The sequence below is a fragment of the Acinetobacter sp. ANC 4779 genome (assembly GCF_004331055.1).
GTDB lineage: Bacteria > Pseudomonadota > Gammaproteobacteria > Pseudomonadales > Moraxellaceae > Acinetobacter.
Genome location: NZ_SJNU01000013.1, coordinates 57,672 through 108,152 on the forward strand (window position 1 = coordinate 57,672; position 50,481 = coordinate 108,152).

Consider the following 50,481-nt stretch of genomic DNA (forward strand, 5'->3'; position numbering starts at 1 on the left):
GCGAGATCTTATGAAACGCCGAATGGTGATACCATTTTCATTACACAGCGTGATGGGTCGTTTTATGCTTATCAGAATCTCTGCCCGCACTTACAGGTTGAGCTGGAGTTTTTAGAAAACCAGTTCTTGGATCGCGATCAGGAATTGATTGAATGCTCTACACACGGAGCACTGTTCTTGGTGGAAACGGGTGAATGTATTTCTGGACCGTGCCAAGGACAATCACTTGAAAAAGTAGCAATCAATGTGCATTCTGACGGTGGAATTTACCTGAACGAAGAGTAAATAGCATACAGCCTATTGGAATCTTGCCATGCTTGAGTTTTTACAGAACCCTGACTTAATCCCGTTTCATTTAAGTTTATTTGCTTTAGTTTTACTCAGCATGGCAGAAACCATTGGCTATTATTTTAATATTCGTCCTACTCAATATCTAAAGAAACTGTCTCCAAAGAAGCTTTCTGAATCACCCTTACTGAATGTTAATTTTTCAAAAACACTGATTGTTGTGTTCTTGCTGATGAACTTCAGTTTTTCTGGCTATTTTCTTCAACTTTGTGTCTATACCCAGCAACAGAAATTTCTGCCTGCTTTTTACTTAATCATCCCTGCACTCATCATTGCGATTTTTTTTACGGTATTTATGATTCATTGTCTTGATCAAGTCATCAAACCGACATTTACCAGGCAACAAGTCAGTTTACTTGGGCGTCTGGCAACAATATCCAGTGGCAATGCCCGTCCTGGATTTTCTGCACAAGCCCGCGTTAGAGATAGTTTTGGTCAACTGCATTATGTTCAAGTGCAACCGGAATTTGGCGAACTTGAATTTCAATCGCAGATTATTTTAATTCGATTAAAAAAATCACACTATATTGCTAAAAAAATATCTAAGTCCAATTCCCTCTTTAGCATGGACAACCAGCATTAACATGCAGTTAGCAAGTCATAAAATTTAATTTTAAAACATAAAAAACCAGTTAAGTTAGCCACATAACTGGTCTTGGAAAGAAAATATTAACGTTTAAGAAAGCCAGAAACCAAGTTCATCACTTGTTGAATATCATCATTGGCTTCCTGTTTATTGGTTTGCTCACCTTGAGGTGTCAAAGAATCAATAATTTGCGGTAAAACTTTTGAAATTGCAGCATAAATGTCCTGTTTTGGTACTTGTGCTTCCTGTGCTACTTGTTCTACATCTTGCTCATCAAACAGTGCTTGAACCTGTTGCTGATCTACACTTGCATTCTCACCCGGACCTGTAGATACCCAGTCATCTACCTGCTTATTTAAGCCTAAACCTTTTAATTTATCCAGAGCGCCTTGTATTCCCCCCTGCTTTTGAATCCATGCTAAAACCAGGGGCAAAACTGCAATTAATAAAGTTTTTGTACTAGCACCGCCTAAACCACCAGTTTGCGTTCTTGACTGATTTTGTTGTGTACCGCCTAAATGCCCCAAAACCGATCCCAAAATACCGCCTAAACCGCCTTGTTGATGCTGTTGGGATTGCTGGTTGGGTTGAGATTGCTTTTGCGTACTGTTACCACTGATGTGTCCGAGCACAGCCCCCAAAATCCCACCTAAACCACCTGGTTGCGATTGGTTCTGTGATTGATTTTGCTGATTATTACCCAAAGCTTGTTTCGCCAATATTTCCACAATATTACTCAGGTTTGTCATCATATTATCCTTATAGAAACTCTATAAAAGCATACGATGCTTTGGAAACCGGCAATGAAGGCAAATTGTTAAGTTTTGCAAAATTTAGCAAAGATATAAACAACTTGGCCTTACCAGCGGAATTTATTCCAGTTTTCAGGATTTGCCCAAAACTTGGAATTAAACCAGTCCGGCACATGCTTATAAGTTAGAATATTGAATTGCCATAAAGCAAAATTGCTGTCATGCCGGGTTTTATCAATCAGCTGGGTAAATCCTAAAGCACGTAATAATTTCTCATCTTGTAACTGACTCACTACCACTATACGTTTCGCCATTAAATCACGCAGCTTGACCAGCAATTGCGATTTTTGAATATCAGAAATTTCAAGTAACTCTGGTGAATCAAGTAATACCAGACCCAAATCATATCGCTGGGTAAAAGGCAGATTTAAAAACTCAGTTACGTTAAAATAGTGCCATTGAATTGATTGATTGTTGTCGTATTGTGCCAGATTTTGACCAATACATAATGCAGTTTGAATAGGCTGTTGTTTAGATAAATCGTCTAGCATTGAAGCAATGACATTTTGTTCAGCCATAACTGCATCCTTATTATTTGAGAGAGTATTCTTCATGGAACTACAAGGCATTTGCCATAAAATGCACGCAGGTCTAAAGGACCCTATTGTAACTGATCAGCAGACCTGCAAGGCAAATGTAGAATATAAATTTGTACTGGATCGCGCTGAAATTGATCTTCCATTTACTTTGGGACAAGAAGTCGAAATTGAATGGACCGGTAATATTTACTGTGTTTCCTGTGGCAATAAAACGCCCAAATCCTATGCGCAAGGTCACTGTTTCAAATGCTTTAAAACTCAAGCTTCATGCGACATGTGCATTATGAAGCCTGAAACTTGTCACTATCACTTAGGTACGTGTCGTCAAGAAAGTTTTGCGCATGAAGTCTGTTTTCAGCCGCATATTGTTTATCTGGCCAACTCCAGTGCTTTAAAAGTGGGAATTACCCGTCAAGGACAAATGCCGACTCGTTGGCTCGATCAAGGTGCAACCCAAGCTCTTCCGATTATGAAAGTTGGTTCGCGCCGTCTATCCGGTCAACTGGAAATCATGTTTGGAACACAGGTGGCAGATAAAACTGATTGGCGAAAACTGCTAAAAGGTAAAGCTGAGCCATTAGACTTGATTGAAGTGCGTGAACAGTTGATTGAAGAATTTGCGCCAAAAATTCAGACTATTCGTGATGAATTTAGTCAGAATCTGGAATTTAATGAAACTGTGGAAATCATGGAAAGTGAACTTCCACGTGAGTTTGTTTATCCAGTGGATGAATATCCGGAGAAAATCAAATCACACAACCTAGATAAAACCCCGATTATTCGTGGCAAATTATTCGGGATTAAAGGCCAATACCTGATTTTGGATACCGGTGTGATTAATATTCGCAAATATTCAGGCTATGAACTCAAGCTACGCGCTGAATAAAACTTGATGTAGCCAATAAAAAAACCTGCGTTAACGCAGGTTTTTTTTATTTCATAGAAAATTATTTAATTTTTGCATGCGATTTGAGATATTCAGTGTAATCATCCAGTTCTTGTTGACCACGAAGTTGCTGGTACAACTTAGACAATTCATTTAACTGCTCATCGGTTAAAGCATTAGCTGTAGTCTTATTTACATTCGACACGGCAACCACCACCAACTCGTTTGGCAATGAAGCTGTAGTTACTGACCACATGCCTGCTTTTGGTGCTGGAACACTGAATGCAGCACGTTCAATCTCACGTTTCAAACCTTGTGAACGCGTAAATACACCTGCACGTTCAAATGCAATATTGCTTTTCGCTACTACAGTTGCAGCAGGTTGTGACCTAAAGCTATTCAATGCAGTTTGAATTTTCGCCTTAGCTGCATCAGCTGCTTTTTGTTCAATCAGTTTAGCTTTCACACGCGGTGTTGCCTCTGCCAAGGTTTGTACACCGGCAGCATGATAATTACGTACTTTTACCCACACCGTATCACCATTTGCTAACTGGATACTGCTTGAAGCATTACGGTCACCATTTTTCACATCATCATTAAATAGTTTAACTTTTACATTTGCATCACTCAGCACCGGATGTTGAGTCGCTAAAGTCATCCCTTTGAATGATTGAACGGCAACACCTTTCACTTCCTGAGTAACGACATCAAGTGCATCACTACCGACAACCATCTCATTCAGGCCATTTACAGTATCTGAGAAGGCATTTGTAGATTTATTCTTTTGCAATTCAGCCAGCAAACGTGGTTTTTCAGTTTCAAACGATGGAAGCTTAACGGCTGCCGCTTCTGTTTCAATTAAATGATAACCATATTGGGTTTTAATCGGCGCTGATACCTGAGCTGACTTTAACGAAGCCACCGCCTGGTCAAATGCATCGCCAAATACACCTTTGGTATATGCCTTTACCACACCACCTTGGGCTTTAGACTCAGTATCATCTGAATATTGCGCTGCAGCTTGAGCAAAGCTCATCCCTGCTTTAATTTTCGCAGCGACATCAGTGGCTAATTTCTTCGCTTCAGCATCTGAACGCGTATCTGCTGCAATTAGAATATGCTTCACGAGTGGTTTAGCATCTTTCTTTTGCGCATCTACATATGTTGCATAGGCTTGCTGTAACTCAGCCTCTGTCACTTGCGTATTCGCTGGTGCAACATTCGCTGGTGTCAACACAACATAATCTACATCTACACTTGCAACTTGTTTAAATGAATTTTGATGTTTGTTGTAATAAGCAGCAATTTCTTGAGCTGTTACTTTTACATTTTTCTTGTATTCATCCAGTTTAATACTGGCAAGATGCAATGTACGTTGTTCAGTTTGCAAATTCGCAATTTGTTCAATATCAAGCTTACTCACCAACGCATAATCCATAAAAGTTGATGTCAACATTTTTAAGGCATGGTCTTGACGTAAATTCGCAATTAGAGCTTGACTGGTCATCCCCACTGAACGCAAATAATTTGCATACAGGCTTTCGGAAAATTTACCGTTTTCTTGAAAACTCGGCTGCTGTGCCACCATTTGCTCAATCTGTGCATCACTTAAGGAAATACCCAAATCTTCTGCTTGTTGCAATAACAAGGTACGAGCCACTAAGGTATCCATCGCTTTATTTTGAATAAAAGATTGATTCAATAAAGTTTCGTCACCATTGGCATAAGCCAAGTACTGCTCTTTAAATGTTTTGGTCAGTGTTTCTAGTTCTTTTTTAGAAATTTCTTGGCCATTGACTAATTTTGCTGTGTCTTCTGACTTCCCACCACTAAAATATCCTTCAATACCTACAAGCGCTAAAGGGGTCAAAAACAAAATGAGCAGTGCTTTGCCCAACCAACCCTTAATAACTTTACGAAAAGATTCCATAAGTATTCCAATATTTTATTTGTGAGGGATTTTACCCGAAAACCCACAATGAATGAATGAGTTCAAACCAGAAATCGGCATATTAATAAAAAACGCGCCTAAGCGGCGCGTTTATTGGCTGTGAAAAAGATTAAGCAACAGAATCTTTTAAACCTTTACCAGCTTTAAAGCTCGGTACTTTGCTTGCTTTAATTTCTAAAGCTGCACCAGTCTGTGGATTACGACCAGTACGTGCTGCACGTTCTTTTACGTTGAATGTACCAAAACCAACAAGTGTTACAGTATCACCAGATTTAAGTGCTTCGGTAATTGAAGCAATTGTCGCATCTAAGGCTTTACCTGCATCAGTCTTAGACAATCCCCCTTTCTCTGCAATTGCATCGATTAATTCTGATTTATTCATGAAGATTACGTCCTCTTAATATCGTTTATTTAAGGTCTAAGGATTCCATAGCACCTTTATAGCAATGGTTCAGGGCAAAACGCAATACTCTGGATATCGATTTCTGCAAAATAAATGCGAAAAAAATTGTTGAAAAATGCAGAAAAAGCAAAATTGTTTCATTTTTTTACAATTTGCGCTTTTAAAAACTTATTTTCTTCGACTAATAAATCGACCTTGCTATGTAGCTGTAAAATGAGACTTTCTAAATGCTGAATGTCTTTTACCGTGACCAAGCCAATTCGGTTCAAGGAATGATTCACACTATGGTCAATTAACTTCTCCACCTTATCTTTAGTATCGGTTACTGACTCTTTGGCTTTCTCGGAGACCTTTTCCAAAGTTTGATCAGCGATTTCCGTGGTTTTAGACTCTAGCTCTTCTCCAACTTTGACTAAAGAGTCAAATAATTTATTCCCCTCTTCTTCTGCACGTGAAAAAGCACCTAAACCGGCAAGCCAAATTTGTTGCGTATATTTACGAAAATCCAGTCCAGACTTCCGTCCCATACGTAATTTATTTTTTGCTTTATCAGTAGTTTCTGATTTTTGTTGATCATCATCTTGATCTTCTATCGGCTTATCCATTCATCCCTTCTCCTGATTGTTTTATGCACTGTCAAACATATTTATCCACAAAACACACTGATAATAGCAAATTAAATACTTGATCGATTTGCTAAACTGTTCTACAAAGCAAGATTATTATATATTTGGCGTAAGTCCTGAAGCATATTTTACGAGCTAGGATGCTCTATTTCAGGTAAGGATTGAGTTTTATGAGTGAATCGCAACAATATCAAAAACAAAAGCATTTGTTGCTCACAATGGCTATGATTGTTCTTGAAACAATTTTTACCCTCATTTTGAAGCATGATCGCGTTATTGGTTTACAAGCTAAAAAATTTATAGATCAAAAAGTTGCGATCAAAATTAATAGTTATTTACCTTACTTTGATTTTTACATCCAATTTAATGAACATGGCGTTTTATTTGACACCAAAGCACCGGAACAGCCAGTTGATCTGGATATCCGCACCACTCTCATGGATTTAGTTAAAGTTTTTGTGTTTGCCAATCGCCGCAGCATCAAAAAAATGCGGATCGATGGTGATATCACTTTAAAAGATGAATTTCGCGATTTAGCTTTACTTTTCAGCTTGCCAAAAGTTTTATCGGATTGGAAACAGTGGTTAAATGAACCGAATGATGAGCAAGATATTATTGCTTCAAAAAAACGTATTGTACCTCTTTTGCAAAAAATTGACTTACAGCGCTCAAAAATTAACAGCTTGGAAGTTGAAGCCAAGCAATATCAAAATCGTATCCGTCGCCTTAAACAAAAACAGAAAAGAATCAATATCTCGTTCGTTGTAACGACCGTGCTTTTGATTGCGTTATTAGTGTATAATTTATGGCTTGCATAAACATATAATTTTTCTTATAAAAAGAAACATTTTAAAGCCTCATAAAATACTTGACTATTTTAGTCAGGATTCTTAAAATCGATACATCTAGTCTTAACATGTGTATCGAATCATGCGTCTTACTACTCGCGGTCGCTACGCAGTGACTGCTCTACTTGATTTAGCTTTGCAGCCAACTGAACAAACGATCACGCTTGCTGAAATTGCAGCTCGTCAAACTATTTCTGTTGCTTATCTTGAGCAGTTATTTGCGAAATTAAAGCGTCACGGCTTAGTTTCTAGTGTACGTGGTGCCAACGGTGGCTACCATCTTGCTCGTCGCGCTGATGAAATCACCATGTTAGAAATTATTGAAGCTGTAAACGAAACAGTCGATGCAACTCGTTGTGACCATAAAAGCAACTGCCAGAATGGTGCAATGTGCTTGACTCATGATTTATGGCAAGAACTCTCCGACCACATCGCCGATTATTTAGCAAAAATTACGCTTGCTGATCTTGTAGCACGTGACAACGTACAAACCGTTGCAATTCGCCAAAATTCACCAAGTTTTGATTCAGCCCTTTTATCGGTTACAGGTATTTGACATGAAACGTCCGATTTATCTTGATTATGCAGCAACTACTCCTGTAGACCCTCAAGTTGCAGAACGTATGATGGAATGCTTAACATTCGATGGTACTTTCGGTAATGCTGCATCTCGTTCTCATGCTTACGGGTGGCAGGCGGAAGAAAAAGTAGAATATGCACGTGAACAAGTTGCCAATTTAATTAAAGCAGATCCACGTGAAATCGTGTGGACTTCTGGTGCAACTGAATCTGACAACCTTGCATTAAAAGGTGTTGCACAATTCTATGCCTCTAAAGGCAAGCACATCATTACCAGCAAAATTGAACATAAAGCAATTTTAGATCCTTGCCGTGAACTGGAAGAAGAAGGTTTTGAAATCACCTATATTGAGCCAGAACCAAAAACCGGTTTAATTACCGCTGATATGGTTAAAGCTGCGATTCGTCCAGATACCATTCTTGTTTCCCTGATGATGGTGAACAACGAAATTGGTACCGTGACTGATGTTGCTGCAATTGGTGAAATCACCCGTGCACATAAAATCTTTTTCCATGTCGATGCTGCTCAAGCTGCCGGTAAAGTTGAAATTGACCTTTCAACCATGAAAATTGATTTGATGAGTTTCTCTGCTCATAAAATTTATGGCCCTAAAGGCATGGGCGCGCTGTTTGTGCGTCGTAGTCCGCGTGTTCGCCTTAAAGCTCAAATGCAGGGCGGTGGTCATGAACGTGGTATGCGTTCAGGCACCCTTCCAACTCACCAAATCGTGGGTATGGGTGAAGCTTTTGAACTTGCAGGTAAAAATCTAGTATCTGAGCAAAATCGTCTGCGTGTATTACGTGACAAACTTTGGAACGGCTTACAAGGTTTAGAACAAGTGTTCTTAAATGGCCACCCTGAATACAATGTTGCAAACTATCTCAATGTCAGCTTTAACTTTGTTGAAGGCGAATCATTGATGATGGCACTGAAAGATGCTGCAGTATCTTCTGGTTCTGCATGTACTTCTGCAACACTTGAGCCTTCTTATGTACTTCGTGCATTAGGTCTGTCTGATGAGCTTGCTCACAGTTCGATTCGTTTCAGTTTTGGTAAATATACCACTGAAGAAGATATCGACCATGTACTAGAAGTCACTAAAGCTGCTGTACAAAAATTACGTGATCTTTCTCCTCTTTGGGATATGTACAAAGATGGCGTGGATCTATCTACAGTCGAATGGGCTGAACACTAATTTATTCTTGGCATCTTATAGAATTTCAGTAAGATGCCCCCATATTAATTCTTATCAAGGCTGACCCCGAGGTTTGGAGACGCATCATGGCTTATAGTGAAAAAGTAATTGATCATTACGAAAACCCCCGTAATGTTGGTGTTTTAGATAAAGACGCTGAAAATGTGGGTACAGGTATGGTCGGTGCACCCGCTTGTGGTGACGTTATGCGTCTGCAAATTCAAGTGGATGACAACGGTGTAATTGAACAAGCCCGTTTCAAAACTTATGGTTGCGGATCTGCTATTGCTTCAAGTTCGCTGGTGACTGAATGGCTTAAAGGTAAAACCTTAGACCAAGCACAAGCAATCAAGAACATTGATATTGCAACTGAACTCGCGCTTCCTCCAGTAAAAATACACTGTTCTGTACTTGCTGAAGATGCTATTAAAGCTGCTGTTGAAGACTACCGCAGCAAAAAAGCTAAAGCTTAATCGCTTTAAGTTTTGAATAAGGAATAATGGAGTTTTCATGATTCATTTAACTGAAAATGCTGCAACTCATATCAGCAATTACTTAAAAAATCGCGGTAAGGGTGAAGGCATTCGCGTTGGCGTGAAAACTTCAGGCTGTTCCGGCTTGGCATATGTACTCGAATTCGTTGATGAAATTGATACACATGATCAAACCTTTGAACAGTTTGGTGTTAAGGTTTTCGTTGACCCTAAAAGCAGTGTCTATTTAGAAGGTTTGGAAATGGACTATGTGAAAAATGGCTTAAACGAAGGCTTCGAATTTAACAACCCCAATAAAAAAGGTGAATGTGGTTGCGGTGAATCTTTCACGGTTTAATCACCCCCTTCCATTCTTTTTAAAAATTAAAACAGTGTAAAATACACTGTTTTAATTACATTTATATTTGCAGTTATTTTTATAGAACTTTCGCGGATCAAATCTCCCATGAATCATTTTGAGTTGTTCAATCTTCCTGTAGCACTCGATATTGATTTAGCAGCTTTAAAAAATGAATTTTTAAAATTGCAGCAACAATATCACCCCGATAAAGCTGAAGACAAAGATCAGGCATTGATCAAGTCAAGTGAAATTAATCAGGCGTTTAAAGTTTTATCTCAAGTTGATAGTCGTGCGGGATATCTGCTTTCGTTAAAAAAACAAGATCATCTGCTTGATCAATCCATCAGCGATTTTGATTTTTTACAATCTGCGCTGGAAATTCGTGAACAGCTGGATGAAGCCCACGCTGCCGAAGATTTGATTTCACTTAAACAAGAAGTTCAACAATGGATGGACAGCTTGGTTCGTGAATTTAAAATTGACTACACTGAAGAAGACTGGACTGAAGCGCGCGATACAGTGCGTAAGTTACGTTTCTTCCAAAAAGTCATGGCGGATATCGACAAAGCTGAAGATCGCTTTTTAGATGATGATTCTTTCGATCTTGACGATGATTTTTAATTTATTTTTACTTTTAGACGTTCAAAGGATGTAACACAATGGCTCTCTTGCAAATTGCAGAACCTGGTCAATCAAGTGCGCCCCACGAACACCGTATTGCCATTGGTATCGATTTAGGTACAACGCATTCTTTAGTGGCTACGGTTTTATCAGGCAAAGCCAAAGTTCTTAACGATGAACAAGGTCGCGTGTTACTTCCGTCGATTGTGCATTATGCAGATGACGCAACCCAATATGGTGATGAAGCAAAAGCCTTCATGACCAGCGATCCTAAAAATACCATTGTTTCTGTTAAGCGCTTTATGGGTCGCTCAAAAGCGGACATTAAATTTCAACACCCGTATACATTGGTGGGTGAAGATCACCAAATGCCAGCTTTTGAAACCAGCCAAGGGCGTAAAACCCCTGTTGAAATTTCAGCTGAAATTTTAAAACAACTTAAAGAACGTGCTGAATCTAGCTTACAAAATCCAATTAATGGCGCAGTGATTACTGTTCCAGCCTATTTTGATGAAGCTCAACGTCAAGCCACTCGTGATGCAGCCCAATTGGCTGGTTTAAATGTTCTACGCTTGCTGAATGAACCGACTGCTGCTGCGGTGGCTTATGGCCTAGATCAAGAAAGCAATTTAGCTTCTGATCGCAACTATGTGATTTATGACCTGGGTGGCGGTACGTTTGACGTTTCAATCTTGCGTTTTAGCCAAGGTGTATTCGAAGTTTTAGCGACTGGTGGTCATACTGCCCTCGGTGGTGACGATTTAGACCGTTTAATCGTCAAGTGGGCGAAGAAACAGCTCAATATTGAAACTTTAAATAATTCAGAACATGCTCATCTGATTGTCGCTGCACGTAAAGCCAAAGAAGCATTAACAGAGTTAGAATCTGTTGAGCTCCAAGCGCTAGATCAAGTTTTAACTTTAGATCGTGCAAGCTTTGAAGACATCATCAAAATTGCTTTAGATAAAACGATTAGCGTATGTAAACGCGTGATGCGTGATGCCAAGCTTGAGCTGGATGATATTCAAAACGTCGTTCTTGTCGGGGGTTCAACCCGTTCATATGCAGTACAAAAAGCTGTTCGTGATGTGTTCAATCAAGAACCGTTATGTACCATTAATCCAGATGAAGTGGTTGCAATTGGTGCTGCTATTACGGCAGATCAGTTGATTGGTAACAATACAGATGGCTCGTTACTACTGGATGTGACCCCGCTGTCTTTAGGTTTAGAGACCATGGGTGGCTTGGTTGAACGCCTGATTTCACGTAATACTGCTATCCCAGTTGCACGTCGCCAAGAGTTTACCACTTATCAAGATGGTCAAACTGCGATGCTGATTCACGTGGTTCAAGGTGAACGTGACCTGGTTGAACACTGCCGTAGCTTAGGTCGTTTTGTTTTACATGGCATTCCGCCAATGACTGCAGGTCAGGCACGTATTGAAGTCACTTTCCAAGTCGATGCAGATGGCTTACTGACCGTTTCAGCAACAGAGACCACCTCTGGCGTACATGCGCAGATTGATATTAAACCGTCTTATGGTTTATCCGATTCAGATACTGAACGCTTATTGATTGAAGGTTTTAAATTTGCTGAAGAAGATAAAAATCTTCGTCATTTGCAAGAAACCAAAGTTGAAGCACAACGTGAACTTGAAGCACTGACCCAAGCATTAAAAGTAGATTCCAACCTACTTAACGCTGAACAACTTGTTGCTTTAGAGCAAGCCAAAGTTCAACTTGAAAATCAATTATCGACGACTGATATCAAAGCGATTGAACAGGCTGTAGAACAGCTTAAAATACATAGCGATGCCTTTGCTGCTGCACGTATGAATCAACATATTGATGCTGCTCTTAAAGGTACTCAACTTGATGACTGGTCAAACTCACCCGAATAAATAGGTAAAAATTATGCCACGTATTAAAGTTCTTCCACATGCGCAAATTTGCCCAACTGGTGCTGAGTTTGAAGTCGAACAAAATGCAAATCTTTGTGAAAGCCTATTAAAAAATGGCATCAAGATCGAGCATGCATGTGACATGTCTTGTGCATGCACCACTTGTCATATTGTTGTTCGCAAAGGTTTTGACAGCCTGGAAGAAATGACTGATGTCGAAGCCGACTTACTTGATCGCGCTTGGGGTCTTGAACCTGACTCGCGTCTTTCATGCCAGGTTAAAATTGTGGATGAAGATTTGGAAGTTGAAATTCCTAAATACACAATCAACCATGCTTCTGAAAATCATTAATTGATGCAGAATTAAAAAACCACGCCTAGCGTGGTTTTTTAATATTTTATTCAAGAGCAATAATGTCTAGTGATATTGTTCATCTTTCTGATCTTCGATGATTTCATCTTCTAGATTCAGTTTGACAATACCTTGAGAATTGGTCATTTTTTGCTGTTTCTGTATACGCTTGATCATTTTTTCCAGAACATTGAGTAATTCTGGATATTCATAATTTTGAACTTCATCCAGATTCAGCAATAAATGAAAGCCCTTATACTCATAATCAAACCAGCGCTGATAATCCGATTTACGCGACGTATATTTTTCCATCACTTGCCAGGTGTTCACTGGTCCTTGAATACCTTTAAGCTCAATCGGTGCTTTAGGCGCACACAAATAATCATTTTTAATCAAATTATAGGTATCATCGGAAACTAAAATTTCATCCACTGCTGCCGCACTTTGTAACCGTGCAGCTAAATTTGCATCACGTCCAACAATGGTATATGCCATGCGATGAGCCGCACCATAATTCCCAACGTGACAATATCCGGTACTGATCCCCATACGAATATGTAACGCTGGATAGCCCATTTTAATCCATCGCTCTCTTAACAGTTTCATTTGCTGACGCATCTCAATTGCCATGTCTAAACAAGTTTTTGCATCTTGTTCAACACCTTGAGAAATGGGATCACCAAAGAAAATTAAAATCGCATCCCCCATAAACTTATCAACAGTGGCTTCATACTGTTTCGCAATTTCTGTCATATGACTTAAATAGTCATTTAGCAAGAATGCCAAGTCATCAGGGATAAGGGTTTCGGAGAGCTCGGTAAAACCTTGAATATCTGAAAAGAAAATGGTCATTTTTTTTCGTTTATATTCAATTTTGGCTTCCGACTCACCTTTCATAATCGATTGCCACAATTGTACCGGTGCATAACGGCTGAGTTGATTGGCAAACTCCATATACCGATTCATTTGCTCATAATAATAAGCTTTACGATCTGTAATATGCTGGATTTGACTACGTTGGTAAAAACTTCCTACACCAAAATAAGTAATTAAACAAATGAAACCCAGAACAGTTAATTCACCTGTAGTCTGTTCAAAATACTCACCAAATCCAAAAATAAAAATATTGCACAGATAAAAAATTGCTACTCCAATCAAGCTCGCCAATGACACCATGAGAAATGAAATTTTATTACTGATTGCAGTATATAGAAGTGCAAAAAGTGAAAGAAAAGTCAGTACAAGGTTTAAATGAATGGCAGATAAAATAACTGAAATAACAACAACATCAATTAGAAAGAACAGACTGCGTTTTATTTTTGAATTATAACGGTACAGTAACCCATTGGATAACTTCGGGGTTATCAACAAGATAAAAAGCAAGAATACAGGAACATAGATCTGATATTGCGTATCAGAAGATGTGTAATGATAGACGATGATGAGTAAAGCCAACATGATATATCCCATCAAACGATGAAAATATTCAAATTGTCTTGGCTCTTTTCTAACCCAGTCGTCTAATGGCACTCAATCACTCCTGGTCCCAGTATTCCCACTAAACACTCCCTGTCTAGTTTTTTAAATTGCTTTGAATTAGTCCATACGCCAGTCAAATGGCATATCGCCTTGACCACGTAGCGCAAGCATTAAAGTTTGACGCATATGTGCAAGAACTTCATTGCTATATGGAACAGCGGGTGTGCCCCAAACTGGTTTTGGCCAAGCCACGTCATTTTGGTAACGCACGACATGGTGAAAATGTAATTGTGGAACCATATTTCCTAAAGCAGCAACATTCATTTTGTCTGCACGGAATACACGCGCCAATTGGCTGGATAACCAGCTAGATTCGCGTAGGAATTGTTCTTGGTCGGCCTGACTTAATTCATATAATTCGCTAATACCCGGTACACGCGGAATTAATATGAGCCACGGAAATTGCATATCATTCATTAAACGACATGTTGACAGTGGAAAGTCGCCTACAAAAAAAGTGTCTTGAGCAAGTTGTGGATGCAAACTAAACATATCTTTATAAATTATGCAAAATTAGAATGATGGCTAATACTATCACATCCAATGAGACGTGAATATTCTATGCAATGTGTTTCATTACAAATAAATCACTATTTGCATAGAACATTTATATGCACATAAATTTAATAAATTTCTTTAAAAATTCAAGTGTTTCTTTGCGATAAAACTAAAAGCATGAGCAAATGAAGCAGCGAATGTGCATTATTTAAACACTTACTTTCTGATCAGTGAATTTCTTTTAACAAACTTGCCAGCAAATCAGAAATAAACTGAATTCTTTTTTGATAATCTTCTAGCATCACCATGATTTTTAACCGTTGACCACCATCCATACGGAAAAAAGTCGGATGTTTTTGCATCATTTGAATAATACTCATAGCTTGAACTGGAGTATCGGGTGAAAACTCAATATGACCGCCTTTTGCATTGATATCAACCTTGGTAATCCCCAACTGCTCTGCTTTTAAGCGAAGTTGATGCACGGCAAATAATTGCTTCACCGGTTCGGGTGGCACGCCAAAACGATCAATCAATTCCATCCGGATATTATCGAGTTTTTCCTGACTATCGGTATTACTGATACGTTTATAAAACATCAGACGCTGGTGTACATCACCTAAATACTCATCTGGAATCAATGCCGGCATATGTAGATTAATTTCAGCCGTTAATGATAACGGTGCATCAAAATTGGGGGTTTTGCCTTTTTGAATAGCTTTGGTCGCCTTTTCCAGCATTTCCATATACAGACTATAACCGATCGCATGCATTGAACCACTTTGTTGTTCACCGAGTAATTCACCTGCACCACGAATTTCTAAGTCCTCCGTGGCAAGCATAAAACCTGCACCTAAATTCGATGCACGCTGGATGGCATCCAGACGTTTTTCTGCATCACCTTTTAAGCCTTTAATTGAAGGTATCAATAAATAGGCATAGGCTTGATGGTGCGAACGCCCGACACGTCCTCGCAATTGATGTAACTGCGCGAGACCCAGCTTGTCTGCACGTTCAATCAAAATGGTGTTGGCATTTGGAACATCAATACCCGTTTCAATAATCGTTGAGCACACCAAGACATTATATTCTTTATGATAGAACTGCTGCATCACCTGCTCAAGTTCACGCTCGCGCATTTGACCATGCGCAACCGCCACTCGTGCTTCAGGCACCAATTCACGAATACTTTGTGCCGCGCGTTCAATGCTATCGACTTCATTATGTAAAAAATAAACCTGACCACCACGTAGTAATTCACGTAAAATCGCTTCTTTAATCGATTCAGTAGTGTGTTCTTGCACAAAGGTTTTGACTGCTAAACGGCGTGCTGGTGGCGTGGCAATAATAGATAAATCACGCATACCGCTAAAGGCCATATTTAAGGTACGCGGAATTGGGGTTGCAGTCAGGGTTAGCATATCGACATCGGCACGCATGGCTTTAATGCGTTCTTTATCCCGCACCCCAAAGCGATGCTCTTCATCGACAATCATCAAACCCAAGTTTTTAAACTGAATACTTTCCTGCAAGATTTTATGCGTTCCAATCACAATATCGACTTTGCCATTGGCCAAATCTTCAGTCGTTTTAACATGCGTTTTATTAGAACCAAAACGGGACATTACTTCAATCCGAATCGGCCAATCGGCAAAACGGTCTTTAAAGGATTCATAATGCTGCTGTGCCAATAAGGTCGTCGGCACTAAAACAGCGACTTGTTTATTGTTTTGCACCGCTAAAAATGCGGCTCGCATCGCGACTTCGGTCTTACCAAAACCAACATCACCACAGACCAGACGATCCATCGGTTTGGCCAGTTGCATATCATGCAGGGTCGCTTCAATTGCATTGGCTTGATCTAGAGTTTCTTCATAAGCAAAGCCACTGGCAAATTGCATATACGGACTTTGCTCAAGTTCGAAACTAAAGCCGGGTTTTGCCTGACGACGCGCCTGAATATGTAACAGTTCAGCGGCGACATCATGAATCTGTTCCAAGGCCTTACGTTTTGCCTTGTTCCAGGCATCGGTACCTAATTTATGTAATGGCGCTAAATCGGGATCACCGCCACTATAACGGCTGATTAAATGTAAGTTAGTGACTGGAACATATACTTTGGCAGCATCGGCATAATCGAGCTGTAAAAATTCATGATCTTGCTCATCAATACTTAACTTGACCAAACCCGCATAACGCCCCACGCCATAATCGATATGCACCACAGGTGCACCAATACTCAGCTCCGTTAAACTGCGGATTAAAAACTCTTCTGAAACTTCTTGCTGGCGTTTACGACGGCGCTGCACAACCCGATGTTCATAGAGCTGATTTTCAGAAATCACGGTAAGGTGATCAGGAATTACCAAACCACGATCAAGTGGCGCACTGGTAATGGCGATGGCATGAAGTGATTTTCTAAACTCTGCAAAATTTTCTACATTTGGAATATCACCCAAAGCTGCCCGCAGAGCATCTTTTAAGGTTTCACGGCGACCTGCACTTTCAGCAACTAAAAGTACCGGATGATTGGCAGCATCAATATATTTTTTAACCGCCGAAAAAGGCTTTTCCTGTTTTGGATCGACCGGTAAACGTGGTGGTAATTCGGTATTAAGATTAAGTACCCCAGTTTTATCTACAAACTCTTCTGAAGATGCAATGATTCTGGCAAAGTGATTCAGTTGTTCCAAAACCTGATTCGGTTGCAGGAATATTTCTTCTGGCGGCAAAATGGGATGATCGACATTATGGCGACGGTCTTCATAGCGTCGAACCACATCTTTCCAAAAACTGGTTAAACCTTCATCAAGATGCTTATCTGTAATGACAATGCCATTCTGTGGTAAGTACGCCATCAGAGTGCTTTGGGTTTGCATCGCTTCTTTGTTAAAGAATAAAGGAAAATAAAATTCCAAGCCTGGAGAAGCAATGCCTTCCAAGACATCCTGATAAACTGGATTTTTCTTCGGATTTGCATTCGGAAAACTTTCTGCATAACGGTCACGGAAAGTCGCACGCCCTTCTTTAAGTGGAAATTCTTTGGCAGGCAATACCGAAAACTGTTGCAAATTTTGCGTGGTTCTTTGCGTTTCAGGATCAAAGAACTTTAAGCTTTCAATTTCATCATCAAACAAATCAATGCGGATCGGCGAATTTTGCCCGGATGCATAAATGTCCATAATGCTGCCGCGTACCGCAAATTCCCCATGATCATAAACGGTATCCACCAGATGATAACCCGCTTGAATCAGACGCAGTTTTTGTTGTTCCAGTTCAAATTTTTGACCCACTTTAATATCAAAATGCTCACCCAACACCCAAGAGGTTGGCGCAACTCGTTGTACAAGCGTAGAGGCAGATAGAAGCAATACGCCCTGCTTTGGCATATTCGATAAAATGGAAAGACGCTCTGACACGATATCCTGATGCGGAGATAAACGGTCATAAGGCAAAATTTCCCAATCCGGGAAAATGGTCGGTTTTATACCGTAAAACTCTAATTCACTTTCCAACTGACCCAGGTGCTGATTATTTTTGGCAACAATAATGAACAATTGCTTATTTTGCGCGGCAATTTCTTTAAACAGTAAAGCTGCGGATGAGCCTTGTAAATTACCGACCCAGCGTTTTTCACCTGCTTTTAATTGCTGCAGATTTAATTGGGAAATTTCTTGTTGGAACATGTATATAGCTTTTGGTCTAAATGACATGAGCAGTATATTAGCATGGGTTTTTTCTCGGTTGAGTTATTTTTATATACAAGCCCTTTTTCTATCTAAATCCTTTCAGATAGCATGTCTTCAAACACTATTTCCCAATCATTTTTCGCGTAAGAAATTGCGGTAATAGTCATTCAGCTTTTGAATGATTTGCTTTAACTGCAACAGGTTTTCTTCGGTGTTGCCTAAACGCGCAACGAAGCGTTGACTGGCAATTTCCAGATCAATTTTTTCATTGATAATCATGGCAGCGAAATACAATGCTTTTAAATCGTCAAACTGAGTTAATTTTCGATTGGAGAAATACGACAGCCGTTCTGACAGTTCATTAACCACAACACCATCGACGATATAGCCCTGTTCTGGATGGAACCGGATATTATTTTCTTCTAGAAAAAGTTGTTCAGCAGATGGCTTGGAACTTTTAAACAGTCTTGAACCTGTAAATAGTCCAGCGAGTTTATTCAACATAAGCATTACAATGATTAAAAATCCTAACTATTTTACCTCTACGCTGCTTTATATTCAGCATTATTTTTCATAAAAGTTGTGCAGTCACTTCTGAAACCAGAGTGCTAAAGGCAAAAATTTCATCTCACTGTTCTTGGGTCAGTAATGCCTGCTCCAATACAATCTGTTGAATGATTTTGTTTTACGCAGTACATGGCTTGCCAATTTCATTACATTTGGCATGACCCAGAATCGGATCAAGCAAAGTCACAATAGCCTCACTTCGTATTACTGTGGCATAACACCCCTCTGCTCATTGGCTTAAATGCCCTGAATACATTTGTGATCTAAACTCGAAATGGCTTGTATCAATACTTCAATCAATTCATTAATTGCGGTTCTTGCCAATGCACGTACTGGCAACCCGAGCAGTAAAATTTTAGGTTTGCTAGCTTATGCGTGGACTGGTTTCGGTGCTGCTTTCGGCCCCTTGATTATCTTGTCTTTGTTCTGGAAACGTAAGACTTTAAACGGCGTGATTGTGGGTATTATTATGGGGCTGTGACCGTCATTTTATAGAACAACATCCTCGCCAGTACGGGACTGTATGAAATTATTCCGGGCTTTATTCTTTGATTTGCGAGCATTATTGTGGTGAGCTTGCTTGAAAAAATGCTTTCTCAGGAAGTACTGCAAAGTTTTGAACAGGCAGATGATGTGTATAAAAAGGAAATGACTGAGTTAAAAAATGGAATACCTGCCTAAGCTAAAAACCCCTACTAAAACCCAGCTGATTTTTACTTGAATTTTATTGGAAGATAAAGGGCGTAAGCCTCTTTTTATTGCTTCTATTTTTGTCCTTTATTTTTAAGATGAATTTTCGAGCTTTCTTTAATCACTTCCATCACCGGATAGCTGCGTGTTTCTTTTACCCCAGGCAATTGCCAGAGCACCTGTCCTGAAATTCTGCGGAACTCTTCCATATTGGCACAGCGAATTTTCACCACAAAATCGAAACCGCCACTGATCATATGGCATTCCACAATTTCAGGATATTGCATGATCGCATCGGAAAATTCTTCCAATACATTGGGCGTGGTTTTATCCAGTAAAATTTCCACAAAAACCACAAAACTGGCATTTAGCATCTCAGGATTCAGCTTTGCTTCATAGCCCAAAATAAAACCCTCTTTGGCTAATTTCTGCACCCGTGCCAGTGCTGCAGTGGGTGACAAATTCACTGCTTCAGCCATTTTGATATTTGAAATCCGCCCATCATTTTGCAGAATATCTAAAATTTTAATATCCGTTCTGTCTAATGTGAAAATCGGGCTCATCATCTGAATTATTCTCTAAAATGAATAAAAATTATAGTGAGTTATTCGGCATCCTTTCTGTAATCATAAATTATATACGGTATTTGACTCAACAAAAAAATTGGCAGTCACAGGACGTTGGCATGAATATGATGGATACAGAAACCCGCCTTAATCCGGCAAAACCTCGCTTTGAATATATTACTGAATTTAAAGAACAGAATGATTATGAAGTTAAGGTTAATACTGCTTGGCGCCGTGCAGAACCCGCGTGTGTTGAAATCCTGCTTGAACATAGCCAGATTTCTGAACAACTGAATCAGCGTATTTATGATCTTGCATTTAACCTGACCCATACATTGCGTGAACGTAAAAGCTCGAATGGTAAAGCGGGGATTGTTCAGGGTTTATTGCAAGAATTTTTATTGTCTTCTCAAGAAGGCATAGCCCTGATGTGTCTGGCAGAAGCCTTGCTGCGTATTTCGGACAGCGCCACCCGTGACCTGTTGATTCGCGACAAAATTAATCAGGGCAACTGGAAAGAACATGTCGGACAAAGTAGCTTGATGTTTGTCAACGCTGCGGCTTGGGGTCTGATGCTGACAGGCAAACTGATGGAAACGCCAAAACAAAAAAGTTTATCCAGCGTACTGACCGGGCTGTTAGCACGTAGCGGTCGCGGTATTATCCGTAAAGCGGTAGACGTAGCAATGCGGATGATGGGTGAACAGTTCGTCACTGGTGAAACCATTCAAGAAGCACTGCAACATGCAGAACTTTTGGAAGACAAAGGTTTCCGATATTCCTATGACATGCTCGGTGAAGCGGCACTCACAGAACATGATGCTGAACGTTATTATCAAGATTATAGCAATGCAATTCATGCCATCGGTCAAGCTTCACAAGACAAAGATGTTTATGATGGACCCGGTATTTCAATCAAGCTGTCTGCCCTGCATCCGCGCTATCAACGTGCGCAGGTTGAGCGTGTGCATGAGGAGCTATATCCAAAAGTGCTGCAATTGGCAGAACTGGCTAAACGCTACAATATCGGTCTAAACATTGATGCAGAAGAATCTGAACGTCTGGAAATTTCTTTAGCACTATTAGAGCGTCTGTGTTTTGAGCCTCGTCTTGCCAACTGGAAAGGGATCGGCTTTGTGATTCAGGCCTATCAAAAACGTTGTTTCAATGTCGTTGATTACCTAGTGGATTTAGCAAAACGCAGTCAAAAACGCTTGATGATTCGTCTGGTCAAAGGTGCTTACTGGGATAGTGAAATCAAGAAAGCCCAGATTGATGGTATGAGCGACTATCCTGTATTTACCCGTAAAGTGCATACTGATTTATCCTATATTGCCTGTGCCAAAAAACTCCTGGCTGCCCCAGAGCAGATTTATCCGCAGTTTGCGACGCACAATGCCCAAACGCTGGCCACGATTTACCATCTGGCCGATCCACGCCAATATTACAGCGGTCAGTATGAATTCCAGTGTCTGCATGGCATGGGCGAACCACTCTATGAGCAAGTGGTGGGCGATAAAATGGATAACAAACTGGGCGTGCCTTGTCGTATTTACGCACCGGTCGGCAATCATGAAACGCTACTGGCGTATCTGGTACGACGTTTACTGGAAAACGGCGCCAATACCTCTTTCGTGAATCGCATTGCAGACAAATCCTTAAAAATTGAAGATCTGATTGAAAATCCACATTCAGAAATTTTGAAAAATGCAGCTAATGAATCACAGATCGGGCAAAAACATCCCGCTATTCCCCTCGCAGCCGATTTATACGGCGATACTCGTCCAAACTCTATGGGTCTAGACCTAGCCAATGATCACGAGTTAATGCTGCTGAATCAAACTGCACAAGAGTTCAGTCAGCAACAATGGCAAGCTCAGGCTTTGGGTAAAAACCTCAGTAGCGAAGATAGTCTGACTGATGATAATTCGGAACTCATTACCATTTTAAATCCTGCCAATCACTCCGATGTTGTCGGCCATGTACAAGAAGCAACTGTTATACAAGTCAATCTAGCATTGGATAATGCAGTCAATGCCCAAGCTGAATGGACAAATACGCCGAAAAATATACGTGCTGCTTGTTTGCAACGCGCTGCAGACATCATGCAATCGCGTTTGCAGGAATTGATGATTTTACTGTGCCGTGAAAGCGGTAAAACCTATGCCAATGCCATTGCAGAAGTTCGTGAAGCCATCGACTTCCTGCGTTATTACGCTGCACAAATAATCGATCTGGATCAAAATACATTGGTTCAGGCACTCGGCCCCGTGTTATGTATCAGTCCATGGAATTTCCCATTGGCTATTTTCACAGGACAGATTGCAGCTGCACTGGTCGCTGGAAATACCGTACTTGCAAAACCGGCTGAACAGACACCGCTGATTGCCGCGCAAGCGATTCAAATCTTTTGGCAAGCCGGTATTCCTCAAGATGTTTTGCAACTGCTTCCCGGCCACGGTGAAACCGTCGGTGCACAATTAAGTGGGGATACGCGTATTCAGGGCATCATGTTTACCGGTTCAATCGATGTGGCCAAAATCTTGCACAAGACCCTTGCGCAAAGACTGAGTAAATCTGGTCAGCCCATTCCACTGATTGCGGAAACGGGCGGTCAAAATGCCATGATTGTCGACTCATCCGCATTAACTGAACAAGTGATTTTAGATGTGCTAAGTTCGGCTTATGACAGTGCAGGCCAACGTTGTTCTGCCTTACGTGTGCTCTGTGTACAGCAAGATAATGCAGATAGCGTCATCAATATGCTGAAAGGCGCAATGCAACAACTGCGTGTCGGTAATCCGTTCCTGTTAAAAACCGATATCGGCCCTGTGATTGATATAGAAGCGCAAAGCAATATTCAAAAGCATATTGATCAGATGCGCAGCAAAGGTCATCTGGTCCATCAGTTCATGTTAAATCCAGCACAGGATCAAGCTTTAACCGAAGGCACTTTTATTCCACCGACGCTGATTGAATTACCAAATCTGGAAGATTTGCAGCGTGAAGTGTTTGGTCCGGTCTTGCATGTGATTCGCTACAAATATGGGCAGCTGGAACAGCTACTTGAACAGATTAATGCCAAAGGTTATGGACTCACTATGGGGCTGCATACCCGTATTGATGAAACCATTCAAATCGTGATTGCACATGCTGAAGTGGGCAACTTATACATCAACCGTAATATTGTCGGGGCTGTGGTCGGCGTTCAGCCCTTTGGCGGTGAAGGCTTATCCGGTACAGGTCCTAAAGCGGGGGGACCTATTTATCTGTACCGTTTGATGCAACACTGCTCTGCTAAAAAGCTGGCAACCCCTTTTGCAACTCAATCTCTTGAAACACAGCCAGCGCATCAGCCTTTATACGAGATATTTTACACTTGGGCTGAAAAAACTTTTCCTCAATATCATTTGAAGCCTTGCCCGGCTTTTTGCTCTAGCCATCATTATGAATTGCAAGGGCCGACCGGTGAAAGTAATCAATATGTGGTGTTGCCAAGAAAACGGGTACTTTCTTTAGCGGATCTGGAACAGGATCAGATTCAGCAATTGGCAGCAATTTTTGCAGTCGGCAGTCAGCCTGTCGTTCTGGCTAAAAATACCTTTGTGCTCAAATATCTTTCTAACATGCCAAAAGAAATTGCAGATCGTTTTATTTTTATTCAACATATTGAAACCGATGATTTTGAAGCAGTACTACATCACGGTACCAGAGCCCAACTGCAAAAGTTGCAACATCAGATTGCCTCCCGCCAAGATGCGATTATCGGTATCACGCATTTGCAGCCGCTTGATTATGATATTCCTTTAGAACGATTGGTGATTGAGCGTGCGATCAGTATCAATACCGCTGCAGCAGGAGGTAATGCCAGCCTGATGACCTTAATTTAAGACTAAATTTAAAAGCTTAGTTCTATAACTCTCATGTTTTCCCTCTTTACTAAGTCGACCGTTCCCTGGTCAGGTTGATTTGGTTTGTTTTTCATATCAATCTATTAATTTATTGATTTTTAAATCAATTTATACCTTAAGCTTAAAATCACCATAATTAATAAGTACCCTCTATATCTAGCCAAAATTTTGGTTGAAACGATATTTCTGCCGCAGAATGGGCAATAAGTTTAGTCATCTTATGCAAACTTTGTTACCATCCCTGTTTTCAATGTGTTCGTGATTTTTACTGCATATGACTTCAGCTTATCAGTTACAACTTGATGCCAAGATTGCACGTATTTCTGCTCAATTTGCCGAATTTAATCCTCCTTCTTTAGACGTATTTCCGTCGCCTGAACAAAACTTCCGTATGCGCGCAGAATTCCGTATTTGGCATACTGACGACGATATGTTTTATGCGATGTTTGAACGCAGTGAAGATAATCAAAAACAAGTGATTCGCATTGACGAATTCCCGATTGCAGATCAAAGCATTAATCAATTGATGCCGATTTTGCTGCAAGAACTGAAAAACAATCCGGTATTGTCTAAACGCCTATTTGAAGTTCATTTTCTGACGACTTTAAAAGGCGAAATGCTGGTGTCAATGATTTATCGTTGCCCGCTGGATGCCGAATGGGAAACCTTGGCCAAACAACTGGCTGGAAAACTGAATATCAAACTGATTGGTCGTAGCCGCGGTCAAAAAGTGGTATTAAGCGATGAATTTGTGGTTGAAGAACTGCAAGTATTCGATCGTACCTATCAATACAAGCAAATTGAAAGCAGCTTTACCCAGCCTAATGCGCAAGTCTGCCAAAAGATGCTGGAATGGGCTTGTAATGCCGCCGAACAGTCCGATAAAGATTTACTTGAACTGTACTGTGGTAATGGTAACTTCACCCTGCCACTTGCAAGCAAGTTCAATCGCGTACTGGCCACTGAACTGGCTAAATCATCTGTTTATGCGGCGCAGTGGAATATTGAACAGAACCAGATTGACAATATTCAGGTTGCACGTTTATCCGCTGAAGATTTCACCCAAGCCTATAATGGTGAACGTGAATTCCGCCGTCTGCAGGAAGCCGAGATTGATATCTCCAGCTATGATTTTGACACGGTATTTGTTGATCCTCCGCGTGCAGGAATTGATGATGAAACCTTAAAACTGATTCAACGCTTCGAACGCATCATTTATATTTCATGTAATCCTGACACCCTACAAGATAACTTAAAGACCTTATCAACCACGCATAAAGTGACCAAATTTGCATTGTTTGACCAGTTCCCCTATACCCACCATGTAGAATCGGGTGTATTACTGGAAAAGATTTAAACAATTTATTTCATTGTTAAGTTTGTATATGTGGTTATTTAAATGAAGTTCGCTTGAGCTTCATTTTTATTTACAATAAAATCAATAATATATAGACAATTCTAAATAGTAAATCTCATAATATCGTTAAACTTGCCCCATATCATCGGAAAATTTAAAGTTCAATTGCTGCTTTTATCACTGACATAGGCTTGTATTATTTAGGGAATTGGATATATTTCGAACTATGTTAAGTGGCATAAGAAGGCTCTATGAGTTTTTGGCAAAAGCTGTTTTCCGCTAATCAACAGCAAAACGAACACAAGAATCAAATCTCGTGTGTCGAAAATGATTACTCTTGTAAATCGAATGAACAACTGATCCAAGCTTTAGCAAAGGCAACAGATGAGGATGTCATCATTGGAATTAAAAAGGTGTTAGCTTCACGAGGTTATAGCCGTAAAGAGTTAAACGAATTACAGCATCTACCCCTGCAATAGTAGAGTCTAATAAAAAGGCATTTAGTTCACTAAATGCCTTTTTATTTGCCTGTCAATACTGTTCATTTTTAGATTTTAATACTTCGAAACATAGTTCCGTGAATTCATCCAAAAATTACTGTTCCCTTATAGTTAAAAGTGCTTTACTCATATTTGAAATATTTTAATAAATAAAATAAGAATGCCTTAAAAATAAAAAATGAGTCGAATAAAAAGGAAAATATATGGAACGGTATTATCCTAGACTGGCAATATTATGCAGCCTCATCTCAAGCCATAGCATGGCTGCAGCACTGGATCAATCGGGCCAATCCTTGTTGCCTTTTCTCGAAGTGGGCCATTATTTTGAAGCTTCCCTTAATGCGGCTGATCCTGAAGTGTCAGGACACACTTTAGGTACACGTCCAGATCTGGTCAATTCAGGTGTTGATGACTATTCAACCAACAATGTTAGCCAAAATTTTCAATACTATAGCGCGGCCCTTAAACTTCAATTAACCCCGGAACTCTCTTTCGGCATCCTTTACGATCAGCCATTTGGCTCAGACCTTCAATATCCACTCAAAAACAATGGCAGTTTTTCTGATCCATCGGTTAGTCAACAAGGTACACAGATCAATGTGGATAGCCAAAATCTCAGTCTGGTTTTAGGTTATCAACCTTTTAAAAACTTCAATTTTTATGCAGGACCCGCTTTTCAGACTATTAAGGGTCATGTTTCGCTACGCGGATTGGTTTATGAGGAATTTAATGGCTATAACGCTATTTTCAAGGAAGATGCGGCCATTGGCTGGCTGGCTGGTTTCGCTTACCAATTGCCTGAAAAAGCACTAAAAACTGCATTGACCTACCACTCCAAAATTGATCACAAAATCAATGTCACCGAAAATATCTTAGGAACAGCTCTGCTTTTGACTGATGAAAATAAAACTAAAATTTCCACACCTCAGTCTGTCAACCTCGATTTTCAAACAGGTCTTACGGTCAGCACTTTGTTTTACTCCCGTATTCGCTGGGTCAACTGGAAAGATTTTGTGATTCGCCCCACCCAATTCAGTGCATTATCAAAACAGTCAACGACTACAATGAGTGGCGGAGCTTATAGCGGTGGATTCAATCTGGATGACTATCAAAAAGATCAGTGGAGCGCGACAGTGGGAGTGATAAAAAAATGGACACCCCAATGGTCGAGTGCCTTTGATATCGGCTGGGATTCGGGTACAGGCAATCCGGCCTCTATCTTTAATCCGACTAAAGGATATTATGGAGTGGGCTTAGCACTACAGCACAATCCCCAATCCAATTATTTTATTTCAGGCGAGGTTAAATACTTTTGGTTGGGAGATGTAACTGTACAAGATGGAACTTATAATCTACCGCTTCCAGGCGTTTCAGAAGCTTCGAAAGTAGGTGAATTCAATGACAATCATGCTATAGGCTATGGTTTAAAAATTGGATATCATTTTTAACTTATTAATAATCTTATTTAGTTAATAGTGCAAAATTTACCTAAACTTCACTATAAATGAAAATTTACAAATTAAAAATCATGCTTATACCTATTCCAAATACTGGGATTAGGCAAAAAAAGTGAAAATAATAAGGTCCATTGATAAATAATTTTAAGACGTGTGCGTTAGTCTTTTTGACAGTTTTTCACATCAACATACCCAATCATCGGGCCAAGCTTAACAGCTGAATCTGCGCGTTTTAATTGTGGAATATAGGCACTAGAAATTGAACCATCCATATACAATGCATTCTGCACTTTTAATTGTTGTTGAAAAAATTGTGCAAATTGATAAAAACTCACCGCAGTATTGCTAATCACAAAATAGAGCGTCTGATCTTTAATTCCCACTCCATTACGAATTTTAAATGAGTCTGAATGCTCTAAAAAGTTTGGATTAATTTTCTCATTCATCACCAGCATTGGCCCAGATTGCGTCGCATAATCTGCATTAAACTTTATCTTAGCGTAGTCATCTGTGGTGGCGATTATGCTTTTATCCTGATTCCAGGCTAACACACCATTTGGCTGCAGATAAAAATTACCAAAGCCCTGTTCAACCCTGTTTAATTTCTGATTTTGTTGAGAGGCTTCTACATATAAACCGACTGCAGAATAATCTGAATGATACATTCCTGCATTCATGGCAAATAACAACTTTTCACAAGACTTTAATTTTTTCTGAACTGCATCAAATTTATGCAGCGGCTGATTGGTTTTGGCATCATTTAAAAATAAACGCAAGTTTTGAGGCTGTTCTATCTTTACTACATCTACATCAAAAGCATTGCTTTGCCAACGCTCCGCATAAATTTCTGCATGGCTGATTGCAGCCATATTTAAAGCAAAAATTACGGCACATTTTAATAAAAATTGATTCTTCATTTTATCTCCCCCAAATGACTTAGGCTAGGCTGAAATTTTATCCCATGCTTGTCGTTTTTATTAAATAGTCATTAAGCCCAGTGAAATAGTCGATTCTTTCACAAAGAAGCAGTAAACTACGTCAACAAAATACATCTGTCATTTTATTGATTAAGTCTGGGATGCAACAGCAGAAAATCCGGTTTCCTTTAGGAACACATCTTATTGTTAAACACTTAGGCTATTCCCATCATGGCATTTATGCAGGGCGTGGCCGGGTAATTCATTATTCGGGTTTTGCACATTTATTCAAAAAACGTCCGATTGAGATAACCTCAATAGAAAAGTTCAGTTTTGGCAAAACCATTATTGTTCAACACTATAACAATCCCAAATTTACGGGTCGTAAAGTTGTACGGCGCATGCGTTCTCGTATGAACGAAAACAACTATCATCTGATTATTAATAATTGCGAACATCTCTGCACTTGGGCCATTACCGGTGTTGAAAGCAGCCCCCAAGTTATTCACATGATGAACCGCCTGACCACCATTGGCTATGTCAGCTCAATCATGAGTTATATGAACAGTATGTTGCTGACCATCACCACCACCTGTTTCGCTTTGGTGTTATATATCAAGAAAAAATTACGCGATAAAGCAAAAAAACGTCTGCCGCCCTCTTTACTATTGAAACAACCTGAAGAAAAAAATCCTTAATTTTGAATTGGGCTACTGTCTATAAAAAATAAAAAGCCCCATATCAATGAGGCGTAAAAAACTGAAGAGATGTGCTGCTCAACTGGTGTTATTCAACTGCAAACTCTCAAAAAAGCGCAATGAAAATTTTAATTCCACCCAGTTGATAAAATGCTTATATTGAGAAACTCAAAGTCTTTAATCAAAGGGTGGAAGTTTGTCATTGACCAGATTCAGTTGTGCACCATATTCCAAGTAGGCTTTAGCGCCATCTAACAGTGTAGTGAAATCATTGGTCTGTTTAATCACAAAAGCAATTAACTCTGAACCTTCTAAAGGAATCTCGTAGTTACGGATTCTAACAAAGGTTTCATTGTCGGATATTTTTTCAAAAATGAAATCTACCGTAGACTTTGGTTCGCCCCACCTGATCTGGATTAATTGATTATTAATCAACTGTTCCACAAAAACACTGGTCGTCACCTCATATTTTTCCCAATACCAATCTACGTTTTTATTTTCCATTAAATGTCCCGTAGAGGAAGTAAACCAAAACTTGCTGGTGATTTCTGGATCAATGAAGGCATTGAATACCTCAGCAACCGGTTTACGAATTAACATCTGTGTCTCGATAACGACATTATTCATTTTTCTTAGCCTCATCTTTTTACAATGATAATCTCTATACTTTCGCATTGATGAAAGGTTTTAGCGCAGAAAAAAGGATAAATTTTATAAGATTACATAAGAAACTATACACAGTTAAAACCAATTCTTGCTTGGAAGCTACAAAAAAGCCCAACCGAAGTTGAGCTTTTTTAAATTAAAGCGCAATTAAATTATTTACCTGGCTTAAAGCTATCTTTTAAATCCAAAATACGGTTAAACACCGGCTTATCGTTTGTATGATCATATTGATCTGCCACGAAGTAACCTTCACGTTCAAACTGGAAACGATCTTCAGCTTGAGCTTGTGCCAAAGCAGGTTCAATCATCGCCTGAAGCACAGTTAAAGATTCCGGGTTTAAGTGCGCCAAGAAGTCATCATCTGCATCCGGAGCAGCTTCAGTAAACAATCGATCATAAACGCGAACTTCAGCAGGCACAGCTTTGGTTGCAGAAACCCAATGCACCACACCTTTGACTTTACGGCCTTCCGGATTTTTACCTAAGGTTTCAGGGTCAATTGAACATTTCAGTTCAACCACTTCACCCTGCGCATCTTTAATCACTTCGTCGCATTTAATCACATAAGCATGACGTAAACGTACTTCACCTTGTGGAATCAAACGTTTAAAGCCTTTTGGCGGCACTTCTTCAAAGTCTTTACGATCAATATAAATTTCTTTAGATAAAGGAATAATGCGATCACCCATGTCTACGTTCGGATGACGTGCATGGGTTAAATCCATATCTTCAGGCAAGTTGGTCAAGGTCACTTTCAATGGATTTAATACCGCCATACCACGTGCAGCGGTATTTTCCAAAGACTGGCGGATACAGTATTCAAGCATTGCAACATCAACAATACTGCCATCCACTTTAGACACACCTACACGCTTACAGAAATCACGCAGACCTTCAGGGGTAAAACCACGACGGCGCATACCGACTACGGTTGGCATACGCGGGTCATCCCAGCCATTAACATGATTGCCTTCAACCAATTTACGCAATTTACGTTTCGAGGTGATGGTGTAATCGACATTTAAACGGCTAGATTCGTACTGATGCGGAACAGATGGCGATTTAACTTTTTCAATCACCCAGTCATAAAACGGACGGTGATCCTGAAATTCCAAAGTACACAATGAATGCGTAATGCCTTCAATCGCATCTGATAATGGATGCGCGTAATCGTACATCGGATACATTTTCCATTTATCACCGGTTTGGTGATGTTCAGAATGAAGTACACGGTACAAAATCGGATCACGCATATGCACGTTTGGAGATGCCATATCAATTTTGGCACGCAGTACGGCTTGTCCTTCACCCAAACCGCCATTATTCATCTTTTCAAAGTTGGCTAAATTATCTTCAACAGAAGCTTCACGGTAAGGAGAGTTTTTACCCGGCTCTTTGAAATTACCGCGGTTTAACTTAATTTCTTCAGGCGTTTGCAAATCGACATAAGCATCACCCTGTTGAATCAATTGAATTGCCCAAGCATGTAATTGGTCAAAATAACTCGATGCATAACGAGGTTCACCATTCCACTCAAAACCTAACCATTTTACGTCATTGGCAATACCGTCTACATATTCTTGTTCTTCTGCATCTGGATTGGTATCGTCAAAACGCAGGTTGCACACGCCATTAAATTCCTGGGCAATCCCAAAATTCAGACAAATGGCTTTTACGTGACCAATATGTAAATAACCATTCGGTTCTGGCGGGAAACGTGTTACCACTTGTTGTGTACGGCCTGCTGCTAGATCGTCAGTAATCACTTGGCGTACAAAGTCTAAGCCAGGCTGTTGTTCTTGCTGCGCAGCATCGACAGATTGATTTTGAGTTGTCGGGTTATTTGGCAGGGATGAAACAACATCATTCGGCTTCATAGTTGATAAATCACTTCTATAAGATAAAATAGGATAATTAAAACGCTTTTCTCAATTTTTAACAAAGAAAGTAACGTTTTTGCTTGCCTTGTAGTTTACAGTTTGCTTATGCTTCTCTCAACCAAAAAACCATGGGTTTTTAGGCCCATGATCAGGAGATTATAGAATGAGTTTTCCTCAAGTCGAATTAAACACCAATAAAGGACGTATTGTCCTTGAACTTAACGATGAAAAAGCCCCGATTACCGTGGCTAACTTTCTTCAGTATGTACGTGACGGTTTTTATGATGGCGTGATTTTTCACCGTGTCATTGAAAACTTCATGGTTCAAGGCGGTGGCATGGATGAAAACTTCAAAGAAAAAGCAACTCGCGATTCTATTGAAAATGAAGCTGACAACGGTTTAAGCAATGAAGAAGGTACGGTCGCAATGGCGCGTACTCAAGCACCTCATTCTGCTTCTGCTCAATTTTTCATTAACGTGAAAAACAACTCTTTCCTTAACCACACTGGTAAAACCGCACAAGGCTGGGGTTATGCAGTATTTGGTAAAGTTGTTGAAGGCTTAGATGTTGTTGAAGCAATTAAAGGCGTTCGTACCGGTAACCGTGGTCACCACGCTGACGTTCCTTTAGAAAATGTAGTCATTGAATCTGCTAAAATTATTTCTGAATAAAAAACCTCCTCTGCGTCTTTAATCAGTTTTTAAGGCACTGCTTTAAGAAATAAGGTTAAGGACATAGTCCCTCTATTCACTCGATGGACTTTGAGAGGAAATATTAAGGAAAATACGTGACCTATCTGTTTATCGCCGATTTACATTTGTCACCTGAACACCCTCGACTCGTTCGGGGGTTTTTGGATTTATTGGCACACTATAAAAATAAAGACACGCAGCTTTATATTCTAGGTGACTGGTTCAATGCCTGGATTGGGGATGACTACTCTGCCCCCTGGTTAGATGACGTTATCACTGCTCTACAACAATTTACTCAAGCCGGCAATCATGTTTACTTTCAAGTCGGCAACCGCGACTTTGCACTGGGTCAACGCTTTTTAAGGCAGTTTAATGGCTCTTTGTTGCCTGATGTGGATGCTTTAAAGGTAGGTGATCTCCAGATCCGTCTTGAACATGGCGACCTGCTTTGCACCGATGATGTGTCCTACCAGAAATTCCGTAAAATTATTCGTAATCCGCTACTTTTAGGTTTTCTTAAAAGTATGCCTTTGAGTTTTAGACAGAAACTGGCGAATGGCTTCCGTAAAAAAAGTGCCGAAACCAAGCAAGTAAAGTCGTATCAAATTATGGATGTGAATCCACAAGCCGTTGAACAATCACTTCAAGCAGTGGATGTACTGATTCATGGACACACCCACCGCCCTAATATCCATAATGAAAATGGTAAATCACGGATTGTTTTAGGCGACTGGCGCGAACACGAAGCACAAATTTTGGAAATTGATCCCGAACAGGATCAGCAAACATTAGAATTAAAGACTTGGAGTTATTAATTTAAATTGCACATGCCTTTCTGATCGTATAAAAGCGAAATCCTTTACGACGCCTTAACCCTTCTATTCGTTGTTTATTTATCCTGAATATAATCAACCTGCCTAATCATTTCTTGATTTGTAAATCAATTCAAACATAATCAGCGTATAACATTTCATTCAATTTTAGAGATCTGCATGTCTGATTTTAGCAATATCACCGTGACCCATCATGATGACGACAAAGTTTCACTTTTAGTCGACGGAAAGCCTATTTCCGAACGCTACGCTGTGCAATTTGAAAGCAATATTGTGGATGAATTAAAAGCACTGCAAGATGGTAAGGCGCTGACATTATTTGACCAGTTTATCTTTTCTCATACTGACCTAAATTTTGAACATGCGTATAGCTACGTGACTTGCATGGTTAAAGCAGATTCTCATTATAAAGTGCTGTGTAACTTCGTTTATAAAATCACTGCTGCCGGTCAAGCGCCGATGGAAAACGTGATTACCAAGCAAGGGCAGCCTATGACTAGCGACGATATTCGTGAATTCATTGACAAGCATGTGGCAATGTCTCTGAATGAATATACCGATTTAAAATACGCATACTAATACAAACGCCCCTGCTCGATAAAAAATCAGGGGCTTTCTGTTTGGCTTAAGCAGTTGTTCGGTATTATTTAGAATTATTGAGATTAATAACCATCCGAAACTTTAGGTACATCTACCCCATTTTTATATTTGGCCAAAAGTTCGCGAAGTGAATTCATCAACACACTGGTGTCGACACCCACTGCTACAAACTCCGTTCCGAGTTCCAAATATTGCTGCGTAGCGTCATGCTGTGTGGATAAAATACCGGCTGCCTTCCCTGCCGCACGAATACGTTGAATCGCATTCACCACTGCCTTTTGCACTTCCGGATGGTTTGGATTACCTTGATAGCCCATGGTTGCAGACAAATCCACAGCACCAATAAATACACCATCAATGCCATCCACCTTTAAAATATCGTCCAGGTTTTCCAGACCTGTGACTGATTCAATCTGAATCAACAGACAAATATTTTCATGAGCGGTTTCGTAATAATTCGGAATACTGTTCCAACGGGTTGCTCTTGCTAAAGCTGCTCCTACACCCCGAATTCCTTCAGGCGGATAACGGACTGCTTTCACCATCAGCTCTGCTTGTTCAACCGTTTCCACCATAGGAATCAGTAAGGTTTGTGCGCCAATATCCAATAACTGTTTAATCAGTTGTACGCTGCCAATCGGTGGACGCACCACGGCCTGGGATGGATATGCTGCAATACTTTGTAATTGGGAAAGTGTGGTTCTTAAATCACTGGGCGCATGTTCGCCATCAATCAGCAACCAGTCGTATCCGGCATTGGCTGCAATTTCTGTAGCGTAAGCATCTGCCAAACCGACCCATAACCCAATTTGCTGTTGAGTTTTTAGTTTTCTTTTAAAGTGATTGCTAAATTCCATACGCCTGCTCTCGGAATGGTTTATATTTTACTTAATAATGATTAAACGCCATTTTTCTAAAAGTACCAATATCGAATTCAGATAATCTAAGTAATTCTAACTATTAATAAAACTTCTCAAAACACCTTGTAATAACATATAAATATTGAGATTATCTAAAATTATCAATCGTTCACTAGCCAACTTGAAATGAAAAATAATATTTCACCTTATACTATCAATATAATTCTTAATATTTTTCTACTTTTACTTTTTATTACTTCATTCATGGAAGTAGATTCCACACTTAGTACGTTTATTCACACCTATAAAACTATTTTTATCCTTATTTACCTTTTAAGCCTTTCTATCATTATCTATACATTATGTTTAAAATTCTTTAGATATAAGAAAGAACAAATACAGCTAAAAAGTAATCAAATTAAATACCAACGAACAGTAAGCCAACTCAATCACGATGAAAAACATATTTTATCTTTATTTATAAACAAACAAAGTACGGAAAGCTCTTTAGATCCCAAAAATCCTTCCGTACAATTACTTGAATCACAAAAAGTTATCTTCAATACCGCTATTATTGATGGATCAAAAAAAGTTTATAGAATTGATCCCAATGTATATAAGTTACTTAGGTCTAATCCCAACCTCTTATATTAATATTTCATGTAAAATATTAATATACTTTACAAGTGGAGTAATCATTCATGGATCTTTTAAACGTCTCGAAAACCCGTTATACCACCAAAGCCTATGATCCTATTCGAAAAATCCCCAAGGAACAGGTTGCACGTTTATTAGAAATCTTACGTTTAACTCCATCTTCTATCAATATCCAACCTTGGCACTTTTTTATTGCGGATAATCAGGCAGCTAAAGAACGGATCGCCAAAGCACTGGTGGGAAAATATGCCTATAACGCGCCCAAAGTTCTAGATTCTTCACATACTATTTTGTTCTGTACTAAAGCAGATATCAGTGAACAGCATTTAGATAACTTGCTTACTCAAGATGATATTAGTGGTCGTTTTAAAGACTCAATCGCCAAACAAGGCCAAAAAGATAGCCGTAGCGGTTATGTCAATTATTATCGCAATGAAAAAGGTGATATTCAGCGCTGGGCGGAAAATCAAACCTTTATTGCTTTAGGTCAAATTCTTTTGGCTGCTGGAATTGAAGGCATTGATGCAACACCCATTGGTGGATTTGATGAACAAATCATCAGTGATGAATTACAGTTAACAGAAAAAGGCTTAATCCCTTCAGTATTACTGACACTTGGTTATCGTAGTGAAAATGATTTCAATGCCCAACTGCCAAAATCACGTCTAGACAAAGAACAGATTTTCACTCAGCTTTAATTAACGATTTATTACAATAAAAGGGGGGTATCGTACCCTTTTATGTCATTTCAGGTCTTATTCTTGCAACAATATTGAGGTATATTTGCGCTAAAAATAAAAGGTGGTTCATATCATGATTCCTGCTACAACTAAAATGCCCATGAAATTTGAATGTACACACTGCAACAAAATTTATATGCATCAATATTCCACCAATGCGATTTCTTTTTATCCGACATGTCCAGAATGCAAACAGGCTGGCTTACTTTTGGGAACTGCCGACACCATTGACATGGTTAAGCACCCGAAGACTTTTGCAAAAACCCTATTCAAGCAGATATCGCATAAGCTAGGCAAAGCACACTAGTCACACCTAAAAGTAAACCTGCAGCAGTAGCAAGCTTTAATTTTTCTTTAAAGATGATTAAGCCGCTGAATGCACCAAATAGCACTACGAGAATATTCATGCCTGCAAACACAATTGCAGGTGTGTCTTTCAATAAAATATGCGCTTTAACATAGAGTGCAATATTGGCAAAATTCAGCGCACCCAAGCCCAGTCCAGCCAGCATGTTCTTTTGGCTACCCGCAGTTTTTGTAGTAATCGCAATATAAGTCAATGACAATATAAAGGCACAGATAAACATTAAATTTAAGGCGACGGCAAACTGTACGCCTAATCCGGTGGTGTACTTGAGCAACACATCAATCAAGGCATAGCCAAACCAGACCAGGGCAAGATATAACATCGCCTGCTTTGAAGATGGCTGCCCTGTCTCGGTTTGATGGGACAATAAAATACTGATTACTGCCGCAATTCCCAAAGCAATACCGATGATTTTTACGGTATTGAACTGTTCCTGAAAAATAAAAAATGCGGCCAAAAGTGAGAGAACTACAGATAGACGCTGGGCAATTTCTGTTTTAATAATGCCTGCATATTGCAATGATTTAGCTAAGCATAAAAAAATACTCGGCAGCAAAACACCTAAGGCAACAATTAACCACCACGGCGTATTGAGTATGGAAATATGCTGCAGATCTGGCTTAAACCAGAGAAAGCATAACAAACTGGCAGATGCATAGTTCCAGACAATCATTTGCAATGCATCAAAACCTTTGGCTTTAGCGAGCTTTAACAGAATTGAGATGATGACACTACAGCATGCCGCTGCAAATATAAGTTCCATCTTTTGCCTTATTTTTTAGTTATAAAATACAGAAAAGCCCACAACAGAGGTGGGCTTTTGATTATAAATAATCCTTAAGGATTATTTATAACGATTTACCATTTTCTCTAAAGAAATTGGACGAATCTTGTCTGCATGACCCGCAGTACCAAATGCTGTGTAACGGTCTACACAGATTTGTTTCATTGCATCTACAGTTGCTGAGAAGAATTTACGTGGATCGAATTCGCTTGGTTTTTCTGCCATCATACGACGCATCGCACCGGTTGATGCCAAACGTAAGTCAGTGTCGATGTTGATTTTACGAACACCGTGCTTGATTGCTTCAACCAATTGCTCAACTGGCACACCATAAGTTTCTTTGATGTCACCGCCGAATTCATTGATTACAGCCAACCATTCTTGTGGCACAGAGCTTGAACCGTGCATCACAAGATGGGTATTTGGCAATGCCGCATGAATTTCTTTAATGCGGTCAATGGCTAAAATATCACCTGTAGGTGGACGGGTGAATTTGTACGCACCGTGTGAAGTACCCACTGCAATGGCCAAAGCATCTACATTGGTATCTGCAACGAATTGAGTCGCTTCTTCAACAGAGGTTAAAAGCTGAGAATGGTCAAGAATACCTTCAGCGCCTACGCCATCTTCTTCACCAGCCATACCGGTTTCAAGGCTGCCCAAGCAACCAATTTCACCTTCAACTGAAACACCACAAGCATGCGCCATTTGAACTGTACGACGTGTTACATCAACATTGTATTCGTAACTTGTAGGCGTTTTACCGTCCGCACCTAATGAACCATCCATCATGACTGATGAAAAGCCCAGTTGGATTGAGCGTTGGCATACATCAGGGTCAGTACCATGATCTTGATGCATAACCACTGGAATATGTGGCCACTCTTCAATTGCTGCCAAAATTAAATGACGTAAGAACGGAGCGCCTGCATATTTACGAGCACCCGCAGATGCCTGAACAATAACAGGTGAATTCGTTTCGTCTGCGGCTAACATAATTGCGCGCATTTGTTCTAAGTTGTTTACGTTAAACGCTGGTACGCCGTAGTTGTGTTCGCCGGCGTGATCCAAGAGCTGGCGCAATGAGATAAGTGCCATAATGTCCTCCCAGTTGATGCCCCATATTCTACATGGTGAATCATTTCAATTCAGTAATAAAAAACACTATTTCAAAAAAAATCCCTGCTTATGCAGGGACTTTTAAATAAAACATAACAAACTTAAGGTGCTGTGGCTTCAGAAGCTGCAGCTTCGGCTACCGGAGTTGCTTCATCTGCATTCGCATTGGCTATTTCCGCAGGTACATCTGTATTTTTTTCATCCAGAACAGGTTTATCAAGTGAGTCAATTGCCGCTTGTTGCTCTGGTGTCATTTTTTCTTCTACAGCCGCTGTTGCAGCTGCATCATTTTTTGGAGCTTCATCTTTCTTGGCACAAGCAGTTAAAGCTAAAGGTGCAATAAGAAGCGCTGCAAGTATTAATTTCAAGTTCATCAGATTTTCCTAGGACAGGAGATTTAATGAAGGTCATATTATTGCAGATATATTTCATTTTGATGACTGCAATATGTACTGCACCATGACAAAAGGCTGACCCGAGTCAACCTTTTGTCATATTTAATTTATGGCTTAATCTGATTTAAAGTTTCTGATCTAATCTAAAAATTAAGCACGCTCAAGCAATACAGCAACTGCAGGCAGTGTTTTACCTTCTACAAATTCAAGGAAAGCGCCACCACCGGTAGAAATATAACCAATTTTGTCAGCTACTTCATATTTATCGATTGCAGCCAATGTATCACCACCACCCGCAATAGAGAAACCTGCTGATTCAGCAATTGCTAAAGACAATGCTTTGGTGCCTTCACCGAACTGATCGACTTCAAATACACCCACTGGACCATTCCAAAGAATCGTTTTTGAGGTTTTAATAATTTCAGCAAATGCTTTTGCAGTTTCTGGACCAACGTCTAAAATCATGTCGTTGTCGGTTACATCCGCAACGTTTTTAACTACGGCTTTTGCTTGAGCCAATGAACCCAAGAAATCAGCAAAGTTAATTTCAGCTGCATCTGCAACCACAACGTCTGTTGGAAGTGGAACTGATACTTTTGCAGCAATAGCTTTGGCTGTGTCGATCAAATCATTTTCGCAAAGTGATTTGCCCACATTGTAACCAGCAGCAGCCAAGAAGGTATTGGCGATACCACCACCAACAATAATTTGGTCACAAATGCCAGAAAGAGAAGTTAACACATCCAGTTTAGTTGAAACTTTCGAACCTGCAACAATGGCAACCATTGGAGATGCAGGTGTTTTAAGTGCACGGCCTAGAGCATCCAGTTCAGCTGCAAGTAATGGACCTGCCGCTGCAACAGCGGCAAAACGCGCTACGCCTTCAGTCGAGGCTTCTGCACGATGCGCCGTACCAAATGCATCCATCACAAATACATCGCAAAGTGCTGCATATTTTTGTGCAAGTTCAGGATTGTTTTTCTTTTCACCCGGGTTGAAACGCACGTTTTCAAGCAATACCACCTGACCTGCGGCAACTTCAATACCATCTAAGTAGTCAGTCAATAATTTAACGTCTTGACCCAAAGCTTGAGTCAAATAAGCAGCAACAGGAGCTAAAGACTGTTCTGGTTTAGGTTCACCTTCAACGGGACGACCAAGGTGAGAACAAACCATTACCGCAGCGCCTTTTTCTACCGCTGCTTTAATTGTAGGAAGCGCAGCGCGTAAACGTGCATCACTTGTAATCTCACCATTTTTCACAGGTACGTTTAAATCTTCACGGATAAGAACACGTTTACCTGTTAAATCGAGGTCAGTCATACGCTGAAAATTCATGTATAGCTCTCTTTATAGATATAAAAACCGCCCGATTTTAAATGATTATGTAGAAAAAGGTTAGCTTCTTTTGCATAAAAGCTGTCGAAAGGCAAAGTTTTGATTATCATAGTCAAAAGCCACTCCATGATTTAGAGCTTATGTCTATTCACCCAGATCCAAATATCAACCGTTTAAATGTTTTAGGCGAACCTATGGCTAGCTGTTGCTATGCTCCTATTACCGGATATTTTCGTAACGGCTTTTGTCATACTGCGACAACCGATCTAGGTCAGCATACAATGTGCGTACAGATGACCGCTGAGTTTCTTAATTTTTCGCAAAAAGTAGGTAATGACTTGATCACACCTTTACCCGAAGTCGATTTTCCAGGTTTAGAGCCCGGTGATTTTTGGTGTATTTGTGTGACCCGTTGGGTTGAAGCATACCAAGCCGGTATCGCTCCTCCGATTAAAGTTCAAGCTTGCCATCAAGCTGTACTCTCCTATGTTCCGCTTGATGTGCTTATGGAATATGCAGTGTAATGAGTACTCCCCAAATTATTTTGGCTTCCAGCAGCCAAACTCGTAAAGACTTAATGAACCGCCTTCGCATCGATTATCAAAGCATTGTGCCTGATATTGATGAATCTCCTCGTGGTGAAAATCATGCGGATCATTTAGCCAAAAGACTGGCTTTTGATAAAGCCAAAGCCATTGCAGAACAGTATCCAGAAGCAATTGTGATTGGATCTGACCAAGTGGCTTGGCGTGAAGGTGCACCGGATATTTTTATTGGCAAACCGCTCACTATTGAAAAAGCGGTGAAACAACTGCGAGCCAATTCCGATAAAATCGTATATTTCAGTACCGCCTTAAGTGTGCAACAGTTGTCTACCGGCTTTGAACAAACGCTGGTTGAACACTATAAGGTTAAATTTCGCAAGCTCAGTCTTGCTGAAATTGAGCGTTATATTGAAGTAGAACAACCTTTAATGTGTGCCGGCAGTTTCAAATGTGAAAGCTTGGGGATTAGCCTGTTTGAGCAAATGACTGGACAAGACCAAACCACTTTGATGGGTATGCCGATGATTCAGCTGTGCCATATCCTGCGTCAATTGAATATTTTAGTTCCTTAATTTTAGGCTGTATGTATGTCTCAACCTTTAGATGTCTTAGGCGGAATTACCGCTGAACAATTCCTTGCCGAATATTGGCAGAAAAAACCATTACTGGTGCGTAATGCGCTTCCTGAAATTGCGAATCTTTTAGAACCTAGCGATGTCATGGAACTTGCACTGGATGAAAATATCAGTGCCCGCCTCATCAAACAAAAAGATAAAGATCCAAACCAATGGTCTGTGAAATCATCGCCTTTAATCAAAGCTGATTTCCAGAAGATGCCAAAACTTTGGACTTTACTGGTACAAGCTGTAGATCACTACTCTTTTGATCTTGCAGAACTGTGGAAAAAATTTCCGTTTATTCCGCAATGGCGTCGCGATGACATCATGGTGTCCTATGCCCAAAAAGGCGGCTCAGTCGGTAAACATTTTGACTTTTATGATGTATTTTTAGTTCAAGGTCATGGACACCGCCGCTGGCAGTTGGGACAAATGTGTGATGCCGAAAGCGAATTTATTGCAGGTCAACCGTTAAAATTACTGCCAGAGATAGATGTCAATTTTGATGAAGTTTTAGCACCGGGCGATTTACTCTACGTGCCACCCGGTTTGTCTCATTACGGTGTCGCAGAAGATGACTGTCTGACATATTCATTTGGCTTCCGTATGCCGAATGTGGCTGAAATGATGGATCGCGTCAGTGATAAATTTGCCGATGATCAATTGCTTAAAAATCCACTCACTGACATCATCCGCGATAAAATCAGCTCGATCGGTCAGATCAGTCCAGCTGAACTTGAGTATTTAAAAGCAGAACTTTTAGCACAATTGCAAAATCCAACCGTGCTTGAAGATGCACTGATGAGCCTGATGTCGGAGCCAAAATATCCGGAAAATATTCCGGAGGCTGAAGCACTGGGTACAGGTGATTTAGAAGAAGCTTTGGATCAAGGTTATTCACTTATTCTTGAGCCGGCATCACGCCTGCTTTATACCGAAGATGAAGATGAGTTGCTGTTCTGGGCCAATGGTGAAGGCATTTGTATTTCAGATGCATTTGCACCGATTTTAAAACAATTGGCCGATGGCAATCCGGTATTACTTGATGAAAATCTTTATGATCCAGATATGCTGGAAGACATCGTAAACTTGTTAAATGAATCGATTCTGATGTTATTATCTGCTGCAGAGCAAGAATAAACCAAACAATAAGGGGAAATCAAAGTTTCCCTTTTTTATACTCTAGAAGCACTAAAGTTTATGTTTTAGAAAAATCAAAAGCAAAATAACTTTTAAATTTTAATTTATTTCCAATTCGATAATATGAAGTTGTTAAATAAATATGCGTATCTATTTGCACCATTTCATCATGATAGTGTCTTACATCATTTGGATTAGCAGATAAATCAGGATTGATAATCAAAACATCTAGATTACTAGACTTCTTGCGAAAGTCATTATTGCAAGTTTATTCGGGTTACCAAAGCAGCGATTAAATCCTGTTAATTCTCCTGTAGAAGAGACATTAAATACTTTACTTCGCCAAAGATTTAAACGCTGAAACCAAACCGGTTTCATCACCATACCTTTTGCACCACCACTTAAAGATTCAATTTTTGGACAAGTTGCTGTTTAAAAAAATTGATTCAAATCTTTTAGATTTAAAGTTTTCAAACCCTCAAACCCATGAATATTATTTAGTTTTAAATGGCTTTGTTGCACAAAAATATGAATAATGGCGAATCAACAATATTATTCTTAGATGACTAAACCTGCACCTAAAACTTATCCAATCACCCATTAATCTTCTTCAACCAAGCTCTGACCAACCATGGAAATATCATGGTTCAGTTGGCGACCTATAGTCAATAGTCTGCACAATCAAATGGCAGACAAGCTCTAAATCAAAGCTATTCTGATGCTACGATTCAACAATGCTCTGGAAAATTTGCTTGGTTGATCATGGATGATGTTTGCTCGAAGCCCAGATTTACTACATCAAACAATTGGAAGATAAACTTCGTTCAAGCAAGTTTCAAAGCCAAGTCAATGAAGTTCATGCATCCTTAACCATATTGAATAAGTGTACTCAATTAGGCAGACCTCATACCCAAGTTGTAACCTTCATTCCTGTAGCTTGGGAAATGGTACCTTTTAAATGTTTATACAACAAAACCTGAATAAATTGATTCATTGAGATAAAAAAACAGCTGATTTAGCTGTTTCTTGATTGTCGTTTGATCATTCAGCTATATTGTTTTTTTAAATATTTAACAATATCGGCTGACTCAAACATTTTCACGCCTGTATTCGGGTCGACCAAATAAGGAACCTGGATATCACGTCCCATAATTTCAACCACTTTTGCGCGTTTACCGCCGTGTAGGGGTTGATACCTTCCTGGCTTCAGCCGTAAAACTGCGGGACCCATATCTTGCCAGCGCTCTTTAGGCACATTATGAAATATGAATGGAAGTTCCAATTCAGTTAAAACACCACGTACAATTCGTGTAAATGGACTCGCTTCAAAACCCCATAACTCTAAAAGTTGGCTAGGCACTTCACGATCAATAATTTTTTTATTCACCCACACCCCACGTGCACCATTAATGATTGTTCCCGCAAAAGCAGCCACAGGAATTTTGGGATAGTGCGCAAATTTTTTCGGCGTTTTCCCAGTTCGACCATAATGCTTAAATAAATAATGGATGATATCTTGGGATTCATACATTTGAGTACCCGAATTTTCATCAATAAAAAATGGAAATTGTTTTTTTCCACCTTTCTCTTGAACAATTTTTCGGTACTTCTGTCCACCTTTTGGACAAGGATAAACCTCATAATCCAGATTTAATAAAGTCATGACTTCACGTACACGACGGCAAAATGGAGAACCTTCAAACTCATAAAGTTTGAGTGGTTTTTCCGGCTGTTGAGGAAAGGCAGTGCCACTAACTCCGCGTCCACCTGCAGTCAAGGCTGAAGCTAAAGCCTGTACAACTTTAATTTGATGATTCACCATTTTTATCCTTATGCAACTGTCGTTATAGGTCGACTAATTTTTCTTTTGCAATCACAATTCCATTATTATCCGCGTAGAGATAATCGCCAGAATGGATGCTTACCCCACCAAAATACAAAGTTAAATCGACCTCGCCAATGCCTTTGCGATTACTTTTTTGTGGAATTGCAGCCAATGCATGTACCCCCAGATCCAATTCAGCAATCGCATCAACATCTCGTATACAGCCAGAGATGACTACACCATTCCAGTGGTTCTTAACCGCTGACTCTGCAATCATGTCGCCCATCAAGGCACAGCGCATTGAAGCCCCACCATCGACCACCAGCACTTTACCGGTACCATCAGTCGCAAGCAGTTCTTTTACCCGCGAATTATCTTCAAAGCATTTCACAGTCACGACCTGACCCGTAAAACTTTTACGTGCGCCATAGCTTTTAAAGAATTTACCATCGATGGATGGTGTTATCACCTGAATTTCTTTTTCTGGATTGTCGTCAAGTAAATCGCAAGTTACAAATGCTGCATTAGACACTTTTCAGCTCCCTCATTTAGAATTTTGTATACGTAAATTATCATAAATTTCAAACTTTTCAGTTTGAGTTTGCGCTGCCTCGACCATAGTATGAGCCACCTGCTTTGCTGTCACTGGCTTATATTTAAATGAATTGGGAACTAAATGCGAAAGTTTCTGATAGAGCTTTTGTGTCAGGTCTTCCAAGCTGCGTTGTTCTGGACGATCACCCAACAATAATGAAGGACGCAAAATCGACACACATTGCAGATCTAAACTCTGGATATGCTTTTCCAATTCACCTTTTACTTTATTATAGAAAAAATTTGAATTGGTATTGGCGCCCATCGCGCTGATCAGCAAATAGTGAGTATGGGTCGATTCAAACAAATCGGCAAAATGTACATTTATTTCATAATCAATATCATGAAATTTTTGCTTAGATCCGGCTTTTTTTAGCGTTGTCCCTAAACAACTAAATGCATGACTATATCCATTCACATCTTCGTCATTGAGTAACAGAAAATCATCCAAAATGAATTGTTGTACTTTTTCTAAGCGTTTGAGTGTCAAATCTTCACGACGGACAACAGCTGTAATTTTCTCGCAACTTTCTATACGATTAAGTTGTTTCAGTAGCTCAAGACCTACTAAACCCGTTGCTCCAATTACAATCGCACTTTTAATTGATTTAGTCATTTTTTAAGCAATCTCTATAGGTTATTACTAATCTAACGGTTTCTTTATACTTTTTATGCATCTAAAATGTTGTCAAAGCAAGTCAAGACTTGACTTAACGTCATAGTTTAATCACAATATGGCACTTGTTTACGGGCTGGTGATAATTCTTCTGATGAAGGTTTTCAGTTGCAATTTCAGCCCGCCCAGACCAATCTAATTCAAGGAGTGCACGAGTGGCAAACTCTGCTCAAGCTAAAAAACGTGCTCGTCAAAACGTTAAAGCACGCAAACACAACGCTAGCTTACGTTCTATGGTTCGTACTTATCTTAAACGTACAGTAGCTGCAATCGCTGCTGGTGATTATGCTGCTGCTTCAGAAGCATATAAAACTGCGGTACCTGTAATTGACCGTATGGCTGATAAAGGCATCATCCATAAAAACAAAGCTGCTCGTCATAAGAGCCGTTTGAATGCACAAGTTAAAGCTTTGGCTAACTAAGTTGTTGCATTGAAAAAAGCCCGTTAAGGGCTTTTTTTACGCCCGAAATTTCTTCATTTACAGTGTAAATATCTTAACTTTTTGCACTTAAACTCTTTAAGCTCATTAAGATTAGCCTGTAATCAATTAAAAAAGCCCATTGGGTAAATCCTGCTTAAATTATTTATCCAATAAACATATGATTAATAAATAATTCTAACCACACCTTATAATTGAGTTTTAATATTTTTATTTTTTAATACCTCCTGTTTACTCAAAGTGATACATGTTTATTTTCAGATCAACTCTTGTAGAGGATTAGTTAATAATCAAATGAATTCTAAGAAAATTTTATAAACTAAAATTTGTTTTGACTGCCTCACAATTATCTTTAAGTATTAAATTAATTGGAGAAAAGCAATGTTAAGAAAAATTATTCTTGTAACCAGTATAGTCACTTCTTTAACCTTGGCTGGTTGCAATACATCTACACCAAATCCCTCTACTGATCAAAATTTAACCCAATTACAGAATAAAAATTGGGTTCTAACCGAAATCAATCAAGTTGTTTATAAAGCTGACCCGACACAGTCTGCTCTCCCCGCTATGAGATTTGATAGTCATGAAGTAAGCGGCACCGATGGATGTAACAAATTCATGGGAGGTTATGCGGTTATGGGAACTCAGATCAAATTTGCAAATCTAAAAGCAATAGAAAATAATGCGTGTTCAAGTGCAACTAATTTATCCCAAAAATTCTCTCAAGCCTTAAGCTAGGTTGTTAGTTACGATGCCTCGAAGAATGAATTGAAGTTACTTGATAGCAATAATAGCGCGGTGATTAAGTTTAAAAATCTTAAATAGATATAAATTAGCCCTCATCTGAGGGCTAATTTATTTGTTTAAATCGTTTTGAATCTAAGACATAAGCTCTGAATAACCATATGCTCGAATCTTTGGATTTACGAATGTATTATTTTAAGCATATTGAATCAGACCGCACAATTAAATGAATTTTTGATAAATACGTCGTGCTTTAATCCCACTGTTTTCTTAATTCTTCTTTTTTCTCTAGGAACTTTTTTTAAGATCATATCAAACAATATGCCAAATAATTTCATCTGCTCAACATAATTTATTATTCAAGAATAGGGCCTGTAAACACATTTATTTATACGAAATTTCTGAGTTTAAGATTGAAGTTTTGAACGATTGATACCTAACTCTATCTTAAGCTTAGATAGTATTAATATAGATCAAATATTTAAAATTGTGGAAGAAAAGATGCAATTATAGTTTTTTGATTTAAAATTATATTGATAAATTTTTATTCTTATAAGTAACTCTTTTATTTCTCTAATTCCTGAAACTCTCGAATCGAAAGCTCATTGACTTTACCGCGCCAAATCCATTTAAGTTTTGATTCTAAAAACTCGTCACCTTCAAACCAGACAAATAGACCTTCCATCATTTGAGGCCAGTCTTCTCGACTAATGGTATTACGCCCCGAAATCACAGCAATAATTGCCGCTAAAATCGTATCGTGACTAACTGCCAAACTTAGACCAAAATGATCTTGTGGATGGGTGTTATAAATAAGCTCTAATACGTCTACTACGCCCGTAATCGGATGTTTCATTCCCGGCAAGGCATTATTAACAAAACTATTAATGAAGCCTAAAGCGCCCTGTTTTATAAAATATGGACCTGCCTGTTTAATATCCAGCACAAAACTCCCCGGTTCAACCAACAAGCCTTGCTCGACAATTTCAATACAATGCGTATTCTGCGCAAGTGTACTCGAATCTGCACCTTGAATCATTAAAACTGCTGTATCGACACAACGCTGAATGGGGCTTGAAATACAGTGTTGAATACTGCGGTCGGTATTTTCAATTAAATAAGTTCCCCACGCCTGTGCCAAATCGCGACCTTGCGAGGTTAACTGCAAATCGTAGCCAGCCAAACCCTGCCCAGCCACTACTTCACGAATAGAATGCCGAGTAAATAAAGTTACAGGTGTTTTTGCATCGGGCAATAAATCAATTGCCTTGAGCATACTTGCAGGGAGTAGGTCTAGCGCCATGATGCAGCCAAAGATTAAACATGGTTCGGTACACTATAACATGTTAAAACATCACCTCAATACATGTTCGCCATAAGTCCTAGAGCACGGAATGCCAATTTTTTCATTTCATTATTCTTAAAGGCAATAAAGCCGCCGTTCAACAAATTATCTCGCTGATTGTATAAAAAAGGGCGGCCTTGCAAATCTACCAATCCCCCACCAATACGCTCCAGTAAACATTGACCTGCGCTGGTATCCCACTCGCTCGTTGGATGGAAGCGTGGATAGATATCGACCTTTCCTTCAAGCATCATACAAAATTTATAAGCACTCCCTGCCTTGAACTCAATAATCTCAACTTCGTGTCTTAATATTTCCAAGTATTCACTATATTTTGATCGACCTTGGCTACTTTGACTTAAACCCACTTGAATCGCTGCGTCAGGTTCATCTGCTGCATATTCCAGCCATTGTCCGGTTTGAGTCTCAAATTTCAACGGCAGGCCTTGCTTCGGACAAATATAGAGGCTCTGCTCAGCAGGAATTGCCAATATCGCAAAAGTAGTATGTGCGCCTTCCACCAAACTTAAGTTAATGGTAAATTCAGGCCGTTTATGCAGAAATTCTTTGGTTCCATCTAAAGGATCAAGCAACCAGAATTTTTGCCATTGCTTACGATCGGTATGGCCACCTTCTTCTGACAATACAGGGATCTGTGGAAAACTTTTTTGTAATGCTGTGGTGATAAAGTCATTGACCCGATAATCAGCTTGGGTCACAGGTGAATTGTCACTTTTCTGCTCGACATCAAAAGCTTCACCTGCACAATAGGCCTGATATTCCACTCGCAAAATTTTACATGCCTGTGTCACAATAGGGATAAGCTGTAAAATTAAAGCATCTTGTGGTGCTGTTGTTATTTTGAACATAGATTACCTATATATGCCGAATTACTCAGAAAAACCGACCATCATCTTTGACATGGATGGCACGCTCCTTGACCTTGCTTATGATGATTTCATCTGGAATCATCAACTTCCCATTCGCTATGCGGCGACGCATGGCTGCACGCTCGAACACAGCACTGAATCGCTATTTCAGTTCTATCAGCAACATAATCATACCTTAAATTGGTATTCAACCCGGTTCTGGAGCGCAAAAGTTGGGGTCGACACCTTGGCACTGCAACATGAATTTAAACATAAAGTTGCGCTGCGTGCAGGCTGTATAGAATTACTCGATTATCTCAAAAGCAATGGCTATGCTTGCTGGCTTGCCACCAACGCAGATTGCGAAGGCTTAAAGTTTAAACTGGAACAAACTCAACTGGCCGATTATTTTGATGTGATGATCAGCAGTGAAAGTATCGGTTACGCCAAAGAGTCGATCGAATTCTGGCAAAAACTACAAGCACTTCATCCCTTCCAAATCAATCAAGCCTATTTTATAGATGACACAGAAAAAGTACTCAACAGTGCAAAAAAATTTGGTATCGGCAATTTAATTACCATTGCACAGCCCTCATTTAAAGGAAAGATGCGGACTGAAAGTCCTTATGCTATTTTACAAGACTTAACCGACTTAATCGTCGTGTTAGAACAAGCTGAGGATCTGAAAAAATATGCCTAATCCCTCTCAACAAAACACTGTTGAAAGTATGCGTGTTGACAAATGGCTGTGGGCGGCACGTTTTTTTAAAACCCGTTCCCTATCTAAAGCTGCTATTGAAGGCGGGAAAGTCCACCATAATGGTGAACGCGTAAAAGTGTCTAAAGAAATTCGCGTGGGAATGGAACTGACCATTCAGCAAGGTTTTGATCGAAAAACCATTCTGATCAAAGCCTTGTCAGCAAACCGTGGTGCAGCCCCGATTGCACAACAACTGTATGAAGAAACAGAAGTTAGTGTTGCACGACGAGAGTTGCTTACAACACAAAGAAAGTTGCATAATCTAGCCCGACCTGAACATCGGCCAAGTAAAAAAGATCGCCGACTAATCAGCAAATTCAAACAAGATAATGATCAACAGTTTGGCCAGGACTGGTCATACAGCGATGATTAATTTAAGCGTCATATTCTGTCGTACTCGACCGGATTGATATAGAACATAAAGAATGAATCTGTCACTATACTTGGGTGGAACACGTTTTAAAGTAACTCATCCACTTAAGTTAATATTTTTGTGACATCGTTTTGAGGTTGTGAGATGGATGATAATAAAAGTAAGGCGCTAAATGCTGCCCTAAGCCAAATTGAAAAACAATTTGGTAAAAACACAGTAATGCGTCTTGGTGATAACACCGTACTGGCTGTTGATACGGTGTCTACAGGTTCTTTAACCCTGGACATTGCCTTGGGTATTGGTGGCTTACCGAAAGGTCGTATCGTAGAAATCTACGGGCCTGAATCTTCGGGTAAAACCACGATGACTTTGCAAGCGATTGCACAATGTCAAAAAGCGGGTGGTACTTGTGCCTTCATCGATGCCGAACATGCGCTTGATCCTCAATATGCACGCAAGCTGGGTGTAGACCTTGACAACCTGTTGGTTTCTCAGCCAGACAATGGTGAACAGGCACTTGAAATTGCGGACATGCTGGTTCGCTCAGGTGCAGTTGACATGATCGTTGTCGATTCCGTGGCTGCATTGACCCCTCGCGCAGAAATTGAAGGCGAGATGGGTGATTCACATATGGGCTTACAAGCACGTTTGATGAGTCAGGCATTACGTAAAATTACCGGTAATGCAAAACGCTCTAATTGTATGGTGATCTTCATTAACCAGATTCGTATGAAAATTGGTGTGATGTT

At 39.7% G+C, this 50,481-nt stretch carries 53 protein-coding genes and 2 pseudogenes (1 of these 55 cut by a window edge); 31 read left to right on the forward strand and 24 right to left on the reverse strand.

Features of this window, described 5'->3' with window-relative positions:
• Together E0H80_RS14090 and E0H80_RS14095 are read left to right on the forward strand one after the other, a co-directional pair.
• A protein-coding gene (locus tag E0H80_RS14090; protein WP_171255367.1) for a Rieske (2Fe-2S) protein crosses the window boundary here: on the forward strand, positions 1-285 show its 3' portion. Its footprint begins 27 nt before the window's first position; 285 of the gene's 312 nt are visible here — the last part of the coding sequence; the start codon falls outside the window, past its left edge; the stop codon is at positions 283-285.
• A gap of 28 nt (positions 286-313) precedes the next feature.
• On the forward strand, positions 314-931 hold the full coding sequence (locus E0H80_RS14095) for an OB-fold-containig protein (RefSeq protein WP_067865736.1): 618 nt from the start codon (positions 314-316) through the stop codon (positions 929-931).
• Positions 932-1,017: 86 nt separating this feature from the next.
• Here E0H80_RS14095 and E0H80_RS14100 read toward each other — a convergent pair whose 3' ends face one another.
• Together E0H80_RS14100 and E0H80_RS14105 are read right to left on the reverse strand one after the other, a co-directional pair.
• Positions 1,018-1,683 (reverse strand): YidB family protein, encoded by a 666-nt coding sequence (locus tag E0H80_RS14100; RefSeq protein WP_131366802.1) that lies wholly within the window; start codon positions 1,681-1,683, stop codon positions 1,018-1,020.
• A 110-nt stretch (positions 1,684-1,793) separates the two neighbouring features.
• Positions 1,794-2,264 carry a DUF6231 family protein gene (locus E0H80_RS14105; protein WP_131366804.1) on the reverse strand — a complete coding sequence of 157 codons (471 nt, stop codon included), beginning with the start codon at positions 2,262-2,264 and terminating at the stop codon, positions 1,794-1,796.
• Between the two features lie 34 nt (positions 2,265-2,298).
• Here E0H80_RS14105 and E0H80_RS14110 point away from each other — a divergent pair, with 34 nt between their 5' ends.
• A complete protein-coding gene (locus E0H80_RS14110) occupies positions 2,299-3,171 on the forward strand; it encodes a DUF2797 domain-containing protein (protein ID WP_131366806.1) in 873 nt (290 codons plus the stop codon).
• Between the two features lie 61 nt (positions 3,172-3,232).
• On the opposite strand, the gene E0H80_RS14115 is transcribed toward E0H80_RS14110, so the two are convergent.
• From E0H80_RS14115 to E0H80_RS14125, 3 genes are all read right to left on the reverse strand, one after another.
• Positions 3,233-5,101 (reverse strand): SurA N-terminal domain-containing protein, encoded by a 1,869-nt coding sequence (locus tag E0H80_RS14115; protein WP_131366808.1) that lies wholly within the window; start codon positions 5,099-5,101, stop codon positions 3,233-3,235.
• Between the two features lie 130 nt (positions 5,102-5,231).
• A complete protein-coding gene (locus E0H80_RS14120) occupies positions 5,232-5,504 on the reverse strand; it encodes an HU family DNA-binding protein (protein WP_004651791.1) in 273 nt (90 codons plus the stop codon).
• A gap of 158 nt (positions 5,505-5,662) precedes the next feature.
• Positions 5,663-6,130 carry a phasin family protein gene (locus E0H80_RS14125; RefSeq protein ID WP_131366810.1) on the reverse strand — a complete coding sequence of 156 codons (468 nt, stop codon included), beginning with the start codon at positions 6,128-6,130 and terminating at the stop codon, positions 5,663-5,665.
• A 191-nt stretch (positions 6,131-6,321) separates the two neighbouring features.
• On the opposite strand from E0H80_RS14125, the gene E0H80_RS14130 reads away from it, so the two are divergent.
• From E0H80_RS14130 to fdx, 8 genes are all read left to right on the forward strand, one after another.
• Positions 6,322-6,969: a hypothetical protein gene (locus E0H80_RS14130; protein WP_067865718.1), complete on the forward strand. Its 648-nt coding sequence runs from the start codon at positions 6,322-6,324 to the stop codon at positions 6,967-6,969.
• A gap of 112 nt (positions 6,970-7,081) precedes the next feature.
• A complete protein-coding gene (locus tag E0H80_RS14135; RefSeq protein ID WP_131366812.1) occupies positions 7,082-7,555 on the forward strand; it encodes an Rrf2 family transcriptional regulator in 474 nt (157 codons plus the stop codon).
• A 1-nt stretch (position 7,556) separates the two neighbouring features.
• Positions 7,557-8,774, forward strand: a complete 1,218-nt coding sequence (locus tag E0H80_RS14140; protein WP_131266443.1) for an IscS subfamily cysteine desulfurase — start codon at positions 7,557-7,559, stop codon at positions 8,772-8,774.
• Between the two features lie 86 nt (positions 8,775-8,860).
• Positions 8,861-9,247: a Fe-S cluster assembly scaffold IscU gene (gene iscU / locus E0H80_RS14145; RefSeq protein ID WP_067865709.1), complete on the forward strand. Its 387-nt coding sequence runs from the start codon at positions 8,861-8,863 to the stop codon at positions 9,245-9,247.
• A 37-nt stretch (positions 9,248-9,284) separates the two neighbouring features.
• Entirely contained in the window at positions 9,285-9,605 is a 321-nt protein-coding gene (gene iscA, locus E0H80_RS14150; protein ID WP_067865704.1) for an iron-sulfur cluster assembly protein IscA, read from the forward strand.
• Positions 9,606-9,713: 108 nt separating this feature from the next.
• The gene (hscB, locus tag E0H80_RS14155; RefSeq protein WP_131366814.1) at positions 9,714-10,229 is read left to right on the forward strand and encodes a Fe-S protein assembly co-chaperone HscB; all 516 of its coding nucleotides are present in this window, start codon (positions 9,714-9,716) and stop codon (positions 10,227-10,229) included.
• A gap of 38 nt (positions 10,230-10,267) precedes the next feature.
• Complete coding sequence (hscA, locus tag E0H80_RS14160; RefSeq protein ID WP_131366816.1) at positions 10,268-12,130, forward strand: Fe-S protein assembly chaperone HscA; 1,863 nt, start codon at positions 10,268-10,270, stop codon at positions 12,128-12,130.
• 13 nt (positions 12,131-12,143) lie between these two features.
• On the forward strand, positions 12,144-12,482 hold the full coding sequence (gene fdx / locus E0H80_RS14165) for an ISC system 2Fe-2S type ferredoxin (protein ID WP_131366818.1): 339 nt from the start codon (positions 12,144-12,146) through the stop codon (positions 12,480-12,482).
• A 66-nt stretch (positions 12,483-12,548) separates the two neighbouring features.
• Here the strand turns inward: fdx and E0H80_RS14170 are convergent, their stop codons facing one another.
• The 5 genes and pseudogenes from E0H80_RS14170 to aspA all read right to left on the reverse strand — a co-directional run.
• On the reverse strand, positions 12,549-14,012 hold the full coding sequence (locus tag E0H80_RS14170) for an adenylate/guanylate cyclase domain-containing protein (protein ID WP_131366820.1): 1,464 nt from the start codon (positions 14,010-14,012) through the stop codon (positions 12,549-12,551).
• 66 nt (positions 14,013-14,078) lie between these two features.
• Positions 14,079-14,513, reverse strand: coding sequence for an HIT domain-containing protein (locus E0H80_RS14175; RefSeq protein WP_067865690.1), 435 nt, complete (start codon positions 14,511-14,513; stop codon positions 14,079-14,081).
• 233 nt (positions 14,514-14,746) lie between these two features.
• Positions 14,747-18,205: a transcription-repair coupling factor gene (gene mfd / locus E0H80_RS14180; RefSeq protein ID WP_131366822.1), complete on the reverse strand. Its 3,459-nt coding sequence runs from the start codon at positions 18,203-18,205 to the stop codon at positions 14,747-14,749.
• A gap of 135 nt (positions 18,206-18,340) precedes the next feature.
• Positions 18,341-18,712, reverse strand: coding sequence for a hypothetical protein (locus E0H80_RS14185; RefSeq protein ID WP_131366823.1), 372 nt, complete (start codon positions 18,710-18,712; stop codon positions 18,341-18,343).
• A gap of 127 nt (positions 18,713-18,839) precedes the next feature.
• Positions 18,840-19,087: pseudogene (aspA, locus tag E0H80_RS16905) on the reverse strand (aspartate ammonia-lyase); the annotation flags it as partial.
• Between aspA and E0H80_RS17155 the strand changes: the two are divergent.
• Positions 19,050-19,256, forward strand: a complete 207-nt coding sequence (locus tag E0H80_RS17155) for a sodium:solute symporter family transporter (RefSeq protein WP_416224599.1) — start codon at positions 19,050-19,052, stop codon at positions 19,254-19,256. The pseudogene aspA and the gene E0H80_RS17155 overlap by 38 nt on opposite strands.
• Before the next feature lie 283 nt (positions 19,257-19,539).
• Here the strand turns inward: E0H80_RS17155 and E0H80_RS14200 are convergent, their stop codons facing one another.
• Entirely contained in the window at positions 19,540-20,031 is a 492-nt protein-coding gene (locus E0H80_RS14200; protein WP_131366824.1) for an Lrp/AsnC ligand binding domain-containing protein, read from the reverse strand.
• 119 nt (positions 20,032-20,150) lie between these two features.
• Here E0H80_RS14200 and putA point away from each other — a divergent pair, with 119 nt between their 5' ends.
• The 4 genes from putA to E0H80_RS14220 all read left to right on the forward strand — a co-directional run bounded on the left by putA (position 20,151) and on the right by E0H80_RS14220 (position 27,247).
• The gene (putA, locus tag E0H80_RS14205; RefSeq protein ID WP_131366826.1) at positions 20,151-23,921 is read left to right on the forward strand and encodes a trifunctional transcriptional regulator/proline dehydrogenase/L-glutamate gamma-semialdehyde dehydrogenase; all 3,771 of its coding nucleotides are present in this window, start codon (positions 20,151-20,153) and stop codon (positions 23,919-23,921) included.
• A 295-nt stretch (positions 23,922-24,216) separates the two neighbouring features.
• On the forward strand, positions 24,217-25,299 hold the full coding sequence (gene trmA / locus E0H80_RS14210) for a tRNA (uridine(54)-C5)-methyltransferase TrmA (RefSeq protein ID WP_131366828.1): 1,083 nt from the start codon (positions 24,217-24,219) through the stop codon (positions 25,297-25,299).
• 251 nt (positions 25,300-25,550) lie between these two features.
• Positions 25,551-25,778 carry a hypothetical protein gene (locus tag E0H80_RS14215; protein WP_067865671.1) on the forward strand — a complete coding sequence of 76 codons (228 nt, stop codon included), beginning with the start codon at positions 25,551-25,553 and terminating at the stop codon, positions 25,776-25,778.
• A gap of 224 nt (positions 25,779-26,002) precedes the next feature.
• The gene (locus tag E0H80_RS14220; RefSeq protein ID WP_131366830.1) at positions 26,003-27,247 is read left to right on the forward strand and encodes an outer membrane protein transport protein; all 1,245 of its coding nucleotides are present in this window, start codon (positions 26,003-26,005) and stop codon (positions 27,245-27,247) included.
• 167 nt (positions 27,248-27,414) lie between these two features.
• On the opposite strand, the gene E0H80_RS14225 is transcribed toward E0H80_RS14220, so the two are convergent.
• Positions 27,415-28,173 carry a phosphodiester glycosidase family protein gene (locus E0H80_RS14225; protein WP_131366831.1) on the reverse strand — a complete coding sequence of 253 codons (759 nt, stop codon included), beginning with the start codon at positions 28,171-28,173 and terminating at the stop codon, positions 27,415-27,417.
• A 161-nt stretch (positions 28,174-28,334) separates the two neighbouring features.
• Between E0H80_RS14225 and E0H80_RS14230 the strand changes: the two genes are divergently transcribed.
• Entirely contained in the window at positions 28,335-28,871 is a 537-nt protein-coding gene (locus tag E0H80_RS14230; protein WP_067865662.1) for a lecithin retinol acyltransferase family protein, read from the forward strand.
• Positions 28,872-29,048: 177 nt separating this feature from the next.
• Here the strand turns inward: E0H80_RS14230 and E0H80_RS14235 are convergent, their stop codons facing one another.
• Positions 29,049-29,498 carry an SRPBCC domain-containing protein gene (locus E0H80_RS14235; protein WP_228260002.1) on the reverse strand — a complete coding sequence of 150 codons (450 nt, stop codon included), beginning with the start codon at positions 29,496-29,498 and terminating at the stop codon, positions 29,049-29,051.
• 191 nt (positions 29,499-29,689) lie between these two features.
• On the reverse strand, positions 29,690-31,414 hold the full coding sequence (locus tag E0H80_RS14240) for a glutamine--tRNA ligase/YqeY domain fusion protein (RefSeq protein ID WP_131366832.1): 1,725 nt from the start codon (positions 31,412-31,414) through the stop codon (positions 29,690-29,692).
• A 166-nt stretch (positions 31,415-31,580) separates the two neighbouring features.
• On the opposite strand from E0H80_RS14240, the gene E0H80_RS14245 reads away from it, so the two are divergent.
• The 3 genes from E0H80_RS14245 (at position 31,581) to E0H80_RS14255 (ending at position 33,523) form a co-directional block, all read left to right on the forward strand.
• Positions 31,581-32,090, forward strand: a complete 510-nt coding sequence (locus E0H80_RS14245; RefSeq protein WP_067865654.1) for a peptidylprolyl isomerase — start codon at positions 31,581-31,583, stop codon at positions 32,088-32,090.
• 116 nt (positions 32,091-32,206) lie between these two features.
• Complete coding sequence (locus tag E0H80_RS14250; RefSeq protein WP_131366833.1) at positions 32,207-32,926, forward strand: UDP-2,3-diacylglucosamine diphosphatase; 720 nt, start codon at positions 32,207-32,209, stop codon at positions 32,924-32,926.
• A 177-nt stretch (positions 32,927-33,103) separates the two neighbouring features.
• A complete protein-coding gene (locus E0H80_RS14255; protein WP_131366834.1) occupies positions 33,104-33,523 on the forward strand; it encodes a hypothetical protein in 420 nt (139 codons plus the stop codon).
• Positions 33,524-33,606: 83 nt separating this feature from the next.
• On the opposite strand, the gene hpaI is transcribed toward E0H80_RS14255, so the two are convergent.
• Positions 33,607-34,401 carry a 4-hydroxy-2-oxoheptanedioate aldolase gene (hpaI, locus tag E0H80_RS14260; RefSeq protein WP_131366836.1) on the reverse strand — a complete coding sequence of 265 codons (795 nt, stop codon included), beginning with the start codon at positions 34,399-34,401 and terminating at the stop codon, positions 33,607-33,609.
• A gap of 189 nt (positions 34,402-34,590) precedes the next feature.
• Here hpaI and E0H80_RS14265 point away from each other — a divergent pair, with 189 nt between their 5' ends.
• A complete protein-coding gene (locus tag E0H80_RS14265; protein ID WP_131366839.1) occupies positions 34,591-35,058 on the forward strand; it encodes a super-infection exclusion protein B in 468 nt (155 codons plus the stop codon).
• 47 nt (positions 35,059-35,105) lie between these two features.
• Positions 35,106-35,759, forward strand: a complete 654-nt coding sequence (nfsB, locus tag E0H80_RS14270; RefSeq protein ID WP_131366841.1) for an oxygen-insensitive NAD(P)H nitroreductase — start codon at positions 35,106-35,108, stop codon at positions 35,757-35,759.
• A gap of 311 nt (positions 35,760-36,070) precedes the next feature.
• Here nfsB and E0H80_RS14280 read toward each other — a convergent pair whose 3' ends face one another.
• The 4 genes from E0H80_RS14280 to E0H80_RS14295 all read right to left on the reverse strand — a co-directional run bounded on the left by E0H80_RS14280 (position 36,071) and on the right by E0H80_RS14295 (position 39,804).
• The gene (locus E0H80_RS14280; RefSeq protein ID WP_131366845.1) at positions 36,071-36,931 is read right to left on the reverse strand and encodes a DMT family transporter; all 861 of its coding nucleotides are present in this window, start codon (positions 36,929-36,931) and stop codon (positions 36,071-36,073) included.
• 81 nt (positions 36,932-37,012) lie between these two features.
• Positions 37,013-38,050, reverse strand: coding sequence for a class II fructose-bisphosphate aldolase (gene fba / locus E0H80_RS14285; RefSeq protein ID WP_131366847.1), 1,038 nt, complete (start codon positions 38,048-38,050; stop codon positions 37,013-37,015).
• Positions 38,051-38,172: 122 nt separating this feature from the next.
• Entirely contained in the window at positions 38,173-38,445 is a 273-nt protein-coding gene (locus E0H80_RS14290; protein ID WP_131366849.1) for a hypothetical protein, read from the reverse strand.
• Positions 38,446-38,616: 171 nt separating this feature from the next.
• Positions 38,617-39,804 carry a phosphoglycerate kinase gene (locus E0H80_RS14295; protein ID WP_131366851.1) on the reverse strand — a complete coding sequence of 396 codons (1,188 nt, stop codon included), beginning with the start codon at positions 39,802-39,804 and terminating at the stop codon, positions 38,617-38,619.
• A 140-nt stretch (positions 39,805-39,944) separates the two neighbouring features.
• On the opposite strand from E0H80_RS14295, the gene E0H80_RS14300 reads away from it, so the two are divergent.
• The 4 genes and pseudogenes from E0H80_RS14300 to E0H80_RS16915 all read left to right on the forward strand — a co-directional run.
• The gene (locus E0H80_RS14300) at positions 39,945-40,328 is read left to right on the forward strand and encodes a DUF2237 family protein (RefSeq protein WP_067865629.1); all 384 of its coding nucleotides are present in this window, start codon (positions 39,945-39,947) and stop codon (positions 40,326-40,328) included.
• Entirely contained in the window at positions 40,328-40,921 is a 594-nt protein-coding gene (locus E0H80_RS14305) for a Maf family protein (protein ID WP_131366853.1), read from the forward strand. Before E0H80_RS14300 ends, E0H80_RS14305 begins: the two co-directional genes overlap by 1 nt.
• A 15-nt stretch (positions 40,922-40,936) precedes the next feature.
• Complete coding sequence (locus E0H80_RS14310; protein ID WP_131366855.1) at positions 40,937-42,106, forward strand: cupin domain-containing protein; 1,170 nt, start codon at positions 40,937-40,939, stop codon at positions 42,104-42,106.
• A 797-nt stretch (positions 42,107-42,903) separates the two neighbouring features.
• Positions 42,904-43,086 (forward strand): annotated as a pseudogene (locus E0H80_RS16915) (hypothetical protein); the annotation flags it as partial.
• 65 nt (positions 43,087-43,151) lie between these two features.
• On the opposite strand, the gene E0H80_RS14315 reads toward E0H80_RS16915, so the two are convergent.
• The 3 genes from E0H80_RS14315 to E0H80_RS14325 are packed head-to-tail and all read right to left on the reverse strand — an operon-like array spanning position 43,152 to position 45,141.
• Entirely contained in the window at positions 43,152-43,928 is a 777-nt protein-coding gene (locus tag E0H80_RS14315) for a glutathione S-transferase N-terminal domain-containing protein (RefSeq protein WP_131366857.1), read from the reverse strand.
• A gap of 22 nt (positions 43,929-43,950) precedes the next feature.
• Positions 43,951-44,463: a ribonuclease E activity regulator RraA gene (rraA, locus tag E0H80_RS14320; protein WP_131366859.1), complete on the reverse strand. Its 513-nt coding sequence runs from the start codon at positions 44,461-44,463 to the stop codon at positions 43,951-43,953.
• A gap of 12 nt (positions 44,464-44,475) precedes the next feature.
• Entirely contained in the window at positions 44,476-45,141 is a 666-nt protein-coding gene (locus tag E0H80_RS14325; protein ID WP_131366861.1) for a nucleoside-diphosphate sugar epimerase, read from the reverse strand.
• A 215-nt stretch (positions 45,142-45,356) separates the two neighbouring features.
• Here E0H80_RS14325 and rpsT point away from each other — a divergent pair, with 215 nt between their 5' ends.
• Both rpsT and E0H80_RS14335 read left to right on the forward strand, forming a co-directional pair.
• Entirely contained in the window at positions 45,357-45,623 is a 267-nt protein-coding gene (gene rpsT / locus E0H80_RS14330) for a 30S ribosomal protein S20 (protein WP_005010321.1), read from the forward strand.
• Positions 45,624-46,022: 399 nt separating this feature from the next.
• Positions 46,023-46,379 (forward strand): META domain-containing protein, encoded by a 357-nt coding sequence (locus E0H80_RS14335; protein WP_228260003.1) that lies wholly within the window; start codon positions 46,023-46,025, stop codon positions 46,377-46,379.
• A gap of 571 nt (positions 46,380-46,950) precedes the next feature.
• Here E0H80_RS14335 and E0H80_RS14340 read toward each other — a convergent pair.
• Positions 46,951-47,688 carry a histidine phosphatase family protein gene (locus E0H80_RS14340; RefSeq protein WP_067865600.1) on the reverse strand — a complete coding sequence of 246 codons (738 nt, stop codon included), beginning with the start codon at positions 47,686-47,688 and terminating at the stop codon, positions 46,951-46,953.
• 56 nt (positions 47,689-47,744) lie between these two features.
• Positions 47,745-48,599, reverse strand: a complete 855-nt coding sequence (locus E0H80_RS14345; protein WP_131366863.1) for a 3'(2'),5'-bisphosphate nucleotidase CysQ family protein — start codon at positions 48,597-48,599, stop codon at positions 47,745-47,747.
• 13 nt (positions 48,600-48,612) lie between these two features.
• On the opposite strand from E0H80_RS14345, the gene E0H80_RS14350 reads away from it, so the two are divergent.
• The 3 genes from E0H80_RS14350 to recA all read left to right on the forward strand — a co-directional run.
• The gene (locus tag E0H80_RS14350) at positions 48,613-49,299 is read left to right on the forward strand and encodes an HAD-IA family hydrolase (RefSeq protein ID WP_131366865.1); all 687 of its coding nucleotides are present in this window, start codon (positions 48,613-48,615) and stop codon (positions 49,297-49,299) included.
• Positions 49,292-49,732, forward strand: coding sequence for an RNA-binding S4 domain-containing protein (locus tag E0H80_RS14355; protein WP_131366867.1), 441 nt, complete (start codon positions 49,292-49,294; stop codon positions 49,730-49,732). The genes E0H80_RS14350 and E0H80_RS14355 overlap by 8 nt, the downstream gene beginning before the upstream one ends.
• A 144-nt stretch (positions 49,733-49,876) precedes the next feature.
• Positions 49,877-50,481 (forward strand): recombinase RecA (recA, locus tag E0H80_RS14360; RefSeq protein WP_131366869.1); only part of this gene is annotated, 605 nt, incomplete at its 3' end.

Excerpts from the sequence above, each read along its gene's own strand:
- E0H80_RS14265 (WP_131366839.1), top strand. The coding sequence starts at position 34,591 with ATGAAAAATAATATTTCACCTTATACTATCAATATAATTCTTAATATT.
- E0H80_RS14280 (WP_131366845.1), bottom strand. The coding sequence starts at position 36,931 with ATGGAACTTATATTTGCAGCGGCATGCTGTAGTGTCATCATCTCAATT.
- E0H80_RS14345 (WP_131366863.1), bottom strand. The coding sequence starts at position 48,599 with ATGTTCAAAATAACAACAGCACCACAAGATGCTTTAATTTTACAGCTT.
- iscA (WP_067865704.1), top strand. The coding sequence starts at position 9,285 with ATGATTCATTTAACTGAAAATGCTGCAACTCATATCAGCAATTACTTA.
- E0H80_RS14255 (WP_131366834.1), top strand. The coding sequence starts at position 33,104 with ATGTCTGATTTTAGCAATATCACCGTGACCCATCATGATGACGACAAA.
- E0H80_RS14230 (WP_067865662.1), top strand. The coding sequence starts at position 28,335 with ATGCAACAGCAGAAAATCCGGTTTCCTTTAGGAACACATCTTATTGTT.
- E0H80_RS14290 (WP_131366849.1), bottom strand. The coding sequence starts at position 38,445 with ATGAACTTGAAATTAATACTTGCAGCGCTTCTTATTGCACCTTTAGCT.
- E0H80_RS14200 (WP_131366824.1), bottom strand. The coding sequence starts at position 20,031 with ATGATGAGCCCGATTTTCACATTAGACAGAACGGATATTAAAATTTTA.
- E0H80_RS14350 (WP_131366865.1), top strand. The coding sequence starts at position 48,613 with ATGCCGAATTACTCAGAAAAACCGACCATCATCTTTGACATGGATGGC.
- E0H80_RS14240 (WP_131366832.1), bottom strand. The coding sequence starts at position 31,414 with ATGAAGCCGAATGATGTTGTTTCATCCCTGCCAAATAACCCGACAACT.
- E0H80_RS14225 (WP_131366831.1), bottom strand. The coding sequence starts at position 28,173 with ATGAAGAATCAATTTTTATTAAAATGTGCCGTAATTTTTGCTTTAAAT.
- E0H80_RS14355 (WP_131366867.1), top strand. The coding sequence starts at position 49,292 with ATGCCTAATCCCTCTCAACAAAACACTGTTGAAAGTATGCGTGTTGAC.
- E0H80_RS14245 (WP_067865654.1), top strand. The coding sequence starts at position 31,581 with ATGAGTTTTCCTCAAGTCGAATTAAACACCAATAAAGGACGTATTGTC.
- E0H80_RS14300 (WP_067865629.1), top strand. The coding sequence starts at position 39,945 with ATGTCTATTCACCCAGATCCAAATATCAACCGTTTAAATGTTTTAGGC.
- E0H80_RS14135 (WP_131366812.1), top strand. The coding sequence starts at position 7,082 with ATGCGTCTTACTACTCGCGGTCGCTACGCAGTGACTGCTCTACTTGAT.
- putA (WP_131366826.1), top strand. The coding sequence starts at position 20,151 with ATGAATATGATGGATACAGAAACCCGCCTTAATCCGGCAAAACCTCGC.
- E0H80_RS14305 (WP_131366853.1), top strand. The coding sequence starts at position 40,328 with ATGAGTACTCCCCAAATTATTTTGGCTTCCAGCAGCCAAACTCGTAAA.
- E0H80_RS14315 (WP_131366857.1), bottom strand. The coding sequence starts at position 43,928 with ATGGTGAATCATCAAATTAAAGTTGTACAGGCTTTAGCTTCAGCCTTG.
- E0H80_RS14340 (WP_067865600.1), bottom strand. The coding sequence starts at position 47,688 with ATGGCGCTAGACCTACTCCCTGCAAGTATGCTCAAGGCAATTGATTTA.
- hpaI (WP_131366836.1), bottom strand. The coding sequence starts at position 34,401 with ATGGAATTTAGCAATCACTTTAAAAGAAAACTAAAAACTCAACAGCAA.
- E0H80_RS14095 (WP_067865736.1), top strand. The coding sequence starts at position 314 with ATGCTTGAGTTTTTACAGAACCCTGACTTAATCCCGTTTCATTTAAGT.
- E0H80_RS14125 (WP_131366810.1), bottom strand. The coding sequence starts at position 6,130 with ATGGATAAGCCGATAGAAGATCAAGATGATGATCAACAAAAATCAGAA.
- E0H80_RS14310 (WP_131366855.1), top strand. The coding sequence starts at position 40,937 with ATGTCTCAACCTTTAGATGTCTTAGGCGGAATTACCGCTGAACAATTC.
- E0H80_RS14295 (WP_131366851.1), bottom strand. The coding sequence starts at position 39,804 with ATGAATTTTCAGCGTATGACTGACCTCGATTTAACAGGTAAACGTGTT.
- E0H80_RS17155 (WP_416224599.1), top strand. The coding sequence starts at position 19,050 with ATGGCTTGTATCAATACTTCAATCAATTCATTAATTGCGGTTCTTGCC.
- E0H80_RS14130 (WP_067865718.1), top strand. The coding sequence starts at position 6,322 with ATGAGTGAATCGCAACAATATCAAAAACAAAAGCATTTGTTGCTCACA.
- hscA (WP_131366816.1), top strand. The coding sequence starts at position 10,268 with ATGGCTCTCTTGCAAATTGCAGAACCTGGTCAATCAAGTGCGCCCCAC.
- E0H80_RS14175 (WP_067865690.1), bottom strand. The coding sequence starts at position 14,513 with ATGTTTAGTTTGCATCCACAACTTGCTCAAGACACTTTTTTTGTAGGC.
- E0H80_RS14235 (WP_228260002.1), bottom strand. The coding sequence starts at position 29,498 with ATGAATAATGTCGTTATCGAGACACAGATGTTAATTCGTAAACCGGTT.
- hscB (WP_131366814.1), top strand. The coding sequence starts at position 9,714 with ATGAATCATTTTGAGTTGTTCAATCTTCCTGTAGCACTCGATATTGAT.
- E0H80_RS14120 (WP_004651791.1), bottom strand. The coding sequence starts at position 5,504 with ATGAATAAATCAGAATTAATCGATGCAATTGCAGAGAAAGGGGGATTG.
- E0H80_RS14215 (WP_067865671.1), top strand. The coding sequence starts at position 25,551 with ATGAGTTTTTGGCAAAAGCTGTTTTCCGCTAATCAACAGCAAAACGAA.
- iscU (WP_067865709.1), top strand. The coding sequence starts at position 8,861 with ATGGCTTATAGTGAAAAAGTAATTGATCATTACGAAAACCCCCGTAAT.
- E0H80_RS14220 (WP_131366830.1), top strand. The coding sequence starts at position 26,003 with ATGGAACGGTATTATCCTAGACTGGCAATATTATGCAGCCTCATCTCA.
- E0H80_RS14105 (WP_131366804.1), bottom strand. The coding sequence starts at position 2,264 with ATGGCTGAACAAAATGTCATTGCTTCAATGCTAGACGATTTATCTAAA.
- fba (WP_131366847.1), bottom strand. The coding sequence starts at position 38,050 with ATGGCACTTATCTCATTGCGCCAGCTCTTGGATCACGCCGGCGAACAC.
- E0H80_RS14110 (WP_131366806.1), top strand. The coding sequence starts at position 2,299 with ATGGAACTACAAGGCATTTGCCATAAAATGCACGCAGGTCTAAAGGAC.
- fdx (WP_131366818.1), top strand. The coding sequence starts at position 12,144 with ATGCCACGTATTAAAGTTCTTCCACATGCGCAAATTTGCCCAACTGGT.
- E0H80_RS14335 (WP_228260003.1), top strand. The coding sequence starts at position 46,023 with ATGTTAAGAAAAATTATTCTTGTAACCAGTATAGTCACTTCTTTAACC.
- nfsB (WP_131366841.1), top strand. The coding sequence starts at position 35,106 with ATGGATCTTTTAAACGTCTCGAAAACCCGTTATACCACCAAAGCCTAT.
- trmA (WP_131366828.1), top strand. The coding sequence starts at position 24,217 with ATGACTTCAGCTTATCAGTTACAACTTGATGCCAAGATTGCACGTATT.
- E0H80_RS14140 (WP_131266443.1), top strand. The coding sequence starts at position 7,557 with ATGAAACGTCCGATTTATCTTGATTATGCAGCAACTACTCCTGTAGAC.
- E0H80_RS14115 (WP_131366808.1), bottom strand. The coding sequence starts at position 5,101 with ATGGAATCTTTTCGTAAAGTTATTAAGGGTTGGTTGGGCAAAGCACTG.
- E0H80_RS14325 (WP_131366861.1), bottom strand. The coding sequence starts at position 45,141 with ATGACTAAATCAATTAAAAGTGCGATTGTAATTGGAGCAACGGGTTTA.
- E0H80_RS14100 (WP_131366802.1), bottom strand. The coding sequence starts at position 1,683 with ATGACAAACCTGAGTAATATTGTGGAAATATTGGCGAAACAAGCTTTG.
- E0H80_RS14185 (WP_131366823.1), bottom strand. The coding sequence starts at position 18,712 with ATGTTGAATAAACTCGCTGGACTATTTACAGGTTCAAGACTGTTTAAA.
- mfd (WP_131366822.1), bottom strand. The coding sequence starts at position 18,205 with ATGTTCCAACAAGAAATTTCCCAATTAAATCTGCAGCAATTAAAAGCA.